The following is a 44,309-nucleotide window of genomic DNA, read 5'->3' as shown; positions in this document are numbered from 1 at the left end:
ACTCGTTGCTGGTGGTGCCCACGAAGGGACTCGAACCCCTACACCCGAAGGCACATGGACCTGAACCATGCGCGTCTACCAATTCCGCCACGTGGGCATTCTTGCTGCTTGCTGCTTGTCGCTGCGTGTTCTGCAGCGAGGACAAAATCATAAGGGCTGGCGCGCATTCGGTCAATCAACATTTTGCACTTTTCTTCAAGAAACATGGTTTTTCTTCCGAAAATGGCTTTTCCCTATGAAAACTGCCTGTTTTTTCAGCGTGTTTAGCGTCTTTGCCGCAGCGCCAGCAGCCCCAGCCCCAGGCATAGCAGCCATGCGGTGCACGGCGCCGGGATGGCGGCCGGGGCGATATCCCAGCCGATGGCGTCGAGGGCCATCAGGTCGTTCCGGCGCAGGCGCAGCAATTCACCGTACGCCACCGTCGGGTCCATGATGCCCAGGTGCAGGTTGTCGCGCCAGTGGCTGGCCTGGTCGCCGTCGCCGTGGTAAGCGCCGTTGGCGAACAGCGGTCCGCGCGTGGCGCCGCCGTCGAGCGAGAAATACTTGTCGCGCTTGTCGGCCGTCCAGTCGATCACGCCGGCCGCGGCGCTCTCGGCCGAGTAGCGGAACAGGTCCAGTCCGGAAACGTAGGTAAATTCCGAATCGTCGTAGGGGCCGCCCAGCGGCGGCGAGTTGAAGTCGAGGATGTCCACGCCGCTGAGAAAGCCCAGCGCGTGGCCGATTTCATGCATGGCCACGCCGATGAAGTCGATGCTGTTGGCGCCGATGCCATTGCCGGGATCGAAATCGAAATTGAAATCACTGTTGAACTGGATGAAGCCGTCGCAATTGCCGATGCACCCGTCCAGTGATTGCGGCGGCGGCGCCAGGCCGACGGCCCTGGCTTGCGCATTGCTCAGCGACAGATATTGATTGTTGGCGTCGCCATTGTTGTCGACATAGGGCAGGGCGCTGCCGGGGCCGTTGGGATTGTTGGCCGTGCGGTTGATCAGCATGCCGAAGCTGTCGCCCGTGGGCAGGTGCGCCAGCGCCCGCTGGTCGATGGCGGAGCTGGCGTCGGCGGCGAGGGCGCCGCGAAAGTCGCTGTAGCGGTAAAACGCTTCCGACGAACCCGTTTGCCCCAGGATGTTGCCGCCCAGTGCATTGAAACCCACCGTCAGGTCGATGGTGACATGGTCTTTCAGCACGCGCGACCAGCGCGCGGCCGCCGCCTGGAATCCCTGCTGCGCCTGCAGCGAGGTGCCGGGCACGTACTGCAGATGGAACAGGGGCGAGGCGAGGGTGCTGGCGGGCAATGCCAGTGCGAGGGCGGCGAGAACGATTTTCATGGCGGCACTCCGGAAGTGGGGATGCCAGCCAGCACGCAAGAAGCGTTCTCGGTTTTAAAATCAGGGACTTGGCGCTTGCGCGGTCGGCAACTGTCAAGAATGCCGACAGGCTTGATTGGCGCCGGAAATGAAAAGAGCCGCAAACTCGTGAAAGTTTGCGGCTCTTTTGCGAATTAGGTAATGGTGCCCACGAAGGGACTCGAACCCCTACACCCGAAGGCACATGGACCTGAACCATGCGCGTCTACCAATTCCGCCACGTGGGCACTGATGCTGCTTGTTGCTTTACTGCTCGAGTACTTGTTACAAAATAACTTCGCAACAATTCTGCTATTATAGCGGCTTGAAGAGTTTTGCGCCAGATGAGCTTGCGCTCCATACTGCACATCAACCCTGTACCGCTTTCCTGCAACTGCATTCCCGTGAAGGTTTGTCGCTGCAAGAGACCGAGATTATAGAGCAATATTTGCCGAAGTCAAATGCATTGCGCGGCTTTTCTCCTTTTTTTCATCGGCGGGGCGCTTGTACGGTTTCCGCTACGCTGTCCGTTAGGCAAACCAAGGCGTCCTCCGGTACACTACCGTCTATCACCGTGTCAATATTGACGGTGATGTCATCGGTCTTTGTATTCCGTTTGATCACTGTCAATAACAACTATAGAAATACTTTTGAGCCAAAATACCCACACCATCCCCAGCCGGGAGGACATTCTCGGCATATTCCGCAGCGTCAACGCGCCTCTCGATCCGCAGTCTCTCGGGAAAACGCTGCAAGTGCATGCCGATTCCATGGATGTCCTGGTCCGTCGCCTGAAGGCGATGGAGCGCGACGGCCAGCTCAAGTCTGACGCCAGCGGTGTTTTCAGCCTGGCCGACCAGAGCGCGCTCGTCGCCGGCCGCGTCATGAGCCATCGCGACGGCTTCGGTTTCGTCATTCCCGACGACGCCAGCGCCGACCTGTTCCTGCCTGAGAAAGAAATGCAGAAAGTCTTGCATGGCGACAAGGTCATGGCCCGCATCGTCGGCACGGACCGCCGCGGCCGCCCGGAAGGCACGATCGTCGAAGTCACGCAGCGCGCCAATACCCACGTCATCGGCCGTTTGATCCAGGAAAACGGCACCTGGGTGGTGGCGCCGGAAGACCAGCGCATCGGCCAGGACATTCTCGTCACCGGTTCGCTGGGCAAGGCCAAGGCCGGCCAGATCGTCAGCGTCGAGCTGACCGAGCAGCCGATGCGCTTCAAGCAGCCGGTCGGCAAGATCGTCGAAGTGCTCGGTGCGCTGGACGACCCCGGCATGGAAATCGAGATCGCCGTGCGTAAATTCAACGTGCCGCACATCTTTTCCGCCGCGGCTCTCAAGCAAGCTGAAAAGCTGCCGTTCGAAGTGCGCGCCGCCGACCTGAAAGACCGTGTCGACCTGCGCGACGTGCCATTGGTGACCATCGATGGCGAGGACGCGCGCGATTTCGACGATGCCGTGTATTGCGAACCCGTCAAGATCGGCCGCGCCAACTGCTTCCGCCTGATCGTGGCCATTGCCGACGTCAGCCATTACGTGAAACCGAACGACGCGCTCGATGTCGACGCGATCGAGCGCAGTACGTCCGTGTACTTCCCGCGCCGCGTGATCCCTATGTTGCCGGAAAAACTGTCGAACGGTTTGTGCTCGCTGAATCCGGCCGTCGACCGTTTGACCCTCGTCTGCGACGCCGTCGTCAGCGACAAGGGCGAGCTGAAGGCGTACCAGTTCTACCCGGCCGTGATCCATTCGGCCGCGCGCCTCACGTATGATGAAGTCGCCGCCGTGCTGGGCAATACCAAGGGCCCCGAGGCGGCGCGCCGCGCGGACATCCTGCCGCACCTGCAGAATCTGGAAGCCGTCTACCGCGCCTTGCTGAAAGCGCGCACGGAGCGGGGCGCCATCGATTTCGAGACGACGGAAACGTATATCGTCTGCAATAGCGCGGGCAAGATCGAAAAGATCATTCCCCGCACGCGCAACGAAGCGCACAAGATTATCGAAGAGTGCATGCTGGCGGCCAACGTCTGCGCCGCCGATTTGTTGCTGCGCAACAAGCATCCAGGCACTTACCGCATCCACGCCAGCCCGACCAAGGAAAAGCTCACGCAAGTGCGCACCTTCCTGAAACAGGTTGGCCTGAACCTGACGGGCGGCGACACGCCGTCGGCGTCCGATTACCAGACCCTGATGCAGCAGATCAAGCAGCGTCCCGACGCCGCGCTGCTGCAGACGATGCTGCTGCGCTCGATGCAGCAAGCCGTCTACAGCCCGGACAATATCGGCCACTTCGGCCTGGCGTACGAGGCGTATGCCCACTTCACCAGCCCGATCCGCCGCTATCCCGACCTGCTGACGCACCGCGCCATCAAGGCCATTCTGCAAGGCAAGAAATACGAACCGAAGCTGTCCGATAAGGTCGTGCTGAACACCAACGTGTCGAACGCCACGCGCAAGCAGCAGGCCAAGGACAAGGCCGACGGCAAGCCGAAGAAGACGGACCTGACCATCTGGGACGCGCTGGGCGTGCATTGCTCGGCCAACGAGCGCCGCGCCGACGAAGCGTCGCGCGACGTCGAGGCGTGGCTGAAGTGCTACTTCATGCAAGATAAATTGGGCGAAGAGTTCACGGGCACCATCACCGGCGTGACCACCTTCGGCGTGTTCGTGCAGCTCGACACCCTGTTTGTCGAAGGCCTGGTGCACGTGACCGAGCTCGGTACCGACTACTTCCAGTACGACGATGCGCGCCATGAATTGCGCGGCGAACGCACGGGCAAGCGTTATCAATTGACGGACCGTCTGACGGTGCAGGTGGCGCGAGTCGACCTGGAAACGCGCAAGATCGACCTGCGCCTGGTCACCGACGCGGAACTGGCGGGCGACGATGCGCCGGCCAAGCCGAACGGCGGCGGCAAGCGCAAGGGCGAGAAGAAATCCATGGTCAAGCCCGGTCCAGCGACCGAGCAGCGCCACGAGATCAAGGTCAGCGCCAACAACGGCGGCAAGTCCGGCAATGGTTCCGGCGGCCGTTCCAACGGCGCCAAGCCTGCCGCCAAGGCGCAAGCCAAGGCTGCCCCGAAGGAAGCCTCCAAGGCGGCGCCTAAGGCCGCGCCGAAGGGCGGCAAGAAACCAGCCGCGGCACCCGCTGCGGCGGCACCACGAGCAGCAAAAACTGTATCTGCATCAAAAACAAGCAAGAAGAAACGATAAATAATGAAGAATAAAATGATTTTCGGCTTCCACGCCGTCACCTCGCGTCTGCGTCATGAAGCGTCGTCCGTGGAAGAAATTTTCGTCGATGCCAGCCGCGTCGACGGCCGCATGAAGGACATGATCGCCGCCGCCAAGGCGGCCAACGTGCGCGTCATGCCCGTCGATTCGTCGCGTCTCGATAAAATCGTCGGCACGCGCCGCCACCAGGGCGTGATCGCGTTTGCCTCGCAATTGTCGCTGGCGCGCAACCTCGACGAGCTGCTGGACGCCATCGACGGCCCGCCGCTGCTGTTGATTCTCGACGGCATCACCGACCCGCACAACCTGGGCGCCTGCCTGCGCGTGGCCGACGGCGTCGGCGCGCATGCCGTCATCGTGCCGAAGGACCGCGCCGTGGGCCTCAACGCCACGGCCGCCAAGGTCGCCAGCGGCGCCGCCGAAACCGTGCCGTACATCACCGTGACGAACCTGGCGCGCACCATGCGCGAATTGAAGGATCGCGGCATCTGGCTGATCGGCACCTCGGACGACGGCGAAAAAGGCCTGTACGAGGCCGATTTCACGGGCCCGACGGCCCTCGTCATGGGTTCCGAAGGCGAAGGCATGCGCCGTTTGACGCGCGACACCTGCGACATTCTCGTCAGCATCCCGATGTTCGGCTCCGTCGAGAGCCTGAACGTGTCCGTGGCGTCGGGCGTGTGCCTGTACGAAGCCCGCCGCCAGCGCATCGCGAAAGAAGGCTAAAAAACGTCCAGGGCGGCGTTGCATTGCCTCGCCGTACTTGCGTACTGTCTTCGGCAATGCGCCTTGCCCTGAACGTTTTGTCGCGCTTCTTTGATAAGCCGCCGCCCTTGAGGCGGCGGTTGTTTATCTGCCTCTCCGGCAGCACGCCGCCGAATACGCTACCATTTGCGTTCCACCTTATCCATTTTCATTATGTTCCACCACCTGCGCGAAGATATCAACAGCATCATTGAACGTGACCCCGCCGCCCGCAATGGCTGGGAGGTGCTGACCTGTTATCCGGGCCTGCATGCCATCGTCATGCACGGCTGGGCGCACTGGTGCTGGACGCGGCGCATGAAGTGGGTGGGGCGCTTCATCTCGTATATCGGCCGCATCATCACCGGCATCGAGATCCATCCGGGCGCCGTGATCGGCCGCCGCGTCTTCATCGACCACGGTTTCGGCGTGGTGATCGGCGAGACGGCCGTCGTCGGCGACGACTGCACCATCTACCAGGGCGTGACTTTGGGCGGCACCTCGCTGCACAGCGGCGCCAAGCGCCATCCGACCCTGGAACGGGGCGTCATCGTCGGCGCCGGCGCGCAGGTGCTGGGCAGTTTTACCGTGGGCGAGTACGCCAAGGTGGGTTCGAACGCCGTGCTGCTGAAACCCGTGCCGTCCGGCGCCACGGCGGTGGGCAACCCCGCGCACATCGTGCAAAAGGATGTCAATGCCCTGCGTGAAGGCAGCACGGCGCACCTGTTCGCCGCGTACGGCGTCACGCCGAACGGCGACGATCCCCTGTCGAAAGCCCTGCAGGGCCTGATCACGCACGCCGTGGCGCAGGAGCAGCGCATCGAGACCATCCTCGCCACGCTGAAGGCGGCGGGCATCTGCTGCCAGGCCGTGCCTGAATGTGATAAATTGGATTCTGAGCAAATGAACAAGCTGGTTGATTAAGGATACAGGCATGAACACTGATGTGACGGCAGGCGAAAAAAGCAATGACAATCCGAATCTGCTCGACCCGTTCGAGATCCGCGTGCTGGCCGTGCTGGCCGAAAAGGAAGCGCTGACGCCGGACAGCTATCCGCTGTCGCTCAACGCGCTGACGAACGGCTGCAATCAATTGTCCAGCCGCGACCCCGTCATGGCCCTGTCCGAGGAAACCGTGTACGACGTGCTGCAGCGCTTGATGCAGCGCAAATTCGTCAACGGCATCACGCAGGCAGGCGCCCGGGTCGCCAAGTACGAGCACCGCATGCGCATCAAGTGGTCGCTGGAACAGGACAAGCTGGCCATCCTGACGATATTGATGCTGCGCGGCTTGCAGACGGCCGGTGAAATCCGCAGCCGCAGCGGCCGCGTGCATGAATTCAAGTCCGTGGCGGAAGTCGAATCCGGCCTGCAGTTTTTGATCGACAAATACCCGCCGCTGGTGGCGAAACTGGCTGTCGCCCCCGGCGCCAAGGAGCCGCGCTACGGCCACTTGCTGGGCGGCGAGGAAGCGCTGGCGCAGATCGAGACGGCGGCCGGTTTCGCGGGCGCCGTCAGCGCGCCGCAGCAGGGCAGCAGGGTGGCCCAGCTGGAACAGGAAGTGCTGCAATTGCGCAGCGACTTCGATGGTCTGGCGGCGCAGTTCGAGGCATTCCGCAAGCAGTTCGAATAGGCGGCCTTCAGGCATGCGTTTTTCCTTCCTGTGCCGCGCCTGCGGCGAGACCCACACGGGCATGCCCAGCTTCGGCGCCGATGCGCCGTGGCTGTACGAGCAGATGGCGCCCGCCGAGCGCGCGACGCGCTGCCAGATGGACAGCGACGCCTGCATCGTCGACGAAGAACACTGCTTCGTGCGCGCCACCATCGACATCCCCGTGCATGGCGCGGATGAGCCGTTCAGCTGGGGCGTGTGGGTGTCGCTCAGCGGCGACAGCTTCGATGCGTGGGATGCCTGTTTCCACGATGCGCAGCGTTCCCACATCGGCCCCTTCTCCGGCTGGCTCAGCACGCAGTTGCCCGTGTATCCGGCTACCCTGAACCTGAAAACCCGCGTGCACCTGCGCGACGACGGCGTGCGGCCATCTGTCGAGCTGGAGCCGACCGACCATCCGCTGGCCGTGGAGCAGCGCGAGGGCATCACGGTGGAACGGGTGGCCGAGCTGTATGCGCGGCTGGCGCATGGCGCCGCATAGGCGCCGCTTTCAGGCGTAGTTCCTGGCATGGCAACGGTTTGAACGTGCGCTGGTCCTTGGGACTGCCGCCGCACGGCGCCGGCGGTAGCGGCGCCGGCAACCTTCTGCAACGCGATCGCCTGGCCCTATCCTCGGCCATGCGGCAGATCCGCGCACGATCCGCATGAGCGGCAACATCCATTGCTTGCCGATATCTGTCCGGGGAGTGGCAGCGCCGCCATGGCGTGCATTTGCCGGCCGGGGACGAAAGCCCTGACCAGCGCCCAATGGACGGGGCGTTTGTCAGGGCGCAGGCAGCGCGCTCAGCCTTCTTCGCGCCAGCGGCGCAGGCGAATGGCGGCGTAAATCAGGGCCGCGCCCGCCGCCGCACCCAGCCAGGCTGCTGGCAGGCTCAGGCTGGACCAAGAATTGTCGAACACGTTTATGTTCTTTGACGCATGCAGTTGTTGCAACAGTGCCGGCTCGAACAGATACCAGCCGCCGGGGATGGTGCCGAGCAGGGCGCGCCCGATCACATTCATCTGTATCCAGCCAAGGTCGCTTTCCGTCTGCGTCAGCTTGCCGGCCCAGACCGTCAGGACCAGCAGCAGCAGCGGCACGCCGACGGCCCACAGGAATACTTTGGACCTGGCCCAGCTCGACACCATCAGCAGCCAGCCGACGGTCGGCAATGCCCACAGGAAATATACGGGCAGCAGGCCGAACACGCCCAGCGGCCCCAGGTACAGGCCGGGGGAGGCCAGCAGTTCGGCAAATACGTAGATGCCGTTGGCCGCCAGCACGCCGCCCAGTATCAGCACCAGCGCCAGCGAGGTGAGGCTGGCGGCGGCGGCCACGATCAGCGGCGCCACCAGCAGGGCGATGGCCACTTTCGACAGCACCGTCTGGGCGTCCGAAATGGGCAGTGACTTCCAGAACAGCACGCTGCGGTCGCGGCGGTCGTCATGCAGGGCGCTCAGGCAATAGAAAAAGACGAGGAAACCCAGCGCCAGGAACAGCGGCGCGGCCGTGACGATATAGTTGTTGGCGACGGCGTCGATGATTTCCATGCGGCGCGAACCGAAGCTGCGCGTATTGAAAATGGCGTTCCAGGATACTTCATCGCCATTGATGGTCAGCGCCGTGCGCATCTTGGCCTTGGTGATGGTGCCTATCGTCATCAGGGCGCCCAGCACGGTCATGACGATGCCGATCAGGGCGGGCGTCCACAGCAGCATGCCCTTGTGCTCCCACAGTTCGCGCCGGATCAGCCACTGCATCTTGTTCATGGGGGAAATGCTCATTGGTACGATCCTTTCATGGTCGCGACAAACAGGTCAGCCAGGCTGGGCGTGCGTACTTCGCCCAGGGCGGCCAGTTGGGTGCGGGCGACGCCGTCGAACAGCATTACCGACTTGCCGAACACGCTGCGTTCGCTGATCGGCTGCAGCGCGCGCGCCGGATTGACGTGCTGCGCGCCCACCATCACTTCGATATAGCGCTCGCCCACTTCTTCCATGCTCGAGGCCAGCACGATCTTGCCGTCGCGAATGAACATCAGGTCGCTCAGGATGTGCTCCACTTCCTCGATCTGGTGCGTGGTGATGACGATGGTCTTGTTTTCATCGAAATAGTCTTCCAGCAAGTTCTGGTAGAACTGCTTGCGGTACAGAATGTCCAGGCCCAGGGTCGGTTCGTCGAGCACCAGCAGTTTGGCGTCGATGGCCATCACCAGCGCCAGGTGCAGCTGCACCACCATGCCTTTCGACATGGCCTTGACCTTCATGTTCGGCGCCAGCTTGGTGTGCGCCAGGTAGCGTTCCGCCTTGCTGCGGTCGAAGCGCGGATGCACGCCGGCCACGAAATCGATGGCGTCGGCCACGCGCAGCCAGCCCGGCAGGATGGCCACGTCGGCGATGAAGCATACGTCGTCCATCAGCGCGTCGCGCTGCACGCGCGGGTCGCGCCCCAGCACGGCCAGTTCGCCCTCAAAGCCCGTCAGGCCGAGGATGGCTTTCAGGGTGGTGGTCTTGCCCGAGCCGTTAGGCCCGATCAGGCCGACGATGCGCCCCGGCGCGATATCGAAACTGATGCCGTCGATGGCCACCTGCTTGCCGTACTGCTTGCGCAGGCCGCGCGCGCTGATGACGCTGTCCTTGTTCAATGCATTCATGCGCTCTCCCCGTGTGCGCCACTGTCGCGGCTCGCTTGCAGCAGTTGCTCGAAGTTCAGGCCCAGCTGCGTGATGCGTTCCAGCAAGACCGGCCATTCTTCGCGCAGGAAACGTTCGCGTTCGCTGGCCAGCAATTTGTCGCGGGCGCCTTCCATGACATACATACCGAGTCCTCTCCGTTTTTCCACCAGGGCCTCGTCGACCAGTTCCTGGTAGGCGCGCGAAACCGTGATGGGATTTAATTGATAATCGGCCGCCACCTGGCGTACCGAAGGCAGGGCGTCGCCGGGCTGCAGCACGCCGTCGAGTATCATGCCCACCACCTTCGCCTTGAGCTGGCGGTAGATGGGGCTATTGTCGTTCCATGCGGCGCTCATGGGATGCGCTCCGACAAGGGTGAGGCGGTGCGACGCGGGTAAAGTGCTGTAGGCATCGAGGCTCCGTGTTGTATTGAGTTGGTGTTGTAGTTAACTATAACACTAAGACTGAAAGAATCAAGATTTCTTTTCAAGCCAGCCGCGCCTGCAGGTCCAGCGCATTGAACAGGGCGGCGCCGGCCGCCGTATTGTCGAAGATGCACCAGCTGCCCGCCTGCGCCGATGCGTGCAAGTCGGCGGCCAGGGCCGCCAGGTAGGCGGGCGGATAGTCCGAATAGTATATTGTCGGGCTGCCATGCAGGCGCAGGTAGGCCTGCTCCGTGGTCGGCACATGCGGACCTGGCTGGCCGGCGGGCGGGTCGGCGCGCACGCGCGTGATGCGATTGCCGCGTAGCACCTCCGTGGCGGCCTCGCCGAACCAGCTGGCATGGCGCGCCTCGCAGGCCAGCATGCCGTCAAGGTACTGGCGCAGCGCACGGAAGAATGTGGCGGCCACGTCCGCCTCGAAACGCAGGCTGGGCGGCAGCTGCACCAGCACGCAGCCCAGTTTATTCCCCAGTTGCATGACTTCTCCCGCAAAGCGCTCGAGTTCGGCCGTACAGTCGCGCAAGCGCCGTTCGTGCGTGATGCTGCGCGGCAATTTCACGCTGAAGCGGAAATGCTCGGGCACGCTGGCGGCCCAGCGCGCGTAGCTTGACGGCTGGTGCGGGCGGTAGAAGGAGCTGTTGATTTCCACGCAATCCAGCACCTGGGCATAGCGCTGCAGGTGGCTGCCGTCGCGGGGAAAGCGGCAGGCGGCGGTGCTGGAAATGCTCCAGCCGGCCGTACCGATGTAAACAGTGTGCATGGCGCCATTACAGCAAGGCCAGGCGGGCGCGGCTATCGGACAAACGCCCGTGGCGCCGTCGGCGCAGGGCTAGTCGATGATCTCGCCGCTCAGGTCATGGCGCGTGATATTGCCGCGCGCATCGATAGCGATCCAGCCGCCGCGCTGCGGTTCCACGTCGCATTCCCAGTCCGGCAAGACATAGCGCAAGGTTGCGTCGACTTTATGCAGGGCAGGGCGGTGCGTATGGCCGTGGATCATGATGGTGCTCGCGTGTTCGGCAAATACATGGGCCACGGCATCTGGCGTGACATCCATGATGTCCATGGATTTTTCGCCGTTCTGTTCGCGGCTGCTCTGGCGCAAGCCGTCGATGATGGCCTTGCGCTGCGTCAAGGGCATGGCTAGAAACTGTTTTTGCCAGGCGGGCTGGCGCACCATGGCGCGAAATTCCATGTAGCTGACGTCTTTCGTGCATTCCGCGTCGCCGTGCAGCAAGACGATGCGGCGGCCGGCAATCGTGGCCACGTGCGGTTCGCTGAGCAGGGTGGCGCCGGCGGCGGCGGCAAAGCCGGAACCGACAAGAAAGTCGCGGTTGCCGGCGATCCAGTAGACGTGCACGCCGGCATCGCTGACGGCGCGGATGGCGGCCGTCATGCGCGCATTGAACGGGTCTTCCAGGTCATCGTCGCCGGCCCAGTATTCGAACAGGTCGCCCAATAGATACAGCGCCTGGGCATATTGCGCGTGGTGTTCCAGGAAAGAAAGAAACGCCGCGCTGGTGCGCGGGTGCGAGCTCTGCAGGTGCAGGTCGGAAATGAAGAGTGCGGCAGGCATTGTCATCGTTCAACGCTCCCAAAAAGTGATGTACATGGAGAGGCGCAAACGCTGCAATGCCTGTTATGCATGGTACCCGAGCCGAATTAAGCGGCTTCTACCTTCTCGATGATGACATCGGTCACTGGCACATCGGCGAACATGCCGGCGCGCGAGGTTTTCACGGCGCGGATGGCGTCGACGACTTCCTTGCCGTCGGTGACTTTACCGAACACGGCGTAGCCCCAGCCGTCCTGGCCTGGGTAGTCGAGGAAGCTGTTGTTCTTGATGTTGATGAAGAACTGGGCCGATGCCGAGTGCGGGTCCGAGGTGCGGGCCATGGCCAGGGTGTAGCTGTCGTTTTTCAGGCCGTTCTTGGCTTCGTTTTCCACGGTGGCGTCGGCAGGCTTCTGTTTCATGCCTGGCTCGAAACCGCCGCCCTGGATCATGAAGCCGTCGATGACGCGGTGGAAAATCGTGTTGTTGTAGTGGCCGGCGTTCATGTAGGCGAGGAAGTTGGCAACCGTTTTCGGCGCTTTCTCGGCGTCCAGTTCAGCGGTGATCTTGCCCAGATTGGTGGTGATGATGACGGAGGTCATGATGATCCTTAATAAATTGGATGAATAATTGATTCAGCGGCGCCAGGCAGGCCGGCGCCGCAAAAACGCTATTTTACAGTTTTGCGGGCGCGGACTTGAGTAAAGTCGCCGATTCGATCACCACGGGCGTGACGGGCACGTTCTGGTGCGGCCCCTTGTCGGCGACGGGCACGGCCTTGATCTTGTCGACCACGTCCATACCGCTGACGACTTTGCCGAACACCGTGTAGCCGAAACCGTCGCGGCCAGGGTAGTCGAGTGCGCCGTTGTCGTTGACGTTGATGAAAAACTGCGCGGTGGCCGAATGGGGATCGCCCGTGCGCGCCATGGCGATGCTGTAGGTGACGTTCTGCAAGCCGTTTTGCGCCTCGTTCCTGATCGGCGCCTTGGTGGCTTTCTGCTGCATGTTCTTGTCGAAGCCGCCGCCCTGTATCATGAAGCCGTCGATGACGCGGTGAAACACGGTGCCCTTGTAATAGCCGCTCTTGACGTACTGCAAGAAATTGGCCACGCTTTTCGGCGCCTTTTCTTGGTCCAGTTCCAGCACGATCTCGCCCATGCTGGTTTTCAGGGCCACGTGCGGCGTGGGGTCGAGGGCGGCCGCAGGGCTTGCGGGGGCGGCGGCCACGACGGCGCTGCCCAGGGTCAGGCCGGCAAACAGGGTGCAAAAGCGGGCCAGGAAAGACAGGCGTTTCGACTTGATTTCTTGCATGGAGGCATCCTTAATCGTTATTTTTCTCTAAACTTGCTTTAATTGTAAAGAAGTGAAAATTCGGTTGAACATCGTAAAAACCTGATTCATATCGGGCCAGTATGGTTTTTATCAATGTTATACTTGACCGCTAACGCCCCAATTCTAACAAACAAGAACAACAATATAGCGGGTCGACCAGTCTTGGCGCACACGGCAGTTCAGTGGCGCGGCACCCCCGGTGTCCGCGCCTGTCTGTCGTTTTGCCAGGCGGGCGGCCGCTCCACTTGCAAAGTACGATGAGCAATCTAAAGATTTACAACACCCTGGCTCGCGAGAAGCAGGTATTCGTCCCGATGGAAGCGGGCAAGGTACGCATGTACGTGTGCGGCATGACCATCTACGATTATTGCCATATCGGCCATGCGCGCATGATGATGGCCTTCGACGTCATCTACCGCTGGCTCAAGGCGTCCGGTTTCGACGTCACCTATGTGCGCAACATTACGGACATCGACGACAAGATCATCCGCCGCGCCGTGGAAAACGGCGAGACGATTTCCCAGCTGACGACGCGCTTCACCCAGTACATGGATGAAGACACGGCCGCGCTGGGCATCCTGACGCCCGACCACACGCCGCGCGCCACCGAATACGTGCCGCAAATGCTGCGCCTGATCGAGCGGCTCGAAGCGAAGGACCTGGCCTACCAGGGCGCGGATGGCGACGTGAACTATGCCGTGCGCAATTTCCCCCACTACGGCAAGCTGTCCGGCAAGTCGCTCGACGACCTGCGCGCGGGCGAGCGCGTCGACGTGAACACGGGCAAGCGCGATCCGCTCGACTTCGTGCTGTGGAAGTCGTCGAAGGAATCCGAGCCGGAAGAAGTCAAATGGGACTCGAAGTGGGGCAAGGGCCGCCCGGGCTGGCATATCGAGTGCTCGGCCATGTCCTGCGCCTTGCTCGGTGAACAATTCGACATCCACGGCGGCGGCGCGGACCTGCAATTCCCGCACCACGAAAACGAGATCGCCCAATCCGAAGGCGCGTTCGGCCACGCCAGCGTCAATTACTGGATCCATAACGGCTTCGTGCGCCTGGACAATGAAAAAATGTCCAAGTCGCTCGGCAACTTCTTCACCATCCGCGAAGTGCTGCAAAAGTTCGATGCCGAAGTGATCCGCTTCTTCATCCTGCGCGCGCACTACCGCAGCCCCCTGAATTATTCGGACGTGCACCTCGATGATGCGCGCCTGTCGCTGACGCGCCTGTACACGGCGCTGGCTGACGTGGCGGTGGAAGAGGGCGCCATCGACTGGAATGAAGCCCATGCCTTGCGCGTGCGCGAAGCGATGGACGACGATTTCAACACGCCGCTGGCCGTGGCCGCCCTGTTCGACCTGGCGACGGAAGTCAACAAGAGCAAGTCGCCCGCCCTGGCGCGTCAATTGAAGGGCCTGGCGGGCGTGTTCGGCTTGCTCGAGCGCACGCCGCAGCAATTCCTGCAAGCAACCGTGGGCGCCGCCGGCGGGCAGGACGAGGCGGCCGGCATCGAAGCGGCCATCGCGGCGCGCAGCGCGGCGAAAAAGGCGCGCGACTTTGCCGCATCGGACAAGATCCGCGCGGAATTGTTGGCTGCAGGCATCATTCTTGAAGACAAGCCTGACGGCTCGACCAACTGGCGCCGCGCATGATGGCTACGTCCAGGGAAAACGGGGAAGCGCCGGTAGCCGCTGCGCAGGTGATCCAGGTGCCGCACTACTGGGAAGAGGCGAAGATCGAGCTGATGAAGCGCGACCGCATCATGAAAAAGCTCATCCCGCAATTTGGCGACCTGCACCTGGTCGGCCATAGCGACCCGTTTACCACCCTGGCCCGTTCGCTGGTGGGCCAGCAGATCACGCCCAAGGCGGCTGATGCCGCCTGGAAAAAGCTGCTGGCCGCTTGCCCGAAATGCACGCCTACGCAAGTGTTGAAGGCGGGCGCCGAGCAACTGTCCGCCTGCGGTTTGTCCAAACGCAAGACCGAATACATCCTCGACCTGGCCGACCATTTCAAGGCCAAGCGCGTGCATGCGAGCCAGTGGGACCAGATGGATGACGAAGCCGTCATCGCCGAACTGGTGCAGATTCGCGGCATCGGCCGCTGGACAGCCGAGATGTTTCTGATATTTAATCTGCTCCGGCCGAATGTCTTGCCGCTCGACGACCCGGGTTTGATCCAGGGCATCAGCGTCAATTACTTCTCCGGCGAACCTGTTTCCCGCAGCGATGCGCGCGAAGTTTCCGCCAATTGGGAACCGTGGCGCACCGTGGCGACGTGGTATCTGTGGCGCAGTCTCGACCCTGCCGCCGCCCCTGCCGCACCCGATGCAGCCCCCGGCGCACCAGCCGGTACGGTAAAATAAACATAGATGACGCCGCGCGCCCTGGCGCCGTGGCCGGTAAAACCTGGAGGTACAATGACTAAAACGACTTTCCTCAATTTTGAACAGCCGATCGCGGAACTCGATTCCAAGATCGAAGAGTTGCGCTTCGTGCAAGACGATTCGGCCGTCGACATCTCGGAAGAGATCGACCGCCTGGCCAAGAAGAGCCAGCAGCTGACCAAGGATATCTACGCCAAGCTGACGCCTTGGCAAGTGGCGCAGATCGCGCGCCACCCGCAGCGCCCCTACACCATGGATTACGTGAATGAAATCTTTACCGATTTCCACGAATTGCATGGCGACCGCAGCTACGCTGACGATCTGTCCGTCGTCGGCGGCCTGGCCCGCTTCAACGGCCAGCCGTGCATGGTCATCGGCCACCAGAAGGGCCGCGACACGAAAGAGCGCGCCATGCGCAATTTCGGCATGCCGAAACCGGAAGGCTACCGCAAGGCCATGCGCCTGATGAAAGTGGCTGAAAAGTTCAACTTGCCCATCTTCACCTTCGTCGACACGCCAGGCGCCTTCCCCGGCATCGACGCGGAAGAACGCGGCCAGTCGGAAGCCATCGGCCACAACCTGTACGTGATGGCCGAGTTGAAAGTGCCGCTGATCGCCACCATCATCGGTGAAGGCGGTTCCGGCGGCGCGCTGGCCATTGCCGTGGGCGACGCCGTGCTGATGCTGCAATACTCGACCTATGCCGTGATCTCGCCGGAAGGCTGCGCCTCCATCCTGTGGAAGAGCGCCGAGCGCGCCTCCGACGCGGCCGAAGCGCTGGGCCTGACGGCGCACCGCCTGAAAGCCATGGGCCTGATCGACAAGATCATCAACGAACCGCTGGGCGGCGCCCACCGCGATCCGAAACAGATGGCGACCTTGCTCAAACGCGCGCTGGCGGATACTTTGCGCCAGTTCCAGGGCATGAAAACCAAGGACCTGCTGGCCGCGCGCCATGAAAAACTGCTGAGCTACGGCAAGTTCAAGGAAACCACGCCGAGCGAGTAATCATCGCCGGCGCAGGCCGGCAGCAAGAACACCGGGGACAGGCAGCCAGACGACAGGAGTCGTTTGGTCACCTGTCCCTCTTTGCATTCCTGGAGTATTATGAAAAAGCAACAAACCGCCACCGTGCCCGACATCTTCGCCCGCGCGCTGGACGCCTGCGCACCTGCACCCGGCAGCACCGTCGGCATCGCCCTGAGCGGCGGCCTCGATTCCGCGGCCCTGCTGCACCTGGCGCATGCCTGGGCGCAGGAGCAGGGCGTGGCCCTGCACGCGTTTCACGTGCACCATGGCCTGAGCCCGAATGCTGATGCCTGGCTGGCCCACTGCGCGCAGGCGTGCGCCGGCCTGGCCATCGCCTTCGAGGCACGCCGCGTCACGCTGGAAAAGAATGCGAAGACGGGCACGGAAGAGGCGGCCCGCAAGCGCCGCTATGCGGCCCTGGGCGAACTGTGCGCCGCGCACGGCGTGCGCCTGCTGCTGACGGCCCACCACCAGGACGACCAGGCCGAAACGGTGCTGCTGCAGCTGCTGCGCGGCTCGGGCACGGCGGGGCTGTCCGGCATGGATGGCGCCAACAGCGCGCCCGAGCTGCTGGGCAACCCGGACCTCGTGATGGCGCGCCCCTTGCTTTCCGTGTCGCGAAGGCAACTCGAAGCCTACGTGGCGAAGCACGCGATCGCGCACATCCACGACGAGTCGAACGACGATCCCCGCTTTGCCCGCAATGCCTTGCGGCACCAGGTGATGCCCGTGCTGGCGCAGGCCTTTCCCGGTTTCCAGGAGCGCTTTGCCCGCAGCGCCCAGCATGCGCAGTCGGCGCAGCGCCTGCTGACGGAACTGGCGACGCAGGATCTGGCCGCCTGCCTCGATGGCGACTGCATCGAACTGGCGAAATTGCGCGCGCTGAGCGCGGACCGTTGCTACAACCTGCTGCGCCACTGGTTCGGCACGCGTGGCCTGCGCATGCCGTCGACGGCGTGGCTGGCGGAAATGCTGGCGCAACTGCTGGAAGCGCGGCCCGATGCGCAGTTGCTGGTCACGCATCCCGCATGCCACGTGCGGCGTCACCGCGACCGGCTGTACCTGACGCCCAAGCTGAATGACCTGGCCGGCATGCGCGAGCGTGACGATGCGGGCATTCCCGGCCTGGAAAAGGCCGGCCAGCAATTTGTCTGGCAGGGCGAGGCCAGCCTGGCGTTCCCCGCCTATGGCGGCGTGCTGCATTTCGATGCGGTGGCAGACGGCGGCCAGGGGATGGATGTTGCCTGGTTGCAATCACAAACTTTGACCATCGACTTCCGCCAGGGCGGCGAGCGCCTGAAACTGGCCCTGAACCGTCCCACCAAGAGCCTGAAATACCATTACCAGGCGTTCGACGTGCCCGCCTGGGAGCGCGAACGCCTGCCCCTTGTCTGTGCGGCGCAACAATTGCTGTATGCGGCTGGTATCGGCCTCGACTGCCATTGCCTGAGCCTGCTGGAACGTCCCCGCGTGACCCTGCGCTGGCAGTCCTGCTGAGCGCAGGGGTGGCTGCCACGGCCACTCTCGGAGTGGCCGGCAAGTGGCTGTCCATGCGCTCCCGACTGCATGGATTGGTTATTTCCATATGTGCAATCGGTATGAGCTAATGCGCTTTTTAGCTTGTTATTTTGCATTGCGGCATGTAGAGTAAAGCCCTCCTTTTTTATTCTTCTTGAGCGGAAACTTCACTCTTATGGCTTTAATCGTCCACAAATATGGCGGTACGTCGATGGGCTCGACTGACCGTATCAAGAATGTCGCCAAGCGCGTTGCCAAGTGGCACGACGCTGGGCATCAAATCGTGGTGGTGCCATCCGCCATGTCGGGCGAAACGAACCGCCTGATTGGACTGGCCAAGGAAATCATGGATCAACCCGATCCCCGCGAACTTGACATGATCGCCTCGACAGGCGAACAGGTGTCCGTCGGCCTATTGTCGATGGCACTGCTGGCGATCGGCAAACAAGCCGTATCCTATGCCGGCTGGCAAGTCGCGATCAAGACCGATTCCGCCTTTACCAAGGCACGCATCCAGTCGATCGATGACGAAAAAGTCAAACGCGACCTCGATGCGGGCAAGATTGTCATCATTACCGGTTTCCAGGGCGTCGACGAGCACGACAACATCGCTACTCTGGGCCGCGGCGGTTCCGACACCTCGGCCGTGGCGATCGCCGCCGCCATGAAGGCGTCGGAATGCCTGATCTTTACGGACGTCGACGGCGTCTACACGACCGACCCGCGCGTGGTCTCCGAGGCGCGCCGCCTGAAGACCATCACCTTTGAAGAAATGCTGGAACTGGCTTCGCTGGGCTCCAAGGTGCTGCAAACGCGTTCGGTGGAATTTGCCGGCAACTACCGCGTTCCCACGCGCGTGCTGTCGTCGCTGACCGACCCGATGTTGCCGCTGGAAATAGAAGCCAATTCAGGCACCCTGATTTCGTTTGAGGAAGATACAAACATGGAACAAGCAGTCATCTCCGGCATCGCCTTCAACCGCGATGAAGCCAAAATCACCGTGCTCGGCGTGCCCGACCGTCCAGGCGTGGCCTACCACATCCTGGGACCGGTGGCGGACGCGAATATCGAAGTCGACATGATCATACAGAATCAGTCGGTAGACGGTAAAACGGACTTCACCTTCACCGTCTCGCGCGGCGAATACACGCGCGCGCTGGCCGTGCTGGAAGCGAACCGCGAAGCGCTGGGCGCGGCCAGCATCACGGGCGACGCGAAAGTGTCGAAACTGTCCGTCGTCGGCGTGGGCATGCGCAGCCACGTGGGCGTCGCATCGCAGATGTTCCGCACCCTGTCGGAAGAGGGCATCAACATCATGATGATCTCCACTTCCGAGATCAAGATTTCCGTGCTGATCGATGAAAAGTACATGGAACTGGCCGTGCGCGCGCTGCATAAAGCGTTCGAGCTGGAAAAAGCTTAAAAATGTAAAAATATTGCCCCACGCCCTTGACCAAAGGGGGGGCAATCGATATTATGACGTTCGTCGCTGCAGCGCAGTTAGCTACAGAGACATAGTTGAGTAATCAGCTAGGAGACGTGGCCGAGTGGCCGAAGGCACATCCCTGCTAAGGATGCATACGGCTTATACCTGTATCGTGGGTTCGAATCCCACCGTCTCCGCCAGTATTTCTAAAAACCCGCTTCGGCGGGTTTTTTCATTTCCGCTCCTCATAGGAGAAACCACGTAAATCCATCCGCCAGCGTCCGCCGCCTGCCGCGTCAATCCTGCATCTGCTGGGGGGTAGGCTGGGGGGTAGGTATGGCTGTGTGCGCTGCCTTCAAGCGTACGTCACCGATCCTGTTATGTCCCGCCTGTTGCCGCAACTGACCTTGCGCGGGATCAAGTGTCGTTGCCAGCACGCGCTTGATCGCGCGCTAAAATTAGTACCGGTTCTCGCATTGCGGGAGTGGGGGCATGGCAATCAGGATGAACAAGCTGTCGGCGCTGGTCGTCGGTCGCGCCAGGGAGCCAGGGTATTACGGGGATGGCGGCGGACTGGTGCTGCAAGTATCCGGCGCTGGCGCCAGGAGCTGGCTGTTTCGTTACAGCGTAGCTGGCAGGCGTCACGAAATGGGGCTGGGTTCTTGTCTGGCAGTCGATCTGGTCGAGGCGCGCAAAAAGGCGCGGCAATGCCGTTTGCTGCTGAGTGAAGGGCGCGATCCGCTGGCAATGCGCCGCCAGGAAAAACAGGCCGGGATGCTGGCGCGTGCCCGTCAAATGACCTTTGAACAGTGTGCGGCGTCGTATATCGCGGCGCACCGGCATGGCTGGAGAAATGCCAAACATGTGGCGCAGTGGGAAAACACCCTGGCCGCCTATGTGTTCCCATTGGCGGGGGCGCTGCCTGTCGCGGCGATCGACACCGATCTGGTCGTCAAGGTGCTCGATGCAATCTGGTTGTCAAAGACGGAGACGGCAACGCGCATACGCGGCAGAATCGAATGCATACTCGACTGGGCAACGGTCAGCGGCTTTCGTCAGGGAGAAAATCCGGCGCGCTGGAAAGGCCATCTGGAAAATCTGCTGGCCAATCCGAACAAGGTTTCTCCGGTGAAAAACAGGCCGGCCCTGCCGTGGCAAGAGATCGGCAGATTCATGGCTGCCTTATCGGGTCAGGAAGGGATTGCTGCCAGGGCGCTGGCGTTTGCGATCCTGACGGCTGCGCGCTCAGGAGAGGTCAGGGGTGCGCGGTGGCCGGAGATAGACCTGGAGGCGGCCCTGTGGACGATTCCAGCGCAGCGCATGAAGGCAGGCAAGGAGCATCGCGTGCCGCTCTCTGGTGGGGCGCTTGCGCTGCTGCGCGCAGTGCCGCGTCAGGGGGACATCATCTTTTCAGGCCGCAAGCGTGGCACGCAGTTGTCGGACATGAGTTTGACGGCAGTCTTGCGCCGCATGCAGTTTGACGACATCACCGTGCACGGTTTCCGTTCTTCCTTCCGTGACTGGTGCGCCGAGGCGGCGGCCAATGCCTTTTCACGTGAGGTATGCGAGCATGCGCTGGCGCACCGCTTGCCGGACAGGGTGGAAGCCGCCTATCGGCGCGGCGACTTGTTCGACAAGCGTATCGTGCTGATGCAGGCATGGTCTGACTTTTGCAGCAATCCCGCACCGTCTGTCGTGTGATGGCATGCCCCATGGAGTATCCTTGCGCGGGCTGAGGACAGGCATGCGTGTTCAGGCGCCTTGCAGCCACTGTCCGCATCCGGTGCTAGCATGCGTTCCTGAACCAGGCCGGCAAGCGGCCCTGGAGTCTTACGGAGGCCAGGAAGGTGCCTTCCTTTGCGCTTGCTTAAATCCTGCTACGCCATTTTCCGCTGCTTGCCGACACTTCAGGCAGGTGGCTGAAGCGCGCCTCGTTGAGCGTTGGCGCGCCAAGGTACTGTGGCGGGAGGAAGGAGTCACTTGGGACGTGTTTCTCTTCAAGGGTGAGGCAGGATCGGTGCCAGTACGGCGGCAATGGCGCAGACCGGATCGCCGTCCTGGCGTCACCAGTTGATTGTTGCTGCGGGTAACGTTGCGGATGGCCAGAAATGTGACGAAATCCTGGCAGCGCTTCGCTGGCGGTGGCGTTTGAGCCAGGCACGCAGTTGTTTTGCACAGGATTCTTCATGGTATTTAATCGCCCTTATGTCGTGCGGAACATGCACGGTTAAACCACAAATCTGGCACGGTTGAACCACAAATCTGACACGGTTGAAGCCTGAAATGCCACGGTTGAAAGCAGATATGGCACATATAAGGCCTTATAAGGCCTTATTTGCTTTCAGCCGTGCCAAAAAAGGGGTTTGGTCGACGTTGCGTCCGACGATTTTTGTGGTTTAGTCGCTGCCCGAAACGGGGCAGGATAGGTGAAGTTAGCTAACCGGCGGGCCGGTTAGCTCTCTTCACGATGCCTTATTCGCGCCTGCGGCGCTCAACGGACATCCTGCTCTGCGAGGCCTGCGCGTGCCGCGCCAACCGCGAGGACGCCATGCAAGAACCAGTACAAGCCACCACCCGCAAGGCCCGGCAGCTGCGGCCGGGCTGCCGGTGGCGGCCTATCTGCGTAGGGTCGGGCTGGGCCACCGGCTGCCGGGCATCCTCGACCACCGGCGCGTCGAGGAACTGGCACGCATCAATGGCGACCTGGGCCGGCTGGGCGGCCTGCTCAAGCTGTGGCTGACCAACGATGAGCGCACTGCCGCGTTCGGCGAGGCGACGATCCGCGCCGCGCTGGCCAAGATCGCCGATACCCAGGATGAAATGCATGCCGTCATGCGCGCCGTGGTCCTGCCGCAGCAGGGGCGCGGACTTTAGCCGCTAAAAAGATGGCTGCATCGACCGCTCAACGGCAGTCGCAGCCCAGTAGGGGGAGAGCAGCATGATCGCCAAGCATGTTCCCATGAAGGTGGCCAGGAAGAGCGGCTTTGCCAGCCTGCTGGCCTACCTGGCCGATGCGCAGGCCAAGCGGGAACGCGTCGGCTGCGTGACGGTTACGAACTGCCAGTCGGACCAGGCCGCAGTGGCCGTCACCGAGATCCTCAACACGCAGGCGCAGAACCAGCGCGCGCTGTCGGACAAGACCTATCACCTGATCCTCAGTTTCCCTGCTGGCGAGGAACCGCCCCCGGCCGTGCTGCAGGCCGTGGAAGCGCGCATCTGCCACGGGCTGGGTTATGCGGCGCATCAGCGCATCAGTGTCGTGCACCACGATACGGACAACCTGCACGTGCATATCGCCATCAACAAGATCCATCCGAGCCGCTATACGATCCACCAGCCTTACCGCGACCATGCCACGCTGGGCCAGCTGTGCGCGGCGCTGGAAGACGAGTTCGGCTTGCAGCGCGACAACCACCAGACGCGGCAAACGGGGGCTGCCAGCCGGGCCATGGACATGGAGCGCCACGCCGGCATCGAGAGCTTGCTGGGACTTGTGCGCCGCGCATGCCATGCGCAGATGCGGGAAGCGACTTCATGGGAGGAACTGCATGGCGTGCTGCTTGCGCACGGACTAGCGCTGCGCGAACGCGGCAACGGCCTGGTGATCCTGGCCGATGATGGCACGGCCGTGAAGGCCAGTTCTGTGCACCGCGACTGCTCCAGGGCGCGCCTGGAAGCGCGGCTGGGGCCATTCAATCCCGGGCCGGCCGGGACAGGAGGCCATCCCAGCCAGGCGGGCCAAATTCGCCAGCCGCTGCGCCTGCGCGTGGCAACGGCCGCACTGTATGCGCTTTATCAGGAACAGCAGCAGGACGCCGTCCAGGTGCGCGCTGGTGCACTGGCGGGCGCGCGCGCCCAGCACAAGCGCCTGATTGCCGAGGCGAAGCGCCGGGGCAGGCTCAAGCGGGCGGCCATCCGCATGCTTGCCTGCTGCCCGTTTGCCAAACGCATCTTGCATGCGGCAGCCGCGAAGACGCTCGTGGCGGACATCGAACGCATCAATAGCGGCTACCTTGCGGAACGCAGCGCCATCCGCAGCCAGCACGGCCGCCTTGCCTGGGCGGACTGGCTGCGCACCCGTGCCGGGGCTGGCGACGCACAGGCGCTGGCCGCCTTGCGCGCACGCGGTGGCAAGCAGGGTTTGGCAGGAAACACGCTGGCCGGCAGCCCCCTCGCGGGCAATGCAAGCGAGCCACAGGCGCCTGGTGGCTTGCGGCAGGACAGCGTGAACTGAGCTTCCGCGTACTCAATGGCCGTTTGATCTGTAAGTTGTGCAAATGAAAGCGAAGCGAATGAAACGAAAAGTTTGGGACATCGAACAGTGCATGGCCATCGTCTCCAATTTACTCTCGAAACGCCCCCATGTATGCGCATATATTCATCCGATGTAACGCGACCGGAACAATGCGCAGTAGTATTGATCGATGCTCCCCCTCTGGAATGGGTGTGGCGGCGAGACCCATACCGCTGATATGGCGACCGGCCAAGTCAAAGTCGGTGACCCGCGCAACCTCGCTACCACGTCGCAGCTTGTTTAGGCACGGGCGAGTTCATGCAGGAGCCTGCGAAGCTCACGCAGCACTCGTTTGAGCGTGGCAATATAGGGTAGGGCAGAGGTAAACTATGTGAGATCTCGTCGTTGGATCAGGCACCATCATGTGCCAGGCAGGTTGCCCAAGGTGTCGGCAAGGCCAACCGCGATTATCTTGTCCATCAGGCATGAATTACGGATTCCCGCATGCACCGTAGAATGAGATCACGAATAAACGCGGTCGCTTCCTCTATGCTCATCGGATCAGGCGGCGGCTCATACTTCCCGTCCGCGTGACGAGAATCGGCACCGGCAACTCGTGCATTGTTCGCGGATACTGAAAACCTGCTGCGCTCCTTCGGCGTGCAGAGACCTTTCAAATGGACCTTCGCTTTAAGATGGCGTTCGATCTCCTCAAGAATGCGGTACAGACGAGGCCAACTACGATTAGGCATTCCCCAAAGGATCAATATCTCGTTAAGTATCGGCTGAGCCTGAGATGTCTCCCATAGGTTCTGCGCTTGTGTCGGTCCTGCATCACCAGTTCGTGCGTGCGCGCGGAATCGCATCCGCGAGTGCCCTTCGCCGCATACAAATGCCTTGCGTGTTCCGTCCTCGCGATCCTCAACAATCGCATCGATGATCGGGCTTTGAAATCCAGGGGAAAGCAATTCAATAACAGAGCACCAGCCCGCAAGCAAAGCTTTGGCCTGCATATGTACATCGGAAAACCCATCTTATACGCGGAAGAGCTCGCTTGCAACGTAGGTCACTGCGTCTTCTGTAAATGCATAGGAAACGCCTGCTGGGAACCAGTGCACTACATCTTCCCGGTCAGTTTGGAGCCCTGAGAGCCGAATCAGCCACCGTTTCATCTATCGACGTCCTAGATCACTAAGTAATGGACGGGAGGATAAACCAGATTACTTCAATCCGGCGCACATCGTCGTCCCACTTCATCAACAATGCTTGAACGCGACATACGCTGATAATGTGCACAAATGTATTGAACAACAATGCAAATGCCAGATCGTTAAAGGAGGCGCATTCATTCGGCCAGCGGGGCTTGGTCGGAGAACGCGTCGAAGATCAGGCTGCGCAACCACTGATTACCGGGGTCACGGTGATACTTGGCGTGCCAGAAGACGTTGATATCGATCGGCGACTTGACCACCGGATGCGGCACATAGCGCAGGTTGAATGGCTTTACGCAGGCGTGCGCGAAGCGCTCCGGCACACTGGTGATCATGTCGGTCGTGCTAATGATGTGTCCGACCGCGACATAGTGCGGCACAGTGAGTTTTACTTTACGTTTGATGCCTTTGCGCTCGATGGTCGCATCCATGTCTGCGTGACCGGTACCGGACGCGACCACCACGACGTGGTCTGCTGAGCAGAAGTCATCGAGTGTCATCTCCGGCTTGTCCAGCAGGTGTCCGGCGCGGAACATGCACACGTAACGCTGGTGAAATAGCCTGCGCTGGAAGAAGCCGGCCTTCAATTGCGGTAACAGGCCAATCGCCAGATCGACGTGACCGGCCTCCATTTCATCGCGCAGATTAATCGCCGTGTTACGCACCGAGCTGACCGTGACGCGTGGTGCCACCTTCGCGAGCAAGTCCATCAGGCGAGGTAGAAAATAGATCTCGCCAATGTCCGTGACCCCAAGCGAAAATTTCCGATTGCTGGTCAGTGGATCGAAGCTGTGCCTGTCGTTGAGCGAACTGTGAATAGTGCTCAGGGCATAAGCGATCGGTTCGGCTAGCTGATTGGCGTATGGCGTCGGCTCCATACCCTTCGACGTGCGCTGAAACAGCTCATCGCCAAGCAGCATCCGCAAACGCTTGAGCGCATTGCTCACAGCTGGCTGACTCAAGCCAAGTTTTTCGGCCACGATCGATACCCGCCGTTCCATCAGCAACTGATGGAACACCAGCAGCAAGTTGAGATCAACGTCTTTTAGTTCCATAAAGTAATATTCATTTGAGTGATTTTGTTCATTCACCAGATTCTATATATTTATATTACATCAGTTCCTATACTCGTCAAAAAACAATCTACGAGACATGGATTCAATGATGGAACTGATCGTACAACCGCTGGGCCGCAGTGTGCCCGTGGCCGCCGGGGATAACCTCCTTGCGGTCCTTCGCGAAAACAACATCCCCATTTCCTACAGCTGTACCGCTGGCCGCTGCGGCACCTGTCGCTGCCGGGTACTGGAAGGCCACGTTGCCGAAACCGGCCAGGAGGCGAAAATCACCAATCCCAATGAGGGGCGCTACGTGCTCGCCTGCATGTGCACCCTCAACGAGAGCTGTGTCATCGAAGTGCCTGAACCGGACGAGATCGTCACCCACCCGGCTCGCATCGTCAAGGCCGAGGTCGTGGCTATCGACGACGCCACGCACGATATCAAGCGCATCGTCATGCGATGCAGTAAACCCTTGTCGTTCTCGCCTGGCCAGTACGCCATGTTGCAGTTCACACCCGAGCATATCCGCCCCTATTCGATGGCATGTCTCGACACCGACGGCCACCTGGAATTCCACGTGCGCCTGGTACCCGGCGGCCGCGTCACAAGCTATATCCGCGATAGCCTGAAGATCGGTGACAGTGTGCGGGTTAGTGGCCCGATGGGGACGGCCTATCTGCGTCGCAAGCACACGGGACCCATGTTGCTCATCGCCGGCGGCACCGGCCTGGCGCCGGTACTGGCCATCCTGCGCGGCGCGTTGGCCGCAGGCATGCAGAATCCGATGCATGTGTATTTCGGCGTGCGCTCGCCGGCCGACATCTATTGCGCCGAGCAACTCACCGCCATGGCAGCAAGTCACGCCAATGTGCACGTACAAGTTGTCGTCGCGATGGGCGACCGCGAAGGCGTGCATCGGCGTGGATTAGTGACCGACGCAGTAGCCGAAGACCTGCCTGTTCTCGATGGCTGGCGCGCCTACCTGTGCGGCGCGCCACCGATGGTCGATGCCGCCACACTTCTGCTGCGCCGCCGCGGAATTGAACCAGAACACGTTTATGCAGACGCGTTCTATGCCAGTGCTACCTGATGGAGACCCCAATGAACCCGAATACCCAAGTCGCGACACCTAATCCCGCACGCGAACAGTTTTACCGTCGCATCGACCAATACAACCTGACGCCGCTGTGGGAAGTGCTGGGCGCGCTGGTGCCTAACAAGCCGCGCCCCAAACTAGTGCCGGCGCTGTGGCGTTATGCCGATGTGCGCGAGCATGTGATGGAATCCGGTACGCTGATCACTGCCGAGGAGGCAGTGCGCCGCGTGCTCATACTGGAAAACCCGGCCTTGCGCGGCAATTCTTCGATCACGCAGTCGCTGTATGCCGGTCTGCAGATGATCATGCCGGGCGAGGTGGCGCCGGCACACCGGCATACGCAGACTGCGCTGCGCCTGGTGCTCGACGGTGAGGGCGCGTATACCGCCGTCAACGGCGAACGCACCACCATGCATCGCGGCGACTTCATCATTACGCCGGCATGGACCTGGCATGATCACGGTAATCTGGGTGACCAGCCGGTAGTGTGGCTCGATGGCCTGGATATCCCGCTGGTGCGCTTCTTCGATACCGGTTTCCACGAGCATGCCGAACATGCAATGCAGGTCACCAGCCGCCCCGAAGGCGATGCGCTGGCGCGTTATGGTAGCAACTTGCTGCCGGTCGACTTCCACCAGGACGCGACCGAACCCACCAAGGTGTTCGTCTACCCATATGCGCAAACCCGCGCTTCCCTGACTGCAATCGCTGCCGGTGCGCCGGCCGACAAACATCTGGGCCACAAGATGCGCTATGTGAATCCGGCTACGGGCGCGTCGCCGATGCCGACCATGGGGGCATATGCGCAATTACTGCCGGCCGCCTTCCATAGCGCACCATACCGCTGCACCGACGGCACGGTATACGTTTGCCTGGAAGGTAGGGGCAGCGCGCAGATCGGTGAGCAAACTTTTCATTTCGCGGAGAACGACGTTTTTGTCGTGCCACCCTGGTACACGCTGACGCTCAATGCCGACAGCGAAACTGTCCTGTTCAGTTTTTCCGACCGTCCCGTCCAGCAGGCGCTGGGCATGTGGCGCGAAGAGAAGTGCTGATTTACGCATCACGATAACCATTGGAGAAAACTATGCAATACGCCATTCCACCAGCCACCATCAATACCCTGGAAATCGCGGGCCAGGATGCGGTGTTCCCGGTCAACCGCATCTTCTGCGTCGGCCGAAACTACGCCGCCCACGCCATTGAGATGGGCAGGGATCCGACGCGCGAAGCGCCGTTTTTCTTCATGAAGCCGGCCAATGCCGCCGTGCGCGCCGGAGCCGAAGCCATTACCATCGCGTATCCGCCGAAAACCGCCAACTACCACCACGAGATCGAGCTGGTGGTGGCGATCGGCACGGGCGGGGCCAATATTGCTGTCGAACAGGCGCTCGAACATGTGTACGGCTATGCGGTCGGGCTGGACATGACGCGCCGCGACCTGCAACTGGACGCACGCGACAAGGGCCGTCCATGGGAATTCGGCAAGTCGTTCTCGCAGTCGGCACCGATCGGCCCGCTGCACACCGCATCTGCCATTGGCCATCTGCAAGACGCTGCCATCACGCTTACCGTCAACGGAGCGCCGCGCCAATCGTCCGACATCAACAAGCTGATCTGGTCGGTGGCTGAAGCTATCGCCTACCTGTCGCAGTACGAAATACTGGAGCCGGGCGACATCATCATGACCGGCACGCCGGAAGGCGTAGGCGCCGTGGTGGCCGGTGATGAAATGCGTGGCGCCATCGCCGGCCTGGGCGAGATCGTCGTGCGCGTCGGCAAAGGGAAAGATCATGACTGATCACGCCACCAAGCATGCGGTTTTTCCCATCAAGCCGGTATGGGAGCAGCAGGGTTCGAGCCGGATTCCATTCTGGGCGTACACCGATACCGATCTGTACAAGCGCGAGTTGGAGCGCTTTTTCTACCAGGATCACTGGTGCTATGTCGGCCTGGAAGCAGAAATTCCGAATCACGGTGACTTCAAGCGCACGGTCGTAGGTGAGCGCTCGGTCGTCATGGTGCGTCGCGAAGACGGAGGCATTAGCGTGGTCGAAAATGTCTGCGCCCATCGCGGCATGCAGTTCTGCCGCGAGCGCCATGGCAACAAGAAGGAGCTGGTCTGCCCGTATCACCAATGGAACTACAGCCTGCAGGGCGATTTGCAGGGCGTTCCGTTCCGCCGTGGCGTCAAGCAGGACGGCAAGGTCAACGGCGGCATGCCGAAGGATTTCAAGGCTGAGGATCATGGCCTGACCAAGCTGAAAGTCGCCACCCGTGGCGGCGTGGTATTCGCCTCGTTCGACCATGACGTCGAATCCCTGGAGGACTTCCTTGGCCCGGAAATCCTGTCGTACTTTGACCGCCTGTTCAATGGCCGCCAGCTGAAGATTCTTGGATACAACCGCCAGCGCATCCCCGGTAACTGGAAGCTGATGCAGGAAAACATCAAGGATCCCTACCATCCGGGCCTGCTGCACACTTGGTTCGTAACCTATGGACTTTGGCGTGCTGATAACAAGTCGGCACTACGTATGGACGAACAGTTTCGCCACGCCGCCATGATTTCCACGCGCGGTACGGTCGGTCAGAAATCCGAGGTCACGGCTGGAGTGACCAGCTTTAAGGAAAGCATGGAAATTGAGGACAAGCGCCTGCTCGACATCGTCCCCGAAGCATGGTGGGGCGGCCCGACCGCCGTGATGATGACGGTGTTCCCCAGCGTGATTTTCCAGCAGCAGGTCAACAGTGTGTCGACCCGCCATATTCAGCCGAACGGTAACGGCTCCTTCGATTTCGTCTGGACCCACTTCGGCTTCGAGGACGACACCGACGAAATGACCGAACGCCGCCTGATCCAGGCCAACCTGTTCGGCCCGGCAGGCTTCGTATCCGCCGACGACGGCGAGGTCATCGAGTTTTCACAGCAGGGCTTCGAACAGAAGCCATTCCACCGCGCGCTGGCAGAGCTGGGCGGCCGGGAATGCGAGGACACCGAGCACATGGTGACCGAGACGCTGATACGCGGCATGTACAACTACTGGCGCAAAGTAATGGAGGTGTGATCGTGAACCAACTACAAACCTATTTTGAGATCAGCCAGCTGCACGCTGCCTACAGCGCCGCTGTCGACAGCAACGACTGGGATCGCTGGATCGCGTTGTTTACCGACGACTGCGAGTACAAGGTGCAGCCGCGCGAGAACCATGAGCGCGGTTTCCCGCTGGCCACGCTGGCCTTACTGAGCAAGGGGATGCTACGCGACCGCGCGTACGGTATCCGCGAAACGCTGTTCCATGATCCGTACTATCAGCGGCACGTGGTTAGCCAGCCGCTCATAGTGAGCGAGGAGGGCGGCGTGATCGTGACCGAAACCAATTACACGGTGTTCCGCACCAAGCTGAGCCAGGAAACCACGGTGTTCAACGCCGGCCGCTATCTGGATCGTTTGCGCCGCACCGTTGACGGACTGCGTCTGGAGTCGCGCCTGTGCATCTACGACACCGAGATGATTCCCAATTCCCTGATATATCCAATCTGAGGCTGCCATGACAACACAACTTTGGATAGATGCGGTAGCGCAAGACGCGGTACCCGATGATGACGTGATGGCCGCGGCGGTGCACGGCCGTGAGCTGGCCTTCTACGGCATTGATGGTCAGGTCTATGCGACCGACAACATCTGCACCCATGGCCATGCGCGGCTGAGCGATGGTTTTTTGGAGGGCACCGAAATCGAATGCCCACTGCATCAGGGCAGGTTTGACGTGTGCAGCGGCAAAGCCATGTGTGCGCCCCTGACAGTGGATATACGGATTTACCCGGTCAAGATCGAAAACGGGCGCGTCTACGTGGATCTTGGCGACATCTGAACGACTAAAAAAATAAACAGGAGACAAAGATGAAAACGAAGAATAGTTGGGCAACCCTGGCCTTATGCGGCATGCTGTGCACCGCTCACGGCGCGATGGCGCAAGTGAAGGTGGGACTGATGGCGCCACTGACCGGCAGCCAGGCAGTAGTGGGACAGGATCAGGTCGATGGCTTCATGCTGGCACTGGAGCAGTCCAGTGGCAAGTTCGGTGGCCAGCCGGTGCAGGTGTTCAAGGAAGACGATCAGCTGAAACCGGAAATCGGCAGCCAGGCGGTGCGCAAGCTGATTGAAAAAGACCGTGTCGACGCCGTGGTCGGTCTGAGCTTTTCGAACGTGGTGATGGCTAGCCTGAAAAGCCTGACCGAATCGGGCACGGTGGCCATTCTCACCAACTCCGGCCCATCGCCCATCGCTGGTGCCAGTTGTGCAAGCAATATCTTCTCGGTTGCCTGGCAAAATGATGGCGCCGCCGAGAGCATGGGCAAGTACATGCAGGACAAGGGCATCAAACGGGTTTACCTGATGGCGCCAAACTATCAGGCTGGCAAGGACATGCTGGCGGGCTTCAAACGTTACTTCAAAGGCGAGGTGGTCGACGAGGTCTACACCCAGGTTGGCCAGTCCGACTATTCGTCCGAAATTGCCCAGTTGCAGGCGGCAAAACCGGATGCAGTGTTCGCTTTTTATCCCGGTGGCATGGGGGTCAACTACATCCGCCAGCTGAGCCAGGCCGGTTTGCTGGCCAAATTGCCCAACTATTCGGTTTTTACCGTCGACGGGGTCACCATGCCCGCACTGCGTGATGCCGCCGTAGGTACCACCTTTGGCGCAATGTGGGACGCAGCACTGGACAATCCCGAGAACCGCGCTTTCGTGAAAGCCTTCACTGCCAAATACAAGCGTGTACCGAGCGAATATGCAGCCGCCGCGTATGACGCCGGACGGCTGCTGAATGTCGCCGTCGGCAAGCTGCAAGGCAAGGTGGTCGATAAACGCGCGCTGGCAGTAGCGGTCAAAGCTTCTGGTGACCAGTTCCGCTCGGTGCGTGGTCCATTTAGCTTTAACAAGAACAATCTGCCGGTCCAGAACTACTACGCTTTCCAAGTGGTAAAAGAGGGGGGCGCTGCGGTCGTCAAGAACGTCGCCACGCCGCTCGTGCTGCACCGCGACGCCTACGCTGCCCAATGCCGCTTGCCGTAACGGGGCCGATCATGAGTATGAGTCTGTTACTGACCCAGCTGCTCAATGGCTTGCAGCTGGGAGTTTTGCTATTCCTGCTGGCGGCGGGATTGACGCTGGTATTTGGCATCATGAGCTTCGTGAATTTGGCGCATGGTTCACTGTACATGCTGGGGGCGTACTTTGCCGCCAGCGCCTACACCCATACCGAGTCGTTCGGCCTGGCCGTGCTGGCTGGCGTTGGCGGCTGCGTGGTGCTCGGCTTTGTATTGGAACGGCTGGCAATTTCGCGGCTATACCGACGCGACCATCTCGACCATGTCCTGGCCACCTTCGGTATGGTGCTCTTCTTCAATGAACTGGTGCGCATCGTATGGGGACCGCAACCGTACTTCCTGCCGGTGCCCGCTTTCCTGTCAAGCACGGTCGATTTGCTCGGTATCAGCTATCCGTCGTATCGATTTGCCATCATCGTGGTTGGCCTGCTGGTGGCACTGGGCGCGCATCTGCTGATGCATAAAACCCGCTTGGGCATGCTGATCCGTGCGGGTGCCGTCAATCCGGCCATGGTCGGCGCACTCGGTGTGGACATCAAGATGCTCAACGCCCTGCTGTTTGCGCTGGGTGCGGCGCTGGCCGGCCTGGCTGGTGTGATGGCAGCTCCCATCCTGTCAATCCAATCCGGCATGGGCGAACCGGTGTTAATTACCACGCTGGTAGTGATCGTCATCGGCGGCATTGGTTCAATCAGCGGCGCTTTTTATGCCTCCTTGATCGTGGGTGTCGCCGATACGCTGGGCAGGGCTTTTCTGCCGTCCTTGTTACGTGAAGTCGCCAGTCGTGAAGTTGCCAATGCCGCTGGTCCGGCACTGGCCTCGATGCTCATTTACGTGTTGATGGCGCTGGTCCTGGCCATCCGGCCGCAGGGCCTGTTCCCTGCAGGGAGAAGCTGATGTCGTCCATATTATCCAAACCGGCCACGCTGGTGCCGCTGCTGCTAATGGCGGCGTTCGCCGCCGTGCCAATGCTGGCGCAGGCGACCGAGCAGCCGTTCTACCTGGCGTTCTTCGCCCGTATCATCATTTATGCAATTGCTGCCAGTGCGCTCAATCTGGCGCTGGGATTTGGAGGGCTGGTCAGTCTTGGGCATGCCCTGTTCCTGGGGCTGGGTGCGTATAGCGTGGCAATTCCGGCCTTTCATGGCATCGATAACGGCTGGGTACATCTGCTGTGCTGCGTCGTGGTATGCACGCTGGTTGGCCTGGTGACGGGGGCGGTCAGCTTACGCACATCTGGCATCGGCTTTATCATGATTACGCTGGCTTTTGCGCAAATGGGCTATTTCGTGTTTGTCAGCCTGAAGCAGTACGGCGGCGATGATGGGACAACCATTGCCGCCACCAGCAAATTCTTCGGCGCAGACTTGGGACAGGTTGGTACCGTGTACTGGGTGGCATTCGGCTTACTGGGTCTGGTACTGTGGTCGATGGCGCGCTTGCGCGTAGCGCCGTTCGGCATGGTACTTCGCGGCGCCCGGCAAAATCCGCGCCGCATCAACGCAATCGGCTTGCGCAGCACGCGTTATCAGCTGGCCGCATATGTACTGTCAGCGGTGCTGTGCGGCCTGGCTGGCATGCTGCTGGCCAATCTGACGGGGTTTGCCTCGCCGTCGACACTGACCTGGATGGTATCCGGCGACCTGATCGTCATGATCATACTGGGCGGCATCGGAACGGTATCCGGCCCTTTACTGGGAGCACTAGCCTTCCTCGGCCTGGAAGAGGTGCTGAAAATGACCACCGAATACTGGATGGCGGTGTTCGGACTGACGATTGTACTTATTGGCGTGCTGGGCAAGGCTGGTATTGCCGGACTGCTCGATGGTTGGGGTACACATCGCCAGCGTCGGCAACCTGCGAAACAGCAATCAGCGGGCGTGGCGCCAACGGGAGAGCGCCCATGAGCGCCCTCCAGACTTCGGCACTGGTCAAGCGCTATGGAGGCATTCTGGTGACCGATAACGTCTCTCTTGACATTCGTCCGGGCGAACTACACGCCATCATCGGCCCGAACGGCGCCGGCAAGACCACGCTAATTAACCAGTTGTCAGGCGAGTTGGCTTCCAACAGCGGCGGCATCAACTTCAATGGCGAAGACGTGACTGGTCTCGGCATTGACCAGCGCGCCCGCCGCGGCTTGCTGCGCTCGTACCAGATCACCTCGATTTTCGAGCAATTCACAGTACGTGAAAACGTCACGTTGGCGGCGCTCGGGGCGCGCGAACACGGTTTCCGCTTTTGGCAGCCCTTGTTGGGCCGACGAGATCTGGCGATGCAAGCTGACGAGGCGCTGGCGGCCTGCGGGCTGCTTGCTCTGACGGATGCGTTGGCCGGCGATCTGGCCTATGGCCAGCGCCGCCAACTGGAGCTGGCGATGGCGCTGGCGGCCAAACCTAGGTTCCTGCTGTTGGACGAGCCGATGGCCGGCATGAGCGTGCAGGAATCACAGGCAGTAGTGCAGATGCTAGCCACACTCAAAGGTAAGTATTCCATTTTGCTCATCGAACACGACATGGATGCTGTGTTTGCCTTGGCAGACCGTATCACGGTACTGGTCTACGGAAAGGTGATCTTCACCGGCACGCCCGATGATATTCGCCAGCATCCCGAAGTCAAGGCAGTGTACCTCGGAGAGGAGGGCATCGAAGCATGAGCACTTTACTCAAAATCGAAGGCTTGGAAGCGTCATATGGCCACGCGCAAGCATTGTTTGACGTATCGATGTCAGTTGATGCAGGGCAGGTTGTCACGCTGCTGGGCCGCAACGGCATGGGCCGTTCGACCACCATCAAATGCCTGTTCGGCCTGCTGGGCGCCAAGGCCGGCAGCATCACGTTCGGCGGCCAGCCGCTGGCGCGCATGGCATCGCACCAGATCGCGCGGCTGGGCCTGGGCCTGGTACCAGAAGGACGGCAGATTTTCCATAACCTGACGGTCGAGGAAAATCTGGTGGCTACCGCCCGCGCACCGTGCGCGGCCAACCAGCTAGCACCTTGGACGCTGCAGCGTGTCTATCGTTTCTTCCCTCGACTGCAGGAGCGCCGTGGCAATCTGGGTTGGCAGTTGTCCGGCGGTGAACAGCAGATGCTGGCGATCGGTCGAGCGCTGATGACCAATCCGCGTCTGCTTGTGCTCGACGAGGCAACTGAAGGACTGGCACCCATCATTCGCACGGAAATCTGGAACGCGCTGGCGGCATTGAAACAGGAAGGGCTGTCGCAAATCGTCATCGACAAGAACATAGGGGCGTTGCTGAAACTGGCAGATCGCCACTATGTGCTGGAACGGGGCACAGTTGTGTGGGATGGCGACTCCCGGCAACTGCGCGCCGAGCCGGCGATCATTCACCAATACCTTGGAGTATAAAAATGGCAGAACGGGTTCTCCATAACTATTTTCGCAGCTCGTCTGCGTATCGCGTTCGCATCGCGCTCAACCTGAAGGGGCTGGCGTACGACTACGCCTCGGTGCACCTGAACCGCAACGGTGGCGAGCAATTCGGCGCGCCATTTGTAGCGCTCAACCCACAGCGGCTCCTACCTGTGTTAAGCGAACAGGGCATCAACATCAGCCAGTCGCTTGCAATCATGGAATACCTCGATGAGCAGTACCCGCAGCAGGCGCTGTTGCCCGGTTCTTCCGCTGACCGTGCGTATGTGCGGCAACTGTCGCTGGCGATGGCCTGCGATATCCACCCGCTTAACAATCTGCGCGTGCTGAAATATATTTCCGGTCCGATGGACCTGCCGGATGATGTGAAACAAGCCTGGATCGGGCACTGGACTGTGGCAGGACTGGACGCGCTGGAGCAGGAACTGGCGCGAGCCCCGCAACGCGGCCGTTTCTGCTTCGGCGATACGCCCACCATGGCGGACTGCTGCTTGGTGCCGCAACTATTCAACGCGCAGCGCTTCAATGTCGATCTGCTGCCTTACCCGACGCTGCGGGCGATTGACGGCGAATGCCAGCAACTGGAGGCATTTGCGCAAGCACATCCCGCGCGCCAACCCGATGCCGAGTAAGCGGCATCTTTAGTAGTACCACACTATAAAAATGGAGACAACCATGAAAAATGCGATACAAGGCGCAGCTACCCTGCTGGCCATCATGAGCGCGGGCACGGCAATGGCACAAAGTTCGGTGACGATCTACGGCTTGCTGGACGAGGGCATCGTACACACGACCAACGCCGATGCCGCTGGCCATTCCATCACCAAGATGCCAACCCTGACCGGATCGTTTCCTTCGCGCCTGGGCTTTCGCGGCTTGGAAGACCTGGGTGGTGGCTTGCAAGCAGTATTTACGCTGGAAACAGGTCTGCTGATCGACACGGGTGGCGTGAGCCAAGGTAACCGGCTATTCGGACGCCAGGCATCGGTCGGCCTGAAAGGCGATTTTGGCACGGTAACGCTTGGGCGCCAGGTCAACATGACGTTCATGGCGATGCTTAAGTCGGATGTCATGGGACCGAACTTGTTCTCAATCAGCAGCATCGATCCTTACATTCCCAACGCCCGCAGCGACAATGCGGTTGGCTATTATGGCAGCTTCAACAATGTGGTGGTCGGGGCGACCTATAGCACCGGACGCGACAGCTCGTCCGCCGGAGGCCCTGGTGGCACCAATTGTGGTGGCGAAGTCGCGGGGAACGCCAAAGCTTGCCGGCAAGTTACCGGCCTGGTGGGCTATGAAACGCCGACCTGGGGCTTCAACGTCGCCTACGACATCATGTACGGCAACACCGGTGCTGCGAGTGGCCTTACCAGCAGCAATAATAGCGACAGGCGCCTGATGCTCAACGGCTACGTCCAAGCCGGTGCAGCAAAGATCGGCGCCGGTGTCATGGACCGCAGCACCCATGCGGTGACGGGCCTGACTGAAACGGATCTGTACTATCTGGGTGCCAGCTATCCGGTCACACCGTTTGTCACGCTCGACACGCAGGTGGCACGGCGCAACCAGAAAAGCAGCGATAACGACGTTACTATGCTGGTCGGCCGCCTGACCTACTATCTATCGAAACGTACTGCGGTGTATGCAGCGCTAGGTCGGATGAAGAATGGCGGTGCTTCGGCGGTGTCGCTCGATGCCGGTGGAACCATCGGCGCCGGAAAAACACAGAACGGCCTGATGACCGGTATGCGCCATACCTTCTGACGGCAGGCAAAACCATCGGGCTGGTGTCTCTCTGCCGCGTCAAGCGAAGTCGATTGATCGGCACTTGGGTCACTGACAGGTCGATGTGCGAGCCACCAGGTTGCGCAAGCTTAGTGGCGTGAAGCAGCAGTGTCGCAATACACTGACCTGCGATCATCATAGCGCCAGTTCGTTGCCTGCAATGAAATGCTGTGATTCGAAAAAATCAATTCATGGGAGATACCGTGATTATCTGACCTACACAGCCGGGTCGCCACGAGTGACCTGGTCGAAGTCACTTCGGCCATTGAAAGGTAATTTTCCCCAAGATAGTTGGAAGGTTTAATTTGCTAGCTGGGCAAGGGTTGGGTTCTGTGTTGCACGGGACTCAGCCCTTTTTTCTTGAGCTTGGCCGATAACGTTAAACTTCGTCACGTTCGTCCGCCATTTCTGATTGGCCGTCTGCATCTGAAATTAGCCCGGTAATAAATTGGCCGTCTGGCCCACTTTGCCCTTGTACGAGCGATATTTCGTGTGACGTACCAAGGGCCTTCTGGATACCACCGATGAGCAATATTGCCATCGATAACAAGTTTTCATTTAGCGTATGTAGCCCATTGGTTGCAGTAAACATCCAAAAAACAAAGCTGTTTATTTCTTCTGTTGCAATCATTTGTCTAGGCAATTATAATCGGTCTCTTTCCGGGAGGCGACATGCAGTTAGAACAGAACGACGCGGGTATTGATTACTTGATCAACGGTGGCCTTGGCCATCTAGTCAGCGCCGCGCGCAATGCTATTTTCGCCAAACTGGAAATCGAATTGGCGCCGCTGGAATTGACCTCGGCCCAGTTCGTCGTGGTGATCGGTGCCATGCGCGGCCGGGCGCGCACCGTCAATGAATTCTGCGCCTTTGCGGGTATTGATCCCGGTTCCATGTCTCGTTTGCTTGACCGACTGGAAGCAAAAGGCATCGTGCGTCGTGTTCGAGTCGACGCCGACCGGCGCCACGTGCAGGTCGAACTGACAGACAAAGGCTGGGCGCTGTCACCGCAGATCATGCCGGCGCTCGCGCGCGTCTTCCAGCAATTCCTGGCCGGCTTTTCAGATCAAGAAGCGCTCCAATTGCAGTCGCTGCTCCAGCGATTGCTGGCCAACGCTGGTTGAACTTTTTTTTACCGATATATTTGCCTAGACAAACAATGTTGCAACTAAAATTCTTTTATCAGTGGGGTGGGGTCATCGGCCTGTCGACGCTTCTTGCCGGCTGCACCGCGCCGGAAACCGGACCGCGTGCCGCCCTGCATGAAGCAAGCCAACTTCAGGCGCAAGCGACGTTGGGCAATGTCACCTTGTCGGAGGCCGCTTGGCCGCAAGGAAACTGGTGGGAACGCTATGGAGACGCCCAGTTGGACAGACTCGTGGCGGAGGCGCTGAATTTGAATCCGACGCTGAAGATGGCCGAAGCGCGCGTGCACCAGGCCGAAGCCATTGCCGGGCGAGCTGAAGCGGCATCTTCGCCCCAGTTCGGCGTATCCGAGCGCACGATGCGCCAGCGCTTCAGCAAGCATGGCACCACGCCGCCGCCGGTGGCGGGTACCTGGAAATGGGTCAATGAAGCAACCGTCAATGGCAGCTATGAATTTGATTTCTGGGGCAAGAATCGCTCGGCCATCGAAGCAGCGGTCGGTACTGCCCGCGCGGTTGACGCGGATCGTCACGTCTCGCAACTGGTACTGGTTATCAGCATTTTGCGTAGTTATGCACGCCTGCAGCACGCATGGCAGCAGCACGATATCGCTGTAGAAACGCTGGCGCAACGCCAGCACATTCTTGAGTTGACGCGGCAGCGGGTGGCGGCAAGCATCGACTCAAACGTTGATTTGAAACAGGCGGAATCGCTGGTGCCAGCCGCCAAGGTACAGATTGCTCAGTGCGAAGAAACAATTCAGCTCACCCAAGCGGAGCTCGGTGCGCTTGCCGGACAGGGGCCTGACCGAGGGCTGGCACTGACGCGTCCTGCTCTAGTACAAAGCATCGCGACGAGATTGCCAAGCAGGTTGCCAGCTGAATTGATCGGACGCCGCCCTGATGTGATCGCGCAGCGCTGGCGCGTTGAGGCGTCGGGGCACGATATTGCCAATGCCCGCGCGCAGTTTTATCCGAACATCAGCCTGACTGGTCTGATCGGCTTACAAAGCATTACCTTTAGCAATTTTGATGTTGGCGGCAGCCGCATTGGAGCTTTCGGCCCGGCCCTGAGTCTGCCTATTTTCGACGGTGGTCGCCTGAAAAGCAACCTGGCCGGACGCGATGCCGAATATGACTTTGCGGTCGAACAATACAACGCTACCGTGATCGACGCCTTGCGCGATGTGGTCAGCCAACTAGTATCGTTGCGGGCTATTGAGCAACAGCGTGCACTGCAGCACGAGGCGCGGGATACGGCTGACCAGGCTTACCAACTTGCGCTGCAACGCTACCAAGGCGGGGTAGGTAATTACCTGCAAGTACTAGCGGCACAGCTGCAACTGCTCGCTACCGAGCGCCTGCAGTCTGATATCGATATGCGTGCTTTTGATGCTGACATCGGCTTGGCGCGCGCGCTAGGCGGTGGGCTCATCCCGAACCAATAAACTTCACCCGCGTCATTTCCTACCCAATACTGAACACGATGAAAACACCTTCGCCACAAGTTCTCGCCGTACCTGGCAACACCACCGCACCGGGACGCAAGCCTTTAACCATTGCGGCGGCTGCCGCCGTACTCATGCTTGGCTGCGGTGCAGTCTGGTTCTTCAGCCACCAGCGTGCCGACGAAGTCACCGAAGACGCTTACGTCGAAGGCAATATCGTACAGGTAACGGCCCAAGTAGCTGGCACGGTGGTGGCGATCGGTGCTGATAATACCGACCGAGTGAGCGCCGGGCAGCAACTTGTCACATTGAGTGGCCTGGATGCCCAACTGGTGCGTGAACGTAGCGAAGCACAGCTGGCAAAGACCGTGCGGCAAGTGCGCAGCCAGTACGCGATGGCCGCACAGATGGGTGCTAATGTTGAGCTGCGCCGTTCGGAGCTTAGCAAAGTACAAGCCGATTTCACGCGCCGTAGCAGCCTTGTACGTTCCGGCGCCATTTCGGGCGAAGATCTGGAACACGCAAGCGAAAGCGTCAAGTCAGCGGCGGCGGCATTGAAGTCGGCCGAGCAGCAGCTTGCCGCAAGCCAGGCGTCCATAGACGGCGCTACCGTCACCACGCATCCTGACGTGTTGAAAGCCTCGGCCGAGTTAAAAGATGCCTATATCGCACAGGCCCGCTCGATCATTCCGGCGCCCGTAGCAGGACTGGTGGCTCGTCGCACGGTACAGGTTGGCCAACGCGTGGCGGCCGGCACGTCACTGATGTTTATCATTCCACTCGAAACTTTGTGGGTAACTGCTAACTTCAAGGAATCCCAGCTTCGCCACGTACATGCCGGCCAAGCGGTGACCATGACAGCCGATGCCTATGGCCGTGATGTGCTCTACCATGGCAAGGTGATCGGCCAGGAAGCGGGCACCGGCAGCGCCTTCTCGCTGATGCCGGCCCAGAACGCCACCGGCAACTGGATCAAGGTCGTGCAGCGCCTGCCAGTCCGCATCGCACTCGATCCAAAGGAAGTGGCAGAGCATCCGCTGCAACTAGGCCTGTCGATGCGGGTGGAAGTCGACACCAGCGCGCGCCAAGGAGCACATTTTCAGCCCGGCACGAACGCCGCGCATACGTACCGGACGGAGGTGTTTGCGAAGGAGGGCGATGACGCTGCTGCTGCGGTGAAACGCATTATCGCCGCGAATGCCGCGAGCTTGCCTTGAGCGCAGCAACGATGCGACCTACGCCGCGCTACCCACAGTCCTTGCTGCTTACGATCTTCCTGCTGACGGCGATTGAATACCTGCAGAGTGGCATGATCGCCTTCGGCGCCGGACCCATTATGGGAGAAATCGGCGTGGCTCCGGAAGAGTTCAGCCTGATCAGCGCTACCTATGCCTGCGTCGCGATTGCCGCGATTGCCAAGCAACGGTGGTTCGTTGAACGTCTTGGCGTGCGCCGCTTCGTCCTGCTATCCCTGGCCCTGTTCACCATTGGCGCTGCAGTGTGCGGCTCGTCCTCGACTTACTTGCAATTCATGGTCGGGCGCATTTGCATGGCAATGGGGGGTGGTAGTCTGATGACCTCGGCCCGTTTGTTGGTGAATCTATTCCCACCCAGCCCCCAGCGGTTTACTGGTATTAAATACTTTGCCACAGCGCTCGCCGTTGGCAGTTCCAGTGCACCATGGCTGGCATCGATCGCGATTTCCCACGACAGTTGGCGTTGGATGTTTGGGGCATTGATCATCATCGCTGCCGTCGTTGCGTTGCTGGCGAGCATCTGTCTGCCCGTGGAGACGCCAGAGCGCGAGCTACGCACAGAGTCGCATCCGGTGCTTCTGATGATATTGATGGCCGGCAGCTTCTGCGTCCTGTATGCGCTGCAGCGTTCATGGTACGATTTTTATGGCGATGTCACCATGCTAGCGGGCGCCGGCCTGGTCGGCCTGTTGGCACTGGGCTACTTCGTGCGCGCCATGCATCGACACGAGCGTGTGCTGCTCAATATCAGCGCGCTGCATAATGCGCGATATTGGAGTGGTGTTGCGCTGTTTACATTTTGCTATGCTCTGATGGCAGGTACCAATTATATGGTGCCTGCATTACTACAACGCGGCCTCGGTTTTCCGTGGGAAGTGATCGGCCAGGTGCAGGCGGTTGGCTTGGCGGGCACAGTGGTGAGTTGGATTTTCCTGGCGGTCCTGCTGCCGAAAAAGCCCGCAGCCAAAAAATACTATTTCATCGGCTTCTCTGCGCTGGCTGTGTTTGCCTGGAAGGTCTGTCACTTGAGCCCAAGCGCCGACCTATGGTTCGATTTCGTTCCAGCATTGGCGTGCTACGGCGTATTCGTCATGTTTGTGCTGGCGACTACCGCTATGCATACTTTCCGCGAAGTATCTCACCATGAAACCGTGTTTTCGCACGCTCAGCAATTGAAGAACATGCTGGCACAGTTTGGCGGTAGTGTCGGCATTTCGCTAGCAACGATCAGCTTGCAAACGCGCACCGCCATGCACGGTGCGGCACTAAGCACCCATTTCGCGCATGGCGATCCGGTCTATGAACAGTCGCTGCAACAGCTCACCACCGTATACGCATCTACTGGCGCGGTCACTCCCGGCGCACTCGCCGGGGCAGGTCTGACCCAGATACTGAGCCAGCAGGCGACCTTGCTAGCCAGCCTGGACTATTTCTGGATCCTCACCGTAGTCGGCGTCCTTGGCGCGCTGGTGATGCTGGCACAGCGTGTGCTCAGGTAACGCAGCAGTTCGCGATTTGGTGAGAGCTGCAAGCGGCCATCGCAAAGGATGATGGCTCGAAGATCCGAGCTTCGTTCGGTTCGCACTTGATGCTGAAGCGTAAGCGTGAAAAGCCGAGCCTCGTGGATGAGATCGACCGCTTGGCACAGCAAATTTAGCCTTCCATGCTTGCTTGAGATTTCCTAGATCGATCTGCCCGCACGCTCCAGTGGCAGGGCACACAAAACGGGCGGAGTCACAGATGTGCAATAGACATCCGGTTCCTCCGCAGCACATCGCGGCCCAGCTGGCCCGGGCGATGGCAACTTGTGGGCAGGAGGGAGTTAGCGCGGCTTTCGCCGCATCTCAGGGGACTGGCTGAGCACGCGTAATGCAGTCCATTTATTTACGTTGTGCTTATGCAAATACACCTCTGCGGCCGCCATGCCCACTTCCATTACCATGCGTACGGCGATCTCGATGATCTCTTCAGTTTCCTTGTTGGGGCGGGAAGTCAGCAAAGTGACTTGTGTGGGCGTAGATTCATAGTCATTTGGCATGTGCGCAGCTTTCCGGAAGGAAAGATAGATCATGCCAAGAGAAAAATTCATTAGAGTTGATCTATGTCAATCGTTTCCTATCTTTTGAATACTATGAATAGAGTGCAACAACACTCATCAAATAAAGTGGTGCTCGGTGCGTCTGCAGGCTGGGATCAGGCCGAGTTGCCGTGCAGCGCATTGCCGATCACGCGCACACACGTGGGCGATCTGCTTGCCGTGGTGTCGTACTGGTGCCCGAGCGCCGAAGAGCTGGCCGCGCTGAACGGCGGCGCTGCGCTCCGGCCATGGGGAGTGTGTGCTACGATGCCGCCCGTGATGCTCGACGTCGACGGCATGAGCTAGTTCGTGTGCTTCACGCTGCGAAAGGCCAGCCGACCACGCGTTGTTGCTGATCGACCAGCACAATAACTTGGCAGCCGGCCGCCGCGCTGCCATAGTTCAGTTGCTGCAGGTAGTCGCCCTGGTGTTGATCGCTGGTGGGCATGCTGTAGTGGGCAGCAAGGGCGAAGCTGCTCATGCCGACTATATCAACAGCTCGCTTGGACTCGACGCACTGCATGAAAATAATGCTGAAATAACAATTCCCCTTGGCAGAAGATTCATATGCAAGGCCTTGGCTAATGCGTATTGATTTAACAGTAACATACACGTTTATTGCGAGCGCCGTGCTGCGTAACCGCATAGTTGGGCTTTTGATACGTCTGCCTAGGTCGGCAAAGTGGGTGTAATTTCGGGTGTAATCAGGTGCAATCCAGCGCCATTTCATGATGCTCAGTGGAAAATTTTCCCTATGAGAGCACTGTAAAAACGTGCTGGTAATGGCATTTACACTGCAGGGGGCGCAAGTTCGACACTTGCATTGTAAAGATCAGGCAGCCCTTAGGAGGCGGACTTGATACTGATGAAATATTTTCCAAATTGTCGAAGTGTTTTCACTTGCCATTGCTTAGCGACCTCTGAATCCAGTAATTGCAAGGGGGAGGCAGGGGGGTAGACAGGGGGGTAGTGCTCAAAAGTGAGTCGCATTTCATAGCGGTGTTCTACGGACACCGTCTCCGCCAGAATCAAATAAAAAAGCCTCCCCTGCGGGAGGCTTTTTTATTTGTCTGTGACCCGTCCTGGAATAAGTTGACACTTTTTCGTTACAGAGAAGGAGTGTCCGATGGAACAAGGGTTTCGACGCAG

General features: G+C 60.3%; 45 protein-coding genes and 3 tRNA genes. 33 read left to right on the top strand and 15 right to left on the bottom strand.

Annotated elements, in window-relative coordinates:
- Nucleotides 1-12: 12 nt before the first annotated feature.
- The 3 genes from AC07VI_RS28195 to AC07VI_RS28185 form a co-directional block, all read right to left on the bottom strand.
- A tRNA-Leu gene (locus tag AC07VI_RS28195) sits at nt 13-97 on the bottom strand.
- 166 nt (nt 98-263) lie between these two features.
- Nucleotides 264-1,328 carry an NF038122 family metalloprotease gene (locus AC07VI_RS28190; RefSeq protein WP_492993423.1) on the bottom strand — a complete coding sequence of 355 codons (1,065 nt, stop codon included), beginning with the start codon at nt 1,326-1,328 and terminating at the stop codon, nt 264-266.
- A 181-nt stretch (nt 1,329-1,509) separates the two neighbouring features.
- A tRNA-Leu gene (locus AC07VI_RS28185) sits at nt 1,510-1,594 on the bottom strand.
- Between the two features lie 402 nt (nt 1,595-1,996).
- On the opposite strand from AC07VI_RS28185, the gene rnr reads away from it, so the two are divergent.
- From rnr to AC07VI_RS28160, 5 genes are all read left to right on the top strand, one after another.
- On the top strand, nt 1,997-4,561 hold the full coding sequence (gene rnr / locus AC07VI_RS28180) for a ribonuclease R (RefSeq protein ID WP_086148100.1): 2,565 nt from the start codon (nt 1,997-1,999) through the stop codon (nt 4,559-4,561).
- 3 nt (nt 4,562-4,564) lie between these two features.
- Complete coding sequence (rlmB, locus tag AC07VI_RS28175; RefSeq protein WP_086148101.1) at nt 4,565-5,308, top strand: 23S rRNA (guanosine(2251)-2'-O)-methyltransferase RlmB; 744 nt, start codon at nt 4,565-4,567, stop codon at nt 5,306-5,308.
- A gap of 192 nt (nt 5,309-5,500) precedes the next feature.
- Entirely contained in the window at nt 5,501-6,250 is a 750-nt protein-coding gene (gene cysE / locus AC07VI_RS28170; RefSeq protein ID WP_086148102.1) for a serine O-acetyltransferase, read from the top strand.
- A gap of 10 nt (nt 6,251-6,260) precedes the next feature.
- Entirely contained in the window at nt 6,261-6,959 is a 699-nt protein-coding gene (locus AC07VI_RS28165; RefSeq protein WP_475413500.1) for a YceH family protein, read from the top strand.
- A gap of 13 nt (nt 6,960-6,972) precedes the next feature.
- The gene (locus tag AC07VI_RS28160) at nt 6,973-7,479 is read left to right on the top strand and encodes a DUF2199 domain-containing protein (protein WP_086148104.1); all 507 of its coding nucleotides are present in this window, start codon (nt 6,973-6,975) and stop codon (nt 7,477-7,479) included.
- A gap of 302 nt (nt 7,480-7,781) precedes the next feature.
- On the opposite strand, the gene AC07VI_RS28155 is transcribed toward AC07VI_RS28160, so the two are convergent.
- The 7 genes from AC07VI_RS28155 to AC07VI_RS28125 all read right to left on the bottom strand — a co-directional run bounded on the left by AC07VI_RS28155 (nt 7,782) and on the right by AC07VI_RS28125 (nt 12,961).
- On the bottom strand, nt 7,782-8,762 hold the full coding sequence (locus AC07VI_RS28155) for a hypothetical protein (protein WP_492993427.1): 981 nt from the start codon (nt 8,760-8,762) through the stop codon (nt 7,782-7,784).
- Nucleotides 8,759-9,631 (bottom strand): ABC transporter ATP-binding protein, encoded by an 873-nt coding sequence (locus AC07VI_RS28150; protein ID WP_099375564.1) that lies wholly within the window; start codon nt 9,629-9,631, stop codon nt 8,759-8,761. The genes AC07VI_RS28155 and AC07VI_RS28150 overlap by 4 nt, the downstream gene beginning before the upstream one ends.
- The gene (locus AC07VI_RS28145) at nt 9,628-10,008 is read right to left on the bottom strand and encodes a GntR family transcriptional regulator (RefSeq protein WP_086148107.1); all 381 of its coding nucleotides are present in this window, start codon (nt 10,006-10,008) and stop codon (nt 9,628-9,630) included. The genes AC07VI_RS28150 and AC07VI_RS28145 overlap by 4 nt, the downstream gene beginning before the upstream one ends.
- Nucleotides 10,009-10,138: 130 nt before the next feature.
- A complete protein-coding gene (locus AC07VI_RS28140; protein WP_492993430.1) occupies nt 10,139-10,855 on the bottom strand; it encodes a DUF72 domain-containing protein in 717 nt (238 codons plus the stop codon).
- Nucleotides 10,856-10,924: 69 nt separating this feature from the next.
- Nucleotides 10,925-11,671 (bottom strand): UDP-2,3-diacylglucosamine diphosphatase, encoded by a 747-nt coding sequence (locus tag AC07VI_RS28135; RefSeq protein WP_492993432.1) that lies wholly within the window; start codon nt 11,669-11,671, stop codon nt 10,925-10,927.
- Nucleotides 11,672-11,757: 86 nt separating this feature from the next.
- The gene (locus AC07VI_RS28130) at nt 11,758-12,249 is read right to left on the bottom strand and encodes a peptidylprolyl isomerase (RefSeq protein WP_076570912.1); all 492 of its coding nucleotides are present in this window, start codon (nt 12,247-12,249) and stop codon (nt 11,758-11,760) included.
- A 73-nt stretch (nt 12,250-12,322) separates the two neighbouring features.
- Nucleotides 12,323-12,961: a peptidylprolyl isomerase gene (locus AC07VI_RS28125; protein ID WP_099375567.1), complete on the bottom strand. Its 639-nt coding sequence runs from the start codon at nt 12,959-12,961 to the stop codon at nt 12,323-12,325.
- Between the two features lie 278 nt (nt 12,962-13,239).
- Here AC07VI_RS28125 and cysS point away from each other — a divergent pair, with 278 nt between their 5' ends.
- The 9 genes from cysS (at nt 13,240) to traI (ending at nt 23,575) form a co-directional block, all read left to right on the top strand.
- Nucleotides 13,240-14,634, top strand: coding sequence for a cysteine--tRNA ligase (cysS, locus tag AC07VI_RS28120; protein ID WP_099375568.1), 1,395 nt, complete (start codon nt 13,240-13,242; stop codon nt 14,632-14,634).
- Entirely contained in the window at nt 14,634-15,347 is a 714-nt protein-coding gene (locus tag AC07VI_RS28115; protein ID WP_086148116.1) for a DNA-3-methyladenine glycosylase family protein, read from the top strand. Before cysS ends, AC07VI_RS28115 begins: the two co-directional genes overlap by 1 nt.
- Nucleotides 15,348-15,401: 54 nt before the next feature.
- Nucleotides 15,402-16,376 carry an acetyl-CoA carboxylase carboxyltransferase subunit alpha gene (locus AC07VI_RS28110; protein ID WP_034784047.1) on the top strand — a complete coding sequence of 325 codons (975 nt, stop codon included), beginning with the start codon at nt 15,402-15,404 and terminating at the stop codon, nt 16,374-16,376.
- Between the two features lie 99 nt (nt 16,377-16,475).
- Complete coding sequence (tilS, locus tag AC07VI_RS28105; RefSeq protein WP_492993435.1) at nt 16,476-17,894, top strand: tRNA lysidine(34) synthetase TilS; 1,419 nt, start codon at nt 16,476-16,478, stop codon at nt 17,892-17,894.
- 196 nt (nt 17,895-18,090) lie between these two features.
- On the top strand, nt 18,091-19,338 hold the full coding sequence (locus AC07VI_RS28100) for an aspartate kinase (protein WP_070221317.1): 1,248 nt from the start codon (nt 18,091-18,093) through the stop codon (nt 19,336-19,338).
- A gap of 110 nt (nt 19,339-19,448) precedes the next feature.
- A tRNA-Ser gene (locus tag AC07VI_RS28095) sits at nt 19,449-19,541 on the top strand.
- A 304-nt stretch (nt 19,542-19,845) separates the two neighbouring features.
- Complete coding sequence (locus AC07VI_RS28090; protein WP_253251992.1) at nt 19,846-21,042, top strand: tyrosine-type recombinase/integrase; 1,197 nt, start codon at nt 19,846-19,848, stop codon at nt 21,040-21,042.
- Between the two features lie 822 nt (nt 21,043-21,864).
- Nucleotides 21,865-22,215, top strand: coding sequence for a conjugal transfer transcriptional regulator TraJ (gene traJ, locus AC07VI_RS28085; protein WP_492993438.1), 351 nt, complete (start codon nt 21,865-21,867; stop codon nt 22,213-22,215).
- Nucleotides 22,216-22,279: 64 nt separating this feature from the next.
- The gene (traI, locus tag AC07VI_RS28080; protein WP_492993440.1) at nt 22,280-23,575 is read left to right on the top strand and encodes a TraI/MobA(P) family conjugative relaxase; all 1,296 of its coding nucleotides are present in this window, start codon (nt 22,280-22,282) and stop codon (nt 23,573-23,575) included.
- Between the two features lie 479 nt (nt 23,576-24,054).
- Here the strand turns inward: traI and AC07VI_RS28075 are convergent, their stop codons facing one another.
- Together AC07VI_RS28075 and AC07VI_RS28070 are read right to left on the bottom strand one after the other, a co-directional pair.
- The gene (locus tag AC07VI_RS28075; protein ID WP_492993442.1) at nt 24,055-24,588 is read right to left on the bottom strand and encodes a hypothetical protein; all 534 of its coding nucleotides are present in this window, start codon (nt 24,586-24,588) and stop codon (nt 24,055-24,057) included.
- Nucleotides 24,589-24,920: 332 nt separating this feature from the next.
- Complete coding sequence (locus tag AC07VI_RS28070) at nt 24,921-25,841, bottom strand: LysR family transcriptional regulator (protein ID WP_492993444.1); 921 nt, start codon at nt 25,839-25,841, stop codon at nt 24,921-24,923.
- A 109-nt stretch (nt 25,842-25,950) separates the two neighbouring features.
- Between AC07VI_RS28070 and AC07VI_RS28065 the strand changes: the two genes are divergently transcribed.
- Genes AC07VI_RS28065 through AC07VI_RS28005 form a run of 13 tightly spaced genes read left to right on the top strand, consistent with a single transcriptional unit; the run spans nt 25,951 to nt 37,212 of the window.
- A complete protein-coding gene (locus tag AC07VI_RS28065; RefSeq protein WP_492996289.1) occupies nt 25,951-26,937 on the top strand; it encodes a 2Fe-2S iron-sulfur cluster-binding protein in 987 nt (328 codons plus the stop codon).
- 11 nt (nt 26,938-26,948) lie between these two features.
- The gene (gene gtdA, locus AC07VI_RS28060; RefSeq protein WP_492993446.1) at nt 26,949-27,998 is read left to right on the top strand and encodes a gentisate 1,2-dioxygenase; all 1,050 of its coding nucleotides are present in this window, start codon (nt 26,949-26,951) and stop codon (nt 27,996-27,998) included.
- A gap of 32 nt (nt 27,999-28,030) precedes the next feature.
- Entirely contained in the window at nt 28,031-28,744 is a 714-nt protein-coding gene (locus AC07VI_RS28055; RefSeq protein ID WP_492993448.1) for a fumarylacetoacetate hydrolase family protein, read from the top strand.
- Nucleotides 28,737-30,008 carry an aromatic ring-hydroxylating dioxygenase subunit alpha gene (locus tag AC07VI_RS28050; RefSeq protein ID WP_492993450.1) on the top strand — a complete coding sequence of 424 codons (1,272 nt, stop codon included), beginning with the start codon at nt 28,737-28,739 and terminating at the stop codon, nt 30,006-30,008. The genes AC07VI_RS28055 and AC07VI_RS28050 overlap by 8 nt, the downstream gene beginning before the upstream one ends.
- Nucleotides 30,009-30,010: 2 nt before the next feature.
- Entirely contained in the window at nt 30,011-30,484 is a 474-nt protein-coding gene (locus AC07VI_RS28045; RefSeq protein WP_492993452.1) for an aromatic-ring-hydroxylating dioxygenase subunit beta, read from the top strand.
- Between the two features lie 7 nt (nt 30,485-30,491).
- Nucleotides 30,492-30,815: a non-heme iron oxygenase ferredoxin subunit gene (locus tag AC07VI_RS28040; RefSeq protein ID WP_492993454.1), complete on the top strand. Its 324-nt coding sequence runs from the start codon at nt 30,492-30,494 to the stop codon at nt 30,813-30,815.
- A gap of 29 nt (nt 30,816-30,844) precedes the next feature.
- Nucleotides 30,845-32,017: an ABC transporter substrate-binding protein gene (locus tag AC07VI_RS28035; RefSeq protein WP_492993456.1), complete on the top strand. Its 1,173-nt coding sequence runs from the start codon at nt 30,845-30,847 to the stop codon at nt 32,015-32,017.
- Nucleotides 32,018-32,028: 11 nt separating this feature from the next.
- Entirely contained in the window at nt 32,029-32,949 is a 921-nt protein-coding gene (locus AC07VI_RS28030) for a branched-chain amino acid ABC transporter permease (RefSeq protein ID WP_492993458.1), read from the top strand.
- Nucleotides 32,949-33,959, top strand: coding sequence for a branched-chain amino acid ABC transporter permease (locus tag AC07VI_RS28025; RefSeq protein ID WP_492993460.1), 1,011 nt, complete (start codon nt 32,949-32,951; stop codon nt 33,957-33,959). The genes AC07VI_RS28030 and AC07VI_RS28025 overlap by 1 nt, the downstream gene beginning before the upstream one ends.
- Nucleotides 33,956-34,708, top strand: coding sequence for an ABC transporter ATP-binding protein (locus tag AC07VI_RS28020; protein ID WP_492993462.1), 753 nt, complete (start codon nt 33,956-33,958; stop codon nt 34,706-34,708). The genes AC07VI_RS28025 and AC07VI_RS28020 overlap by 4 nt, the downstream gene beginning before the upstream one ends.
- Nucleotides 34,705-35,421, top strand: a complete 717-nt coding sequence (locus AC07VI_RS28015) for an ABC transporter ATP-binding protein (protein WP_492993464.1) — start codon at nt 34,705-34,707, stop codon at nt 35,419-35,421. Before AC07VI_RS28020 ends, AC07VI_RS28015 begins: the two co-directional genes overlap by 4 nt.
- Nucleotides 35,422-35,423: 2 nt before the next feature.
- Nucleotides 35,424-36,077 (top strand): maleylacetoacetate isomerase, encoded by a 654-nt coding sequence (maiA, locus tag AC07VI_RS28010; RefSeq protein ID WP_492993466.1) that lies wholly within the window; start codon nt 35,424-35,426, stop codon nt 36,075-36,077.
- Nucleotides 36,078-36,120: 43 nt separating this feature from the next.
- A complete protein-coding gene (locus tag AC07VI_RS28005) occupies nt 36,121-37,212 on the top strand; it encodes a porin (RefSeq protein WP_492993468.1) in 1,092 nt (363 codons plus the stop codon).
- Between the two features lie 400 nt (nt 37,213-37,612).
- On the opposite strand, the gene AC07VI_RS28000 is transcribed toward AC07VI_RS28005, so the two are convergent.
- Nucleotides 37,613-37,864, bottom strand: coding sequence for a hypothetical protein (locus tag AC07VI_RS28000; protein ID WP_492993470.1), 252 nt, complete (start codon nt 37,862-37,864; stop codon nt 37,613-37,615).
- Between the two features lie 41 nt (nt 37,865-37,905).
- On the opposite strand from AC07VI_RS28000, the gene AC07VI_RS27995 reads away from it, so the two are divergent.
- The 5 genes from AC07VI_RS27995 to AC07VI_RS27975 are packed head-to-tail and all read left to right on the top strand — an operon-like array spanning nt 37,906 to nt 42,740.
- Nucleotides 37,906-38,358: a MarR family winged helix-turn-helix transcriptional regulator gene (locus AC07VI_RS27995; RefSeq protein ID WP_492993472.1), complete on the top strand. Its 453-nt coding sequence runs from the start codon at nt 37,906-37,908 to the stop codon at nt 38,356-38,358.
- Between the two features lie 35 nt (nt 38,359-38,393).
- The gene (locus AC07VI_RS27990; protein WP_492993474.1) at nt 38,394-39,827 is read left to right on the top strand and encodes an efflux transporter outer membrane subunit; all 1,434 of its coding nucleotides are present in this window, start codon (nt 38,394-38,396) and stop codon (nt 39,825-39,827) included.
- 38 nt (nt 39,828-39,865) lie between these two features.
- Entirely contained in the window at nt 39,866-41,044 is a 1,179-nt protein-coding gene (locus AC07VI_RS27985) for an HlyD family secretion protein (RefSeq protein WP_492993476.1), read from the top strand.
- Between the two features lie 41 nt (nt 41,045-41,085).
- Complete coding sequence (locus AC07VI_RS27980; RefSeq protein WP_492993478.1) at nt 41,086-42,582, top strand: MFS transporter; 1,497 nt, start codon at nt 41,086-41,088, stop codon at nt 42,580-42,582.
- Between the two features lie 26 nt (nt 42,583-42,608).
- Entirely contained in the window at nt 42,609-42,740 is a 132-nt protein-coding gene (locus tag AC07VI_RS27975) for a hypothetical protein (protein ID WP_492996291.1), read from the top strand.
- Nucleotides 42,741-42,905: 165 nt separating this feature from the next.
- Here AC07VI_RS27975 and AC07VI_RS27970 read toward each other — a convergent pair whose 3' ends face one another.
- Nucleotides 42,906-43,172: a hypothetical protein gene (locus tag AC07VI_RS27970; protein WP_492993480.1), complete on the bottom strand. Its 267-nt coding sequence runs from the start codon at nt 43,170-43,172 to the stop codon at nt 42,906-42,908.
- A 12-nt stretch (nt 43,173-43,184) separates the two neighbouring features.
- On the opposite strand from AC07VI_RS27970, the gene AC07VI_RS27965 reads away from it, so the two are divergent.
- Complete coding sequence (locus AC07VI_RS27965; protein WP_492993482.1) at nt 43,185-43,466, top strand: hypothetical protein; 282 nt, start codon at nt 43,185-43,187, stop codon at nt 43,464-43,466.
- A gap of 10 nt (nt 43,467-43,476) precedes the next feature.
- Here the strand turns inward: AC07VI_RS27965 and AC07VI_RS27960 are convergent, their stop codons facing one another.
- Nucleotides 43,477-43,890: a hypothetical protein gene (locus AC07VI_RS27960; protein WP_492993484.1), complete on the bottom strand. Its 414-nt coding sequence runs from the start codon at nt 43,888-43,890 to the stop codon at nt 43,477-43,479.
- Nucleotides 43,891-44,309 lie beyond the last annotated feature (419 nt).

This window comes from Janthinobacterium sp. GW821-FHT03A03, from assembly GCF_059421435.1.
Note: the sequence above shows the minus strand (reverse complement) of the source record. Positions and strands in the feature narration are given on the sequence as shown.

Excerpts from the sequence above, each read along its gene's own strand:
- AC07VI_RS28190 (WP_492993423.1), bottom strand. The coding sequence starts at position 1,328 with ATGAAAATCGTTCTCGCCGCCCTCGCACTGGCATTGCCCGCCAGCACC.
- rlmB (WP_086148101.1), top strand. The coding sequence starts at position 4,565 with ATGAAGAATAAAATGATTTTCGGCTTCCACGCCGTCACCTCGCGTCTG.
- cysE (WP_086148102.1), top strand. The coding sequence starts at position 5,501 with ATGTTCCACCACCTGCGCGAAGATATCAACAGCATCATTGAACGTGAC.
- AC07VI_RS28165 (WP_475413500.1), top strand. The coding sequence starts at position 6,261 with ATGAACACTGATGTGACGGCAGGCGAAAAAAGCAATGACAATCCGAAT.
- AC07VI_RS28160 (WP_086148104.1), top strand. The coding sequence starts at position 6,973 with ATGCGTTTTTCCTTCCTGTGCCGCGCCTGCGGCGAGACCCACACGGGC.
- AC07VI_RS28155 (WP_492993427.1), bottom strand. The coding sequence starts at position 8,762 with ATGAGCATTTCCCCCATGAACAAGATGCAGTGGCTGATCCGGCGCGAA.
- AC07VI_RS28150 (WP_099375564.1), bottom strand. The coding sequence starts at position 9,631 with ATGAATGCATTGAACAAGGACAGCGTCATCAGCGCGCGCGGCCTGCGC.
- AC07VI_RS28145 (WP_086148107.1), bottom strand. The coding sequence starts at position 10,008 with ATGAGCGCCGCATGGAACGACAATAGCCCCATCTACCGCCAGCTCAAG.
- AC07VI_RS28140 (WP_492993430.1), bottom strand. The coding sequence starts at position 10,855 with ATGCACACTGTTTACATCGGTACGGCCGGCTGGAGCATTTCCAGCACC.
- AC07VI_RS28135 (WP_492993432.1), bottom strand. The coding sequence starts at position 11,671 with ATGCCTGCCGCACTCTTCATTTCCGACCTGCACCTGCAGAGCTCGCAC.
- AC07VI_RS28130 (WP_076570912.1), bottom strand. The coding sequence starts at position 12,249 with ATGACCTCCGTCATCATCACCACCAATCTGGGCAAGATCACCGCTGAA.
- AC07VI_RS28125 (WP_099375567.1), bottom strand. The coding sequence starts at position 12,961 with ATGCAAGAAATCAAGTCGAAACGCCTGTCTTTCCTGGCCCGCTTTTGC.
- cysS (WP_099375568.1), top strand. The coding sequence starts at position 13,240 with ATGAGCAATCTAAAGATTTACAACACCCTGGCTCGCGAGAAGCAGGTA.
- AC07VI_RS28115 (WP_086148116.1), top strand. The coding sequence starts at position 14,634 with ATGGCTACGTCCAGGGAAAACGGGGAAGCGCCGGTAGCCGCTGCGCAG.
- AC07VI_RS28110 (WP_034784047.1), top strand. The coding sequence starts at position 15,402 with ATGACTAAAACGACTTTCCTCAATTTTGAACAGCCGATCGCGGAACTC.
- tilS (WP_492993435.1), top strand. The coding sequence starts at position 16,476 with ATGAAAAAGCAACAAACCGCCACCGTGCCCGACATCTTCGCCCGCGCG.
- AC07VI_RS28100 (WP_070221317.1), top strand. The coding sequence starts at position 18,091 with ATGGCTTTAATCGTCCACAAATATGGCGGTACGTCGATGGGCTCGACT.
- AC07VI_RS28090 (WP_253251992.1), top strand. The coding sequence starts at position 19,846 with ATGAACAAGCTGTCGGCGCTGGTCGTCGGTCGCGCCAGGGAGCCAGGG.
- traI (WP_492993440.1), top strand. The coding sequence starts at position 22,280 with ATGATCGCCAAGCATGTTCCCATGAAGGTGGCCAGGAAGAGCGGCTTT.
- AC07VI_RS28075 (WP_492993442.1), bottom strand. The coding sequence starts at position 24,588 with ATGCAGGCCAAAGCTTTGCTTGCGGGCTGGTGCTCTGTTATTGAATTG.
- AC07VI_RS28070 (WP_492993444.1), bottom strand. The coding sequence starts at position 25,841 with ATGGAACTAAAAGACGTTGATCTCAACTTGCTGCTGGTGTTCCATCAG.
- AC07VI_RS28065 (WP_492996289.1), top strand. The coding sequence starts at position 25,951 with ATGGAACTGATCGTACAACCGCTGGGCCGCAGTGTGCCCGTGGCCGCC.
- gtdA (WP_492993446.1), top strand. The coding sequence starts at position 26,949 with ATGAACCCGAATACCCAAGTCGCGACACCTAATCCCGCACGCGAACAG.
- AC07VI_RS28055 (WP_492993448.1), top strand. The coding sequence starts at position 28,031 with ATGCAATACGCCATTCCACCAGCCACCATCAATACCCTGGAAATCGCG.
- AC07VI_RS28050 (WP_492993450.1), top strand. The coding sequence starts at position 28,737 with ATGACTGATCACGCCACCAAGCATGCGGTTTTTCCCATCAAGCCGGTA.
- AC07VI_RS28040 (WP_492993454.1), top strand. The coding sequence starts at position 30,492 with ATGACAACACAACTTTGGATAGATGCGGTAGCGCAAGACGCGGTACCC.
- AC07VI_RS28035 (WP_492993456.1), top strand. The coding sequence starts at position 30,845 with ATGAAAACGAAGAATAGTTGGGCAACCCTGGCCTTATGCGGCATGCTG.
- AC07VI_RS28030 (WP_492993458.1), top strand. The coding sequence starts at position 32,029 with ATGAGTATGAGTCTGTTACTGACCCAGCTGCTCAATGGCTTGCAGCTG.
- AC07VI_RS28025 (WP_492993460.1), top strand. The coding sequence starts at position 32,949 with ATGTCGTCCATATTATCCAAACCGGCCACGCTGGTGCCGCTGCTGCTA.
- AC07VI_RS28020 (WP_492993462.1), top strand. The coding sequence starts at position 33,956 with ATGAGCGCCCTCCAGACTTCGGCACTGGTCAAGCGCTATGGAGGCATT.
- AC07VI_RS28015 (WP_492993464.1), top strand. The coding sequence starts at position 34,705 with ATGAGCACTTTACTCAAAATCGAAGGCTTGGAAGCGTCATATGGCCAC.
- maiA (WP_492993466.1), top strand. The coding sequence starts at position 35,424 with ATGGCAGAACGGGTTCTCCATAACTATTTTCGCAGCTCGTCTGCGTAT.
- AC07VI_RS28005 (WP_492993468.1), top strand. The coding sequence starts at position 36,121 with ATGAAAAATGCGATACAAGGCGCAGCTACCCTGCTGGCCATCATGAGC.
- AC07VI_RS28000 (WP_492993470.1), bottom strand. The coding sequence starts at position 37,864 with ATGATTGCAACAGAAGAAATAAACAGCTTTGTTTTTTGGATGTTTACT.
- AC07VI_RS27995 (WP_492993472.1), top strand. The coding sequence starts at position 37,906 with ATGCAGTTAGAACAGAACGACGCGGGTATTGATTACTTGATCAACGGT.
- AC07VI_RS27990 (WP_492993474.1), top strand. The coding sequence starts at position 38,394 with ATGTTGCAACTAAAATTCTTTTATCAGTGGGGTGGGGTCATCGGCCTG.
- AC07VI_RS27985 (WP_492993476.1), top strand. The coding sequence starts at position 39,866 with ATGAAAACACCTTCGCCACAAGTTCTCGCCGTACCTGGCAACACCACC.
- AC07VI_RS27970 (WP_492993480.1), bottom strand. The coding sequence starts at position 43,172 with ATGAATTTTTCTCTTGGCATGATCTATCTTTCCTTCCGGAAAGCTGCG.
- AC07VI_RS27965 (WP_492993482.1), top strand. The coding sequence starts at position 43,185 with ATGTCAATCGTTTCCTATCTTTTGAATACTATGAATAGAGTGCAACAA.
- AC07VI_RS27960 (WP_492993484.1), bottom strand. The coding sequence starts at position 43,890 with ATGAAATGGCGCTGGATTGCACCTGATTACACCCGAAATTACACCCAC.